Raw genomic sequence first — 46,977 nt, 5'->3', positions numbered from 1 at the left:
GGACACATGGACATGTTGCAGCGAACCGCCGTGGTAAGCTGGGTATTTAGCAAGTTATTACACGTTTCAAAATTTTACCAAGGAGTCATGTCATGGATCCGTTGGCAAATACTTCTGTGCCATCGATTGCGCATATGTTTCATGAAAACATTGCGAAATTTGCAAATAAAACCTTGTACATGACCAAACGGGACGGCCAATATCGCGGCCAGACGTACTCCGAAGTTGGGGCCATCATTTGCAACATGGCGATGGGGCTTGCTTCGCTTGGCGTCAAGAAAAATGATAAAGTCGCCATCATAGCCGGCACACGCCAGGAATGGGCAATGAGCGACTTTTCGATTTTAAGTTTAGGTGCGGTTACTGTTCCCATATATCCCACGCTTCCCGTTCCCCAAGTCGAATACATTCTCAAAAACTCCGACAGCAAAATCGCCTTCGTCGCCGATGCGGAGCAATTGGAAAAAGTCATACAAGTAAAATCTAAATGCCCGCAATTGACGCACGTGGTTTTGTTTTCCAAAGATCCGAAGAAAAACGACTGGGTATTACATTTTGATGAGCTGCAGGCTCTTGGAAAAAAATTCACCGAAGGTAAAACGGATTATCTCAAACAAGCGTCCAATGCAGTCCAAGCGAACGACGTGGCGACGATCATTTATACGTCCGGAACAACCGGTACCCCTAAAGGCGTTATGCTGACGCACAAAAATCTATTGTCGAATTCTATGGTTTGTTCAACTGTTTTTCCCGTGATGCATGACGATGTATTTTTATCATTCCTTCCGTTGTCGCATATTTTCGAACGCAATCCCGGCCATTACCTGCCGTTTTTCAACGGATCGTCCGTTGCCTATGCCGAGAGCATTGAAACAGTGGCGGCGAATATGGGTGAGGTTCGGCCAACGCTGATGACAGCCGTTCCCCGATTGTACGAAAAAATGTATGACCGTGTCCGCGATAATCTTGCTTCGGCTCCGCCGATCCGTCGGAAAATTTTTGCGTGGGCGCAGCGCGTCGGTAAAAAAGCGCGAGAAACGGGGAGCAAAGGATTTTCGTATAAAATTGCCGATAAACTGGTGTACTCCAAATTGCGGGGACGTTTAGGCGGCCGAATTAAAATCATGGTATCGGGGGGAGCGCCGCTCTCGAAAGAAATTGCCGAATTTTTTGCCGATATGGGCGTCACGATTTTAGAGGGATACGGCTTGACGGAGACGTCGCCGGTTATTACAGTCAATCGGCCGGCATTGATCAAGTTCGGTTCCGTCGGATGCGCGATAGAAGGCGTGGAAGTCAAAATTGCCGAGGATGGAGAAATCCTTACTCGCGGCCCTCACGTCATGCTCGGGTATTATAAAAATGAAGCCGCCACGAAAGAAGTCCTTGATGCCGACGGATGGTTTCATACCGGCGATATCGGATTTCTCGATTCCGACGATTATCTCACGATCACGGACCGCAAGAAAAATATTATCGTCACATCCGGTGGTAAAAATGTTGCGCCTCAACCGATCGAAAATATTTTAGTCACCATTCCGTATATTGAACAAGTCATGGTCATCGGCGATAAACGCAATTTTATCAGTGCGCTCATTGTGCCGAATTTTGAAAGGCTCCGGAACTATGCGAAATCGAATCAATTGAAATTTAATTCCGAAGAAGAATTGCTCAAACATCCTGAAATATACAAGATGTTGGATCAGGTAATTCAGGAAGCCCAGGACCGTGCCGGATTTGCCCGCTATGAAAAAGTTAAAAAATTCGCTCTGCTGCCACGCGCGTTTACGATCGAATCGGGCGAACTTACGCCGTCGCTTAAAGTTAAACGCAACGTCGTGATCGATAATTTCGAAAATATTATTCATGAATTGTACAGTAAAAACCTGGAAGATGCTCGCGACGCATTTTAATGATATGGTCACAGAAAGTCATTTATAAACTTTTATTATCATGATTGATACCAAACATATTTTAACTGTCGGCGTCGACGACAGCACTAAAGCAGTTTACGACAACTATATCAGCGGATTGAACCGGGTATTGCCGATCAGCGAATCCAACAGCAAAGCCGCACTAAAATCGCTGATGAATATTTTGATCACGCTCGAAGAGAACAAAGATATCCGGAAGGGTTTCAATTCTCTCCCGTCGTTTTTTATTACGCATCGCATGATGTACATGAAACTGTTTGATTTTCTGACGGAACAGGGTTTCGATGTTGACGCAATCGACGGGCTGATATTTAAAGATGAAATGTTGGAATTGCCATCGGGCGAGGAATTCATCGATCATTTCCGCAATGCGATGGAAGCGGTTTTTCAGATTTTCAAACCTTTTATGGAAGCCGATGACGACGTCGACCGGTTTTCGAGAATGATGAGAATTTACACAGATTTTATTAAATCGAAAAACGACGTTGGCAGCATGGTCCGGTTGATCCATCATTTTTCAGGGTTTTGTGATAATATTTATCTTGAAGGTTATAAAAAACTCAACGACGGATGGGGCGGTAAACTGGATCTGGATCAGTACGTTTACCCCGTGTTCTTTAAAGAAATCATCCGCGAATCTGTTGAGTCGTACGGATACTCGGATTATATTATCGATTTTCTATACGATCGTTTGAAGGAAGTCGGTGAGGCGGAAACGGTATTGCCCGGCCTGTACGATTTTTCCACTAGCCTTAGAAATCAGAACTCCATGCAAAAGGAGATCAAAAAAGCCGATGAAGCGCTTGCGATAGAAATCAAAAAAACGATCAGTCTTGTTGAAAAGCAAAAGGGAGAAGCGCTTTCGGAAAACGCCAAACGCAAAGTTATAGCCGAACTTACAGCGTATGAAGTCCTCGAAGGTCTGGTTTATTATTACTTTGATGAAAAGCGGCTTCAAAAAATCATGCGCGATACGAAGAACGAACAACTCTTTGAACCTGCTTTGGCCATGATCAAAGATTACACGCCGAAAATCAAACATTTTGTCATGTATGCGCTCGGTAAACTACTCCTGGCTCCGAACACGCAAATTAAAATGAATGAAGTCATTTTGAAAATGTTTTGCAACAACATCAAAGCCGACGTTGAAACGATCAACGGACAGGCCGTGATGAATAATTTACCAAGCCAGTACCGCCAGCGCGTGCCGGATCTTGAAGTGCGATTTTTTCTAAACCGCATCATGACCAATACCACGACGCTTGAAGGATTTGAACCCATTGAAGAACAGTTCCGGACGTTCATGGTCAATCAGTCCGAACTTCCGCTGATCCACGAAATGTTTATCGAGCGTGCTGCGGAACGCCGCCACGCGTCGGCGATCATGTCATTTTATATTGCGGCGATGCTGACACAGGAATTAGGCGATGTAATGCCGGATCAAATTATCAAAATTCTCGCCGGACGACTTTCTCTCACCTACAGTTTTACTCGGCGCATCAATTTGTATCGGGAAATCAAAAAATTGCGGTACGAATATGACGGCACGCACGCCGGAAAAGAAACGCTGCATTACAACGGATTTGACCGTCAAAATTTAGAAGTACCTGAAAAAGAAAAACGAACGCCTCTCAAAGACCGTTCGCTTGACGAACAATGGATCATTCTCTATCACGTAATCAACAACCGCGAACTGCAACTGTCATTGCGTTTGATCGATGAAGAAGTGTTATTCGATTATATTCTTGCGAAAGCCGATCATGATAAAGAATTGGATGCAGCTCGGATGGACTTGCGAAGCAAAGTATACAAAATCGTCGATGATAAATTTCTTGATCTTTTAAGCGATGAAGAAGAACATGCCAAGCGCGATATGGAAAATCGCGGAGAATTTCCCGTTGCTTATTACGCAAAATATGAAAAAATCCGGAGTATTCTCATCGCACAATTCCTGGCATCCGGCTGGGATATGGAAGTGTATGAATTAAAGCGTACGGGTAAACGTTCGCTCATTAAATTGACTCAAAATGAATTGCTGCGCAGCATTAAAAATATCGATGCAAAACGCATTCTCGAACAATACGAATATAAAGAAGCTCGTGAAAATATCGACGTGCATACGCTTAGAAAACAAGTTGAAACGCGTGAGCAACTGCTTGCGTTCATTAATCAAACCAGCCGCGAGGAACTTCAAAACTTACAAAAAATTAATCGACTGACCGATGAGGCCATTGCACTGCTGAGTTATAGTTCTACAAAACTTCGCAGCAACGAACTCAAGGTCGAGCTTGGCATCAAACAATTGGTCGAACGCTTGAAATGTGATTTGGGACTGCAAGCATCACGTGAGCCTTTACCGTTGGATTCGATTTGCCGCGATTGTTTTAACGGCAAATACGGGAAAGTCGACGTGAAGGTTATCAAAAAAGATAAATCGGGCAAGCCGATGATCGATCCTGAAACAGGCGAAGAAGCTGAAAAAACGTATACGATCGTGCCGGATAAATTTCCGGATTATCTCGAGCCCGCACGCAGAGAAGTTTTCAACTTAGACAAAGCGACGTTGTATCGCGTGTTTTATGCCATTACACTGCAAAGTATCGTTTCCGAAACGTTCAGTTCCATGACGTTTATTAAAGAAGCGCTTGCTACAAATAAATATGTAATTGCCGCCGACGGCCTTAAAGAACAGGCCATTGAAAATCACGAGATTTTAGATTATGCGCGTATCCGTTTTGAGATGGCAAGTCAGCTATCGCCGTATACATTGCAATACGCTTCATAGGTTTCACTATAATTTTTTCCAATTCCCATGAATTATCAATGAAGGAGAAGCACCATCATGCTGATCAAACATTACGGTTTTGTGTTTTTGTTAACCCTGATTTTAGCCATAGGTTGCGGTAAATCCGGTGATAATGCGAAAAATGAAGGCGAGTTAAAACCCAAGTACGGCGGGACGCTCGTGTATGCTAAAAACAATCCTCCGGCAACATTGGATCCGGCGCTGACGGCTGAAACCGAATCGACCATTCCATGCGACAATATATTCGATCCTTTGGTGCAACTGAAACTTGGCACGACCGGCATCGCGCCTGCTCTTGCACGTTCGTGGGATATTTCCAAAGACGGCCTGACTTATACATTCCATTTGCGTACCGGCGTGAATTTTCATGACGGTACTCCTTTCAATGCCCAAGCGGTGCTTTTTAGTTTTGACCGCCAACGGGACGTAAAACACCCGCATCATCGTCCGGCCGACAAATTCGAATATTGGAAAAATTTCAGCATGAACGATATTGTCAATGACATCAAGGCATCCGACGATTCAACGGTAGTTTTTACGTTGCGCGAACCCAACGCAACATTTTTGTATATTTTAAGCATGTTGTTTACAGCGATCGTGAGTCCGACCGCTATGGAAAAATACGGAGAAAATTTTTCACAAAATCCCGTCGGTACGGGCGCGTTTAAATTCGTCAAATGGGATTCGGACGGTACATTGACGCTCGAAGCCAATGCCGATTACTGGGATGGGAAACCTTATTTGGATAAGCTCGTTTTTAAAGCCGTCGATCAACACGAAGAGCGTTATCAAAAGCTCATGAATGGCGAATTCGACATGATCGAATCGCCAGGACCTGATCGCATGAAGGAAATTGAAAAAAATACGAAATTCAAAACGTTCAAACAGCCGGGCGTCAATATTGCTTATCTGGCGATGAACATGAACAAAAAATTGTTCAGCGATTTACGGGTGCGACAAGCGATCGTTTACGGTATTAATCGTGAAAAATTAGTGAGTGAAGTTTATGGTGAATTCGGACGGCCTGCTAAAAACCCGATTCCTCCGATGATTTTGGGATACAATGATGAAATTCGCCCCACGCCATACGATCCTGAAAAAGCGAAAAAACTTTTGGCGGAAGCCGGCTATGCCAATGGCCTTAAATTAAAATTATGGACTATGCCGATCTCCCGTGAATACATGCCGGACGGACAAAAAACGGCATCCATGATTCAAAACGATTTGAAACAAATTGGCGTAGAAACCGAAATTGTTACGTATCCATGGAACGATTATCTTGAACGTATTTACCGTGGCGAACACGATCTGGCTGTAATGGGTTGGATTGCCGATATTCCGGATCCGGATAATTTTTTCACGCTGCTCGACAAAAAAGTTGCAGAAATCTATCCATCTAACAATATTGCGTTTTATAAGTCCGATGAAATGTATCGTTTGCTCACAAAAGGTAAAGCCACTTCCGATCAGGTTGAGCGGGCGAAAGTCTATCGCGATGCTTGTGCCGTTTTTAATAAAGATTTACCATGGTTTATTATTGCGCATTCGGTCGTGATTGTGCCGATGCAGTCATACGTGATGAATTTTCAGCCGTATGCCAGCTATGCGCGTAAATTTAATCACGTATGGCTCAATAAGTAAAAATTTTAACCACAAATACATTTGAAAGACTAACTGAATGATAAAAAAGACTCCTGCAACGCAGTGACATGATTGTGTCATGATGCTGCGTCCACAACACACGAGGTGCATCATGCGTTATATCCTGACCCTGACGTGCGGCCTGATTTTGATAGCGTGCGGAAAATCCGACAAGAAGGAATTGACCGGCGAAATCAAACCTCAATACGGCGGCACGTTGATTTATGCAAAAAGCGGCCCTCCATTGACGCTCGATCCTGCGCTGACCAAAGAAACCGAATCGTCCGTCGTCCTGGCGAACTTATTCGACGGCTTGGTCGCGCAACGCGCGGGTAAAACAGCCATTGATCCCGGTTTGGCCCACTCTTGGGAAATTTCCAAGGACGGCTTAGTGTATACTTTCCATCTTCGCTCCGGCGTCACGTTTCATAACGGCGAACCGCTTACGGCTGCAGCCGTTATTTTTAGCTTCGAGCGGCAAGGTAATCCCAAACATCCTTTTTACTGGAAGGATGCCGATTACTCTTCATGGAAAGGATTTGAAATGACGAAACTCATCAAATTCCTCCGTGCGATCAATGATTCCACCGTCGAAATCACATTGAATAATCCGGATGCAACTTTTTTGAATATTCTCTCCCATCACGTGTGTCTGATCGTCAGTCCTTCGGCGCTTCAACAGTACGGAAAAGATTTCTATAAACATCCGGTCGGAACAGGTCCTTTCCGGTTCGCGAGTTGGAATGATGATGGCGATATCGTTTTGTTGGCCAATGGCAATTATTGGAATGGTCGCCCGTATATTGATACGCTAGTAATGCGGTCAGTTCCTGATGCGCATCAGCGGTGGGAACTGCTCAAAGCCGGCGCCATCGATATGATGGCGGCTCCGAGCGAAACGGACATGGCGGAAATAGAAAAAACGCCGGGAATTAAGTTTTCAAAACAGCCAGGTTTGAACATCTCCTACCTTGCCATGAACATGAAGAAAAAACCGTTTACAGACGCGCGGGTTCGTCAGGCAATAGTTTTGGCAATTGACCGAGAGAAATTAGTGGAGGAAGTTTTTAAAGCCTTCGGGCGGTCGGCGAAAAATCCAATTCCGCCGATGTTGATCGGTTACAATGACGAAATCCGTCCGACGCCGTACGATCCGGCCAAAGCGCGTCAATTACTTACCGACGCCGGTTTTCCCAACGGGTTCAAAACGACGTTATGGACGATGCCATTGACGCGTGAATACATGCCCGATCCGTCCAAAGCCGCCACGTTGATACAAAAATATCTTAAAGATGTCGGTATCGAAGTGACCATTCAGACTTTTCCGTGGAGTGAATATCTTGAAAAAACTTACGGCGGGCAACACGACATGGCTATCATTGGGTGGGTTGCCGATGTACCGGATCCGGATAATTTTTTCTATCCCTTGTTAGATAAATCCGTTGCAGAAAAACTTCCATCCTCGAACATTGCATTTTATTCGGATAATGAAATGCATCAGTTGATCTTAACCGGTAAATCTACGGCCGATGCACTGGAACGCAGCAATGCGTATAAAAAAGCATGCGAAGTGTTCAACCGCGATCTACCTTGGTTTACCATCGCGCATTCCGTAACCATCGTTCCGATGAAAGAGATGGTCATGGATTTTCAATTGCATTCAACGTCGGTAAGAAAGTTCAATAAATTGTGGTTAAAAAAATAAGGTTTTAATCTTTTCGAACTAAAAATAAAAAGGATAAGCTTATGAAATTCCTTAACCCTATCTCATGGCTTATCGTTGGTACGATGGTAATGATGATTGCCTGTGGAAAATCGGATCAACGTAAAGAATCCACGTCGGATGAATCCAAGCCTCAATATGGCGGTACATTCATTTATGCGAAAAACGGTCCTCCGCTGACGTTAGATCCGGCATTGACCAAAGAAACGGAATCGACGGTCATTGTTGATAATATTTTTGATGCCTTGGTGCAGCAACGTGCCGGCAAGATCGCCATCGATCCTTGTCTCGCCAAATCCTGGGATATCTCGACCAATGGTATGATATACACGTTTCACTTGCGTACGGACGTTACTTTCCATGACGGTTCGCCGTTTAATGCCGATGCCGTTTTATTTTCCTTTGAGCGTCAAGGCAATCCAAAACATCCTTTTCACGGCAAAGCCGATTTTGATTTCTGGCGCAGTTTCAATATGGACAATATCATCAAGAGCATTAAGGCGTTGAATGATTCTACCGTTGAATTTAACCTGACGAGCCCGGATGCAACATTTTTAAATATTTTATCGATGAATTTTCTGCAGATTGTCAGCCCAAGCGCAATGAAAAAATACGGCGCCGATGCTTATAAAAATCCGGTTGGTACGGGCGCATTTAAATTTGTCAGTTGGAACAATGATGGAAGTGTGGTGACTATTGCTAACGATCAATACTGGAATGGCAAACCGTATGTAGACACGTTGATTTTTAAACCGATTCCGGATGCCCGTCAGCGTTGGCAAGCGCTCAAAGCCGGAACAGTGAGCATGATGAGCGTTCCGGATCTGGCTGATATCGACGAAATTCAAAATACCGCCGGCGTTAAAGTTTCTCAGCAGCCCGGCGTCAATGTTGCCTACATGGCGATGAACATGAATAAGAAGCCATTTGATAATTTAAAAGTGCGCCAAGCGATTGTGTATGCGATTGACCGTGAAAAACTCGTTAAGACCGTCCTTTCGCAAATGGGACGTCCGGCCAAAAATCCCATTCCTCCGAATTTACTCGGATACAATGATGAGATTCGTTTTACACCGCATGATCCTGAAAAAGCCAAACAACTTTTGGCTGAGGCAGGTTTCCCTAATGGATTTAAGTGTGCCTTATGGACGCTTCCCGTTACGCGTGAATATATGCCGAATGGTAAATTGGCCGCAGAAATGGTTCAGGCGGATTTGAAAGCCGTCGGTATTGAAACAGAAATTTCTATTCCTAATTTTGAAGAATATCTTCTGCGCCGCGGTAACGGCGAGCATGATCTGATCATTTCAGGATGGGTCGGCGATGTTCCCGATCCGCATTTCTTTTTCTATCCGCTGCTCGATAAATCCAGTGCGGAACAGCGCCCTTCGAATAATGCGGCATTTTACAAGAGCGAAGAAATGCATGAATTGATCGTCAAAGGTAAGGAAACATTCGATCCGTTGGAACGAAGCAATATTTATAAAAAGGCGTGTGAAGTGTTTAATCGTGATCTTCCATGGTTCACGATCGATCATGCTGTGGCTATATTGCCTATGCGTGACAATGTCATGAATTATCTCATGCATGCCAGCTCAGTAAGAAAATTCGATAAAGTCTGGCTTAAGAAATAGTTGGCTATGTCGTCAGCCATTGGATTTTTTTTGAATGAGTATTCAATTGTTTTAGTCGTTTAGATACACACACTATCTTAGATATACACATAAGGAACGATCATGAAACGATTTCAACGTAAGCCGTGGCTGGCTGCATGTATTGTATTATTGTTATGTTCGTGTGGAAAATCGAATCAACGTACGAACGGAACTATCGATTCTTCGAAACCTCAGTATGGCGGGACGATCATTTACGGAAAAAACGGACCGCCTCTCACGCTCGATCCCGCATTCACACGGGAAACAGAATCATCGATTATTGTGGTCAATATTTTTGACGGTTTAGTCGAACAAAGAGCCGGAAAAGTCGCCATCGATCCGGCTCTGGCGAAATCATGGAAAGTTTCGGACGATGGAAAAACGTACACGTTTAGCCTGAGGACAAGTGTGACGTTTCATGATGGAACGCCATTCAATGCCGATGCCGTCGTGTATAATTTTGACAGGCAGCGCGATCCCAAACATCCTTCCCACTTCAAAGATCTCGATTACGATTACTGGAAAAATTTTAATATGGACAAAATCATTAAGTCCATTCACGCAATTAATGATTCCACCGTTGAATTTGTTTTAAATGAGCCCGATGCAACATTTTTGAATATTCTGACGCTGAATTTTCTCGGGATGGTCAGTCCGGATGCGTTGAAAAAATACGGCAAAGATTTTTCGAAAAATCCCGTCGGAACAGGCGCATTCCGGTTTCTCGAGTGGGATGCGAGCGGGAATGTTGTCACACTAGCCAACGAACAATTTTGGGGAGGGCGGCCGTTTATCGATACGCTGATTTTTAAGCCGATTCCTGACGCTAAACAACGATGGCAAATGTTGAAATCCGGTGCGATCAATATGATGGGCGTACCGGATCAATCCGATATTACTGAAATTGAAAACACGGCGGGCATCAAATATTCGAAACAACCCGGATTGAATATTTCTTATCTCGCTATGAATACTAGTAAAAAACCTTTTGACAATCCGAAAGTACGCGAGGCCATCGTGTTGGCAATCGATCGCGATAAATTGGTCGAAAAAGTTTTTGCTCAACTCGGACGCTCTGCGAAAAATCCGATTCCGCCCAGCGTGCTCGGATATAACGAAGAAATTCGGTTTACATTGCATGATCCGGCCAAAGCCAGACAATTACTGGCCGAAGCGGGATTGCCGAACGGCTTCAAATGTTCCTTGTGGACAATGCCAATCGTACGCGAATACATGCCTAACGGCAAACTGGCGGCGGAAATCATTCAGGCCGATCTTAAAGAAGTTGGTATTGAAACCGATATCGTCATGTATTCTTGGGATGAATTTCTCCGTCGCCGCGGTAATGGCGAACACGATCTGACGATTGCCGGCTGGGTAGGCGATGCGCCCGATCCTCATTTTTTCTTTTATCCGCTTCTTGATAAGAGCATTGCCGAACGCAAACCTTCGACCAATGCGGCATTTTACACCGGCGAAGCCATGCATCAATTGATTCTCAAAGGTAAAGCAACATCCGATCCGGTCGAACGCAGCAGTATTTATAAAAAAGCATGCGAGGTTTTTAATAAAGATCTTCCTTGGTTCACCATCGCCCATTCCGTGACGATTGTCCCCATGAAGGAAAATGTCATGGATTTCCAATTGCATTCCAGTTCAGTCCGGAAATTTAATAAAGTTTGGTTGAAACGGATGTAGCGGTCATATCTCTGCAAACAAGCATAAGTATTGACTCTAAACGGTTTTTTTAATACCTTGCGACGCATTTTTTGAAACGAATGATTTCAGATTGAGTCGTAAGAAATGAAAAGTAAATCGACTGTCATTTTACTGAGCCTGTTCGGGTTTTGTTTTATTTCGCTGTTCATCGTTATGCTGTATAATTTGGTATGGCCTGACGTGAGTTTTGGAAGAAAAGTGGCATTGATCGAATTAGACGGAGAAATTTTTGACTCACGCGACATCGTCAGACAATTTAAGAAGTTCCGTGACGACGCTTCGGTAGAAGCGATTGTCTTTCGCATCGAAAGCCCGGGCGGCGGCATCACTCCTTCGCAGGAAATTTACGATATCATCAAAAAAATTCGTTCCGGTGGAAAACCGGTGATTGCATCGATGGGCAGTGTGGCCGCATCGGGCGGTTATTACGTCGCATGTGCCGCCGATACGATCGTAGCCAACCCCGGCACTATTACCGGCAGCATCGGCGTCATTATTCAATATCCCAACGTTGATCAATTGCTGGATAAAGTCGGCGTTAAATTCACTACCATCAAAAGCGGTCAATTCAAAGATGCGTTGAGTCCTTACCGAGACATGACTAAAGCCGAAGCTGAATATCTCCAAAATTTTGTAATGAACGCTTACGAACAATTTGTACAGGCTGTGGCGATAGAGCGGCAGCTTGACACGGCCTATGTCCGTCGATATGCCGATGGCCGTGTTTTTACAGGACAACAAGCAAAAGACTTACAGTTAGTAGACGTTCTGGGCACATACGACGATGCAGTCATGATTGCGGGTCGACGTGCCGGCATCGAAGGCGAGCCGGAAGTCGTGCGTGAGAAAAAACGTAAACCGTCATTATTCGAAATATTTTTTGATGAAGATGCCGGCGCTAAAATCGGTACATTTCTGCCGGAATTTAAAAGTTATCCCGTCATCAGTTATAAATACGGTTTTTGATTTATGAATATTACCAAAGCGGATATTATCGGAAAAATTACAGAAGCTGTCGGACTAACCAAAATTGAAACGGAAGCCGTGATCAATGGTTTTATTGTAGTCATCAATGAAGCTTTGAAAAACGGGCAAGAAGTGGAAATCCGGGGTCTGGGAAGTTTTCGGATTATTGAACGTGAGCCGCGTCTGGCACGTAATCCTAAAACCGGTGAAATGATTCAATTACCCAAACGCCGCGTTCCGCAATTCAGACCGTCGAAGGATCTTAAAAAAGCTGTAAACGAAACAAAATAATTACAAACAGATAAATTCATTAACGAAGGAGTTCCAATGCCCTGCGGAAAAAAAAGAAAAAGAAGAAAAATGGCGACGCATAAGCGCAAAAAAAGACTTAGACGCGATCGTCATAAGAAAAAAGCGCGTTAATTAGCGTTCATGCGTAAAAGCCTCGTTCATCGATGAACGAGGCTAATTTTTTTAATTGAATTATGCGCAACATCAAAATCAATATCGAATACGACGGAACGAAATTTCACGGATGGCAGTTCCAAAAAGAACAACGTTCGGTTCAGGGCGAATTGCAAAAAGCCGTGAAGCATATTACCGGCGAAGATGCCGTAGTTGAAGGGGCCGGACGTACTGATACGGGAGTTCATGCGCGGGGGCAAGTGGGCAACTTTAAAATTGAAAAACTGATCGAAGCAGGCGCTTTACAAAAAGGCCTTAATGCCGTGTTACCTAACGATGTTCGTATTACAGCTGTCGAAGAAGTTGATTTGAACTTTCATGCGCGATTTTCCGCCAAAAGCAGACGATATAGATATCGGATCATTCAGCAGCCGATAGCTATTGGTCGCCAGTATCATTGGTATTACCCTCATACGCTGAATTTTGAAATCATGCAGGAATCGGTTGTGCATTTGCTCGGAGAAAAAAGTTTTAAGACTTTTTGTCTTTCGGAAGCGGAAGTCAATCATTATCGCTGTAATGTCATTGGTGCGCAATGGTATGAAGAAAAAGGATTAAAAATATTTGAAATTCATGCTAACCGTTTTCTGCACAACATGGTACGATGTCTCGTAGGAACGTTTATTAATCTGGGAAAAGGGAAAATTTCATCGAATGACTTGCCGGTCATTATCGAAAAAGAGGATCGTAAACTTGCAGGATTTACGGCGCCAGCCGTAGGTTTGTGTCTTGAAGAAGTGATTTATTGAAGCTTATTCTCTACGTAGACTCCAACATGGTACAATAATTGTCCTATTTAAAAGTAAGTATTCAACGATTAAACTTTAATTGTTTAAAAACAAACAGTTAAAATTAGTAAAAATAAATGTAACTTCAGATTTCTGTGAAGTTCATTTCAGTTTTTTGAAAATTTTCTCCTTGTTTTGAGGGTTTAGGGTAAATTGGTCTGAAGTTAGGGCTTTTGATCAATTTGTGAAGCGTTGCAGTTTCTTAGGGGTTCTGCAACGCTTCTTTTATTTTCCATCTTAGCTTTTCATTCGCGACAAAATCAGAAGACTTAAGAAGCCGAAAACCGCGTTGCCAAGCCAAGCTGCCTGAATCGGAGTCAGGGACTGACTGTAACCCATCCAACGGCCCATTTGAATCAAAATCCAATATGAGAAGCAAATAACGAGAGTAAGAAAAATATTCATTCCAGCACCACTCTTGCGACGGGATGCCGCGAGGGGCGCTCCGAAAAGTACCATGATAAAACAAGTCAGCGGGTATGAAAATTTTAAATGGTAATCAACTTCCCATCTTTCCGTACGAGCTCCGCTGCGTTTGAGCTTCAAAATAAAAGCGCTCATCTCTTCGAAATTCATTTCTTCAGGATTACGCTCGCGCCTCAAAATATCATCCGGATCGAAAAACAGATCATCTTTTACGAGCACAGTCAGGCGCTCGACTTTTTCATGTCCTTGATCAAAGGTGCGAACGCTAACGTTTTTGAAGTTCCATGAATTCTTGGAGGAATCCCAGTTTGCTTCTAGAGCATCCATTCGCTCGATTAACTGTGTGCCGAAAAACTTTTGAATCGATATATTGCTGGCGATCAGTCTGTTCTTATCGAATTTATCAATGAATACTTTAACACCGCTCGGGTCGTACATCGCTATATCGCGGCCCATCGCACGCCGGTTGATATTAACGCGCTCCACATGCGTTTGCCACAAATCAGTTTTTTTTTGATTGGCTGTTGGGACAACGTTCTCACTGATCCAGAAATTCAATAGACTGACACCGGCTGCACACATCAACACCGGAAAAATAAGACGGTACAAACTTACTCCGGACGCTTTAATAGCTGTCAATTCGTTGAATCGAGCAAGACTCCCGATCGAAAATAAACTAGCCAGCAAGATATCGACAGGCAGCGTTAATGTAATGATATTGGGAATGAAATTTAGATAATAGCTGATGATAATGTCGGTTGGAACTTTTCTGTCGATGAATTTATCGGCGTTTTCGACGTAGTTGACAGCCACAAATATTGAAACCATGGCGATCAGGGCAAAGATCAACACCGCCAGAAATTTTCTTACTAAATAACGGTCCAATATGGATATGAACAGAATCATAATTCATTGTCCACAAGTTCAAAATCCACTTCATGTTTATCACGATTGATGTTTGCGACTCGTACCGTCACTTCATCACCCAGTTGGAATGAACGTTTTTTACGTTCGCCCGTTAAGCGATAATTTTTGTCGTCGAAAATATAATAATCGCCCTCGAGGTTGCGGATGTGAATCAATCCTTCAATCAGAAATTCAGCAATTTCCACAAAAATTCCGAATCCGGTTACGCCTGAAATGATGCCTTCGTACACATTACCGATATGCTGCATCATGAACTCAACTTGTTTTACTTTAATTGACTCACGTTCGGCTTCCATGGCGATTTTTTCTCGATCAGAGCAATGTTTGGCCATTTCAGGCAATACTTCCCGCCACCAATCGACACGTTTGTAAGTCATTCCCTGATCGTACTCTTTGAGAAGACGGTGTACGATCAAGTCGGGATACCGGCGAATGGGTGAGGTGAAGTGTGAGTAATAATCAAATGCCAAACCAAAATGTCCAATATTGACCGGTGAATATTCTGCTTTAGCCATCGAGCGAATAGCAACTTTTTCGATTAAAAGATCTTCTTTTGTACCCTTAACCTTTTCAATAATTTTTTGAATTTGTTTAGGTCTTATTTGATCGCGGGATTTAGGTAAATGCGAATCATGCCCGAAAACTTTGAGTAACCGCAGGAAATTTTCAAACTTTTCCGTCACCGGTTTATCATGAATACGATACAAGAACGGGTAATGATTTTTTTTCGAAGTATGAGTGTGCAAACCGATATGTCTCGAGACGGTTTGATTAGCCAACAGCATAAACTCTTCGACCAAACGATGACTGGCCAAGCGGTCTTTGCGATAACATTGAACAGGTTTTCCATTTTCGTCAAGGATGAACTTTGATTCAGGCGTGTCAAAATCGATGCTGCCGTCGTGGAGCCGCTTCTTGGTTAAAAGTTGTGACAGTTGGCGCATTGTAAGTATCTGATCCAGGATAGCCGAATCCAATGCATCGGGCGTTTGTCCGTCGATGACGCTCTGAATTTCTTCGTAGGTGAACCGGCGTTTACTGTGAATGATCGTTTCAACGATATCGTAATCGACAACAGCGCCGGTATGATCGATCACCATAAATACGCTATAAGTCAATCGGTCAACATGCGGACGAAGACTGCAGACGACATTGGATAATTTTTCCGGCAGCATCGGTATAACCTGATCAACCAGATAAGTGCTGGTTCCGCGTTTGTATGCTTCACGATCCAACTCTGTCTTTTCGCGAACATAGTAGCTAACATCGGCAATGTGCACGCCAAGCAGATAATGTCCGTCATCAAGCAATTTCAATGATACGGCGTCATCAAAATCCTTGGCGTCAAAAGGATCGATTGTAAAACAAATTTCTTCACGAAAATCCATCCGGCGTTCAATTTCTTCCGGCGGAATCATTTCAGAAATGCGATCGCTTTCTTCCATCACTCGTTTTGGGAAATCGAAATGTAAGTCGTGTGCTTTGACAACCGAAAGAACGTCCACACCTTTTTCATCAGGAAAACCAAGAACTTCGACAATCGTACCCTCAGGGTTCTGATATTCATCTTCCCACGAATCGAGTCGGACAACAACTTTTTGTCCAGGCTTTGCATGGTTTGTAGCGCCAGCGGCAACATAAATATCACGCCGGAAACGAACATCATCGGGGATGACCAGTGCAAATTGCGGACGCTGTTCAAACGTACCGATTACGCGCGTATTTTTCCGTTCAATTACTTCGACAACCTCGGCTTCAATACGTTTGCCGCTGCGTCGTTTTGCAATAGGCACGATCATCACTTTATCGCCATGTAAAGCCGTACGTAATCGTGATGGCGAAATAAAAAAATCCTGTTCGTATCCGACAACGGTTACGAAACCCTCGCCACTTTTGTTGATTGAAATAGTTCCTTGAAGCAGGCTTGAGCGATAGCTGTAATATTTGCCTTTCTTGACGAGCGATCCGTTATGGAGCAGTTCATTAACGGCATCGGATAATTTGTCGAGTTCTTTTGCCGACTTAATACCTAACTGGCGGGCAATTTCCTTCAACTTGAATTGTTTTCCGGGTTGTTGTCGAAAAAATGCAATAAGCCGGTTTAATGTTTCTTTAATAGTTCCTCCCTAAGAAGTCTGTTTCTTTTTTAGAATAGTTGAGAATATCAATCGATCATCATCATGAAAAATCCATTTCCACCCGAAATATAGATATAATACAAGATAAGAAATAAAAGAAAAAATTTGTATAGTTATGTTGTTGATACCTAATCGATCGAACAGTAAGTCAAGTCCGCTATAGATTACAAAAAAAGCAGCGCCAAACGCCGCGACTTGCCAATTATCCCATCGAATCGGTCGTAACTTGAGTTTAAAATAAAGTTGTCCCAACTGCAAACCGGCTGTCAAAGCACTGGCCGTGACGCATCCGATAGCTGCACCAAGGATTCCATAACTTGGAATGAGCAGAAAATCTATCACAAGATTGACCACAACGAAAAAAATATTGTTAAATAAATTTAAATAAGGAAATCCTGACATGATCAATACCGGTTCGACGCTTGAAAAAACTGTATGCAGCATAATGCCAAAACATGTGAGAACAAGAGCCGTGGTGCCGTATACAAAATCGCTTCCGTAAACGTTCAACAGCAAATGACCGAAAAGTACATTGAGTACAAAAAATCCTGCACTGAGAAAAAAACTGATATGGATGATTGTAGAATAAATTTTTTCTAGCGCGTCGTAATTTTTCTTCTGACGCATTTCGACTACAACCGGCATCATGATCGGGTCGATAGCCTGCGGGATGTTGCGCATGGTATTGGCAATATTCAGAATTATCTGAAATACGGCCACGGGCCCCGCAGGCGCTAAAATGCTAAGCACAATAACGTCAACTTTTAAAATTACAATGGACAGAAAGTCGGCAAACATGACCGGTAATCCGAATGATACGATCCGTTTCCAAATACTGAATGGAGGCCAAAACCGGAAGATTTTTTTAAACGAAAAAAATTTATTGAAAAAGTATAGTGCAACAAAGCATCCGCCAGTGAAACCCAGCGCTTTGGCATAGAACGGAGCTGCCACAATAGAGAGCGAAAAGAAAATAATGCATAAAAATATGAGATCAAGAAATGGTTCGGCGCCGTTTCGCACGAATACCCAAAACTTCATAAATTTTAATCCGCGCGTTGCCGTCAATAAAATGGTCGTCAAACAATAAAACGGCGTTGACCACGACATGATTTTCAGATATTCTTCCAGAGGCGGTTTATCCAGCCATCGTGCAATGTCACCTGCAAACAAGTACATAAAAAGCACAAAAAACGCGCTGAGCATGAAGCTCAGATAAATATATGCCGCAATACCCTTGTAATATTCTTCATCATTTTCAGTCCGGCTTTTGACGACAAAATCGATCACGAGGCGATGAGCGCCAAAATAGCATACGATAAAGGCAAGGTTCATAATTAACCACGTAGTGCTGAAATAGCCGAAAACCGTCTGTCCCAACACTCGAGTTGCAATAATATCAAAAACGAAATGGGAGAGTTTACCGAGATTGCCGATTAAGTTGATAAAGGCGCCCCTGGCAACGACACTTGTTTCAGAAATCGTTTGTTGATTCGCGCTCAAACGATGCAAGCCTCAATGAATAAGGTGATCATGTTACTTGGACACCGCAATTTTGATGGTACGCGTGGATTTTTTCCCACCCGAAGTTTTGGCGGTTATTTTCGCAAAATAAATGCCGCTCTGAATCTTGTTTAACGGCCACACAACTTCATTATCCGTAGCAGCAGCGCCTGGTCCTCGAAGCGTTTGAACCAAATCACCGGCTAAATCAACAATGTGAATCGTTACATCCGCTTGTTCGGATAAATAATATCGGATGGTTGTGCTCTCACCTCGAGCCGGATTCGGGTAATTATACACCGATCTTTTGGGCATTAATTCATTGCCGGGTGTGATGGGTGTTGCTTGTTCATCTGTAAAGGCCGAATGAACGGCATCGTGCAGAAATTGTCCCCACTTGATTTGGGCTGAATTATATGTTCCGGGCAAATCCCACATGTAAATAAACCCGTCTTCGCACGCAGCAACGATCTCAATGTCGCCGTCGTGATCGGCATCCAAGATGGCTGGGGATCCTAAAATCGATTGACCTGTAGCCAGTGGAAATCCGGATTTAGGACTGCCTTTCAAATCGTACGCATGGATCAAGCCATTCGAAGCGGCCGTCAAAAGATCCATAGCATTATCTCCGTCGATATCGCCGATTAAAACGGAAGAAGAAATCAGACCAACAGGATTACGGGCATTAAGCGTAATTGGAAAATTTGTAACTAAACTTCCGTTATGATTAAACGCATAAATTTTATTTGAGCCAGCCAGCACAATTTCTAAAAAACCGTCTTTATCGATATCGGCCATTGACAACTGGGAAAAAACTTTTTCCGATACTGAAAAAGACAGATTGGAATTTGGACCAAGAAAAGTTTTAATGACGCCGGTCGTTCCGGACTGATCCAATGCGATGGCTGTTGTACGCCCGCTGTGTGATAAGTCGCCGGCAATAAAGGATCCTGATGCGTTGTCCAATACCGAAAAATTCATTGTTGATATCGATAAAATAATCAGTTCAGACGATGTGCTGACCAACACCGAATCGTTATTAAATAAGGCTGTAGATAAAATCGGGTGGCTCAAATTCACTGAATTGGCCAATGTGCCATTAGAATTGAGGATGACCAATAATCCGTTTTGACATCCTGCAATAATTTTTTTATCAGGCATAATCATTGGACTTGACGTGATAGCATTTCCGGTTTGATATACAAACAACGTATCAGCCGATTGGTCGACGTCGGCATCTTCAGCCTTCCACGCTACAATGTGCCCGCTTTTTGTACCGACGATGATGTCTGACTTTCCATCATTGTCCAAATCAGCCAATGCAGGTGAAACTAAAATGGAATCTGAAGTTGAAGCAAAAAATGCGACGGGGTATTCGGTCGAATCGCCGCCTAATCCGTAATAAGTTTTGAAATGAGAACTTGTGATAACCGGTTTACCATCAGAGTTCCAAGCCCACACACTTCCATCGCTACTCGCGGCAATAATTTCCTCGCGGGTATCGCCGGCAATGTCGCCATAGGTAACTGAATTGAAACCGAATCGCTCTCCTGTATATTGCGGAAAACCTTTTTGCATCAACGATGTCCGAATGTTCATCGACATAATCGGTTGCAGCGTGCTGATTTGAGAGATCGTAATGCCGTGATTGGCACGATCATTACTCAGGGAATTGGGCACTGAAAATGGCGTCAGAAAAATGGAGTCAACATTTTGATTAAAGACTGCGAATGCTTCATTACCTTTGAAGTAAAAATCAAACAAATCACCGCTATTGGTAAAACCAATATCCTGGCTGCCGGACGCCTCTACTAAACGCACGCCGCGCCTGTTGGGATCATTGTTAATTGAATTGGAAATCAAATTAGAAGTAATGATTTTTTCATCGATGTGCCATATTAACAGGCCGTTTCCCGGTAGAGCGCTGTCGTATTCATCGATGTTGGTTATCACTTTAGTTTCTGACGATCGGATGGCGCCGGCTTTATACAACGTATCATAGGTTACGACACCTGTCGATTCATTGCTGTCTTTGATCGCATGAAAGATAAAAGTCGGTGACAATTCATCTGGGATGACGTTTTGCTGTTTATTTTCAATAAGAAAATACTCGCTTGAATTAATTGGGACTTTAATGATGGTATTCTTTCCGGCTATTTTTTTTGGAGAAAGCATCAAATTGATACTATCGCTGATGACGATAGGTGCAGCCCAGCCCATGTAAATTTTTGTCCACGGATCAGGTTCGGCAGGAATCAACCCGTCACCATTGAGCGCACCCTGGTCTTCCAGGCCAAACACGCCGATACCATTTGTTCCATTACTCGTATTAAAAAGGTCAGGCATACCAAGCTGGCTTCCGAAATTAGAAACAAGAATTCCAGTAAGGCCAACTTCGACCGTGTCTTCCAATCCAAAAAACGGATCAATCAATGCTTGCGTTTCCGTCTCTGGTACAACAATGCCATTATGAATTTTAATGTTGTCATTATTAACCGGAACTCCATCGAAGGTTGAGCCAAATCGTTGCTGCAAAAGATCCAATGTTACAAATCGCGATGAAAGATCATCCGGAGTATTGTCGCTACGACTAAAGTCCTGACCAACACCGGCATGAAAAATTATGACATAATCATACAACGAAAAATCAATTGTGCCCATACTATCGGCTTTTGCAATAGCATCATAGAAAAATTCCGCCAGCCGCAGGCTTCGCTGTTCTTCCGACGCGTCTCTGCCATATTCGCGCATGAATTTATTGAGCGTAATGGCTTCATCGTCGTTATCGGGTTTTACAGTATAATCAATGATCAAATTGCTGTCAGACACATCGAGAAAATAATTTTTCATAGCGAGCAATTGATCTTCGAAATAACGTTTATTATGCGGAGGTGGGTCAATAGTACGATTTGGATTGGCGCCTAAATCAAAATGACCATTACCCGTTGTGCGATCGTTGTCGGGATCTTCAAGCCGAAATTGAACGCGTAACGCGAGTACATTAACATGACGCGGTATTCCGGATGTCATCGTTGCCGCAGATGATCTGGCCAATGACAGGTGTTTACGGAGTTGGAGATTTTGTCCGATTAAAGATGACGATAAGAGAATCAGAAGTATGACTGATCGCATGCAGTTTTTTTCAGCTTTAGATTTCCAAAAAAAAACCGAACACAGCTCTTTCGAACTGCCTCGGTTTTTGTTTCAACAGATTATACAAAAAAATCAAAAATTCAATCCGATGCTGTAAAATTGTGAGCCATCACGCGGATTAAATTCTCCGGCTAACTTGGTTGTGTAAGCGAAATCGAGCCGAATCATTGAATACTTAATACCGGCGCCGAAATTAAGATCATAGACTTTACCGGCGACATCAAGCGCGGTGCCCGTACGTAAAGAAAGAAAATCAGAATAAGTGTATTCCACACCAATATTGTGTCCGATTCGATGCCAGCCGTTATCACCCCATGTAGTAAACAATGCTTTTGAAAGGTCGTCCGATCCGTTTTTGCGGCCGCGCACAATCAAGCGGTTGATTTCATAGGTAGCATGAACGTTATTGAATTCAGATTTGTAAACCGGATAGGTGAAGCCGATTCGTAGATTAGTTGGAAGTACATCGGCTTGGTCCTGATCAACGTAGGCAATGCGGGGACCGATATTGGCAATACTGGCGCCGAATGTCAAATCTTTGACCCACAGGTTTTTCTTCATTATACCGATATCGAGTGCTACGGAACTACCGATACCCTTTTCATTTTCACCTGTATTTTTAATTCTTAGATTCGACAGACGGCTATATATGAATTTAATATTACCGCCGACACCGATATCTTCCGCTAATTTTGTCGAATACGAAGCGGCAATGGCCATATCAAAACTATTCAGCGTTCCAAGTTTTTCACCAATTTCGTCAGTGATATCTTGTTCTCCAAGATTGAAAAACGTAAAATTCAAACCGACAACGCCGATTTCAGGAAGATACCAAGACATTGATGCATAGTCGTAAAACATGTCGTTGAGATTGAATCCCGGGAGCCATTCAACATGCATGAATTGAACGTCACGTGGCTGTTCCGGCGTCGAAATAAATGATAATGCGCCTGGATTCCAATAAATTGCATTGGCGTCTTTGACGGTCGATACACCCGTCTGGCCCATACCATTGTGGCGTGCGCCAGGGGGAATCAATAAAAATAAGACGCCTGCTTCACTGGTTTGAGCCTGCATCGAATCGGTTGGTGCTACATGCGTGAGCAACGTTAGAAACAAAAAACCCGATATATACTTATTACGAAATACCATAGAACCTCCATGGAGATAAACTTGATGACAAGAAAATTTTATTTATTCAAAGCTAATGTTGTCAATAAATAGTTCTAACAAATGTTGTTGCTCGCATCTCCTTTATATCTGTAAAATTAAAAATAGCGAATTACTATAGTAAAACTAAACAATTCCGTTTTGGTTAGCAAGTTCAAACTATAACAGGAAGATTGAGATTCTAATCAGAGCAATTTTGTATCAAATGAGTACGCGCTGTAACAATTGTCCGATCGATAATCTCCTTTGCAGTAAATAGAGGAAGAATATTAACGTAAGAATATAAAAAAAAGTATTTTACATGTCAAGTAATAACTCTGCGGGCAAAAATTTCTTGCTAAAGAAGGGCTCGCATGATATATTGGGCAGGTTTTTAACAACGTTCGGGATCAGCATGGAGTTACGCAGCCGTCATTTGCTTGGTCTGGAAGGTATGAGCAAAGAAGAAATCGAGCTGATACTGGAGACGGCGGTTTCATTCAAAGAAGTACTCAATCGGCCTGTTAAAAAAGTTCCAACTCTCCAGGGGTATACAATCGTCAACCTGTTTTTCGAAGCATCCACGCGTACACGTATTTCGTTTGAATTAGCTCAGAAGCGGCTTTCGGCTGATACGATTAATTTTACAACAACTGGCAGCAGCACGCAAAAAGGCGAAACACTTAAAGACACGGCCAAAAATATTGAAGCTATGAAAGTGGAAATGGTCGTTATACGGCATGCTTCAGCCGGGGCGCCGTATTTTTTATCTCAGCGGCTCAAAGCACACGTGATCAATGCAGGCGATGGGGCGCACGAACATCCGACGCAGGGTTTATTGGATATACTTACTCTTAAGGAAAAACACGGCGATCTCAAAGGCATACACGTAGTGATTGTTGGTGATATTGCCCACAGTCGTGTCGCCATGTCAAATATTCACGGCTTGAAGGCATTGGGTGCTGATGTATCATTATGCGGGCCAACGACGTTTTTACCCCGCGATGTTGACCGATTGAATGTCCGGTTGTATACCAATATTCGTGATGCCATTCGTGATGCCGATGCGTTGAATGTTTTGCGAATTCAGTTGGAAAGGCAGGGATTGGAATTATATCCTTCTCTGCGCGAGTATCACGATCAGTTTGGACTTACGCTTGAAAAATTAGCGGCCGTATCGAAACCGATTACAATCATGCATCCGGGCCCGATCAATCGCGGCGTAGAAATGACCAGTGACGTCGCCGATGGCCCTCACTCGGTTATTCTAGATCAAGTGCTCAATGGTGTGGCCATAAGAATGGCCGTCTTGTATCTGCTCAGTCTTAAAAAATAATTTTTTTTAAATTCATTTATAAAGGAGTTATTGGTGTGCAGTCAATTTTAGTGACCGGCGGAGCCGGTTTTATTGGCAGTAATTTTGTTCGATACATGGTGAATAAATATCCTAATTACAGGATATTGGTTTTGGATGCTTTGACCTATGCCGGCAACCGTGAAAACTTAGCGGACTTGGAAAAAAACCCACGTTTTTTCTTTTATCAGGGCAATATTTGTGATAAAGATGTTGTCGATAACTTGGTTTCCAACGTCGATGCCATAATTAATTTTGCTGCGGAAACCCACGTAGACCGCTCGATTCATGAAGCTGAAAGTTTTGTCAAAACGGACGTCCTGGGAACGATGACATTGCTCGAAGCAGCTAAAAAGTATAAAATTGACCGTTATCTGCAGATTTCAACGGATGAAGTATACGGTTCGATCGAAGAAGGTTCTTTTACAGAAAATCATCCCTTAATGCCTAATAGCCCTTATTCTTCCAGCAAAGCAGGTGGTGATATGATGGTGCGCGCCTATTATGTGACGTATGGAACACCGACATTGATTACACGCGCTTCGAACAATTACGGTCCTTATCAATATCCGGAAAAATTAATTCCTCTTTTCGTGACGAACGCAATGGATAATATCCCATTACCGTTGTATGGCGACGGCATGAATGTTCGGGACTGGTTATATGTGATTGATCATTGTGAGGCTGTTGATGCCGTGCTTCATCATGGGCAAATTGGTGAAGTATACAATATTGGCGGGGGCAATGAAAAAACCAACATCGAAATTACAGGGCGGATTTTAAAATCGCTGAATAAGCCTGAATCATTAATCAAAAAAGTCGCCGATCGTCCTGGACATGACCGACGATATTCTGTCGATTGTTCAAAAATTGCCGGCATTGGATGGAAACCGCGATACCGTTTCGATGAAGCTATTGTTGAAACCATCCAATGGTATGTAAAAAATGAGTCTTGGTGGCGCAAGATTAAAGAAAAACAAAAAGCTTACCAGGAATTCATGAAAAAGAACTATGAAGAAAGAAAATAAGTTTTTAAATTCATTGTGTTCTTCAACCCGGTAGGGGCTTATGCCTGATGCAAAACAAAAATCTCTGGAAGATCTCATTAAAAGCGTTGAAATCTTTGACGGTTTGGAAACGCGTGATATTAATAAGGTTTTAAAAGTTGCCAGTGGAAAAAAATTCGAAAAAGAACAAATCATTTTCAAAGAAGGAGATCTTGGCGATTGTTTCTATCTTATTATCGAGGGCAGAGTGAAAATCACCAAACAAGTCGAAGGAGACAAGATCGAAGATGTCGCGCTTTTGACCGCAGGAGATTATTTCGGAGAGATGTCGCTGCTGGATGGAGAGCCGCGTTCTGCAACTGTTGTCGCAATTGAAGACAGCCGATTACTTGAGGTCAGGAACAGTCAGTTTATTAAAATTGTAATGAATGATGATAATTTTGCGCGAAAAGTTTTGTGGGCGTTTTGTATTACGTTTGCTAAACGTTTGCGGGCAACGAACAGTCTTCTCAGTGAATTTGCCAAACGGAAATAAATTTTTAGAATTCAAACGAGGCTGAAATGCGATGTGCCGAGCCTAGCGCATGCGAAAAGGATGTGAATCCATAATCAATTCGAATTTTATCAAGCGCTTTTAAGCCTAATCCCGCCGAGACTCCACGTGTTTTATATCCAAGTTGATATCCCACCCGAAGAAATGTGAGATCATTGAACCCAAATTCGGTTCCGGTATTCACTCGCAACCTTTCTTTGAGCGGTTTGACAATGTCTGTAGCAATATTCCATTGGTATTTCGAATGAGTCAGTATTTCATACTGACCGCCGAATCGCATACTTGTCGGAAGAGTAATCGACTGGCTGCGTAACTTACCTGAAGCGCCTATATTAGTAATTACAAAAGCAAGTCGTAAGTTACGCCCATCGAGCGACATTAAATGAGTGAAACCGGCATCGACAGCCCATGCATGAACGGAATTTTGAATGCGCTCATAGATATATTTGGTGGTCAGTCCTATTGACGAGCGTTCATTGATTTTGTAAGCGTATGAAAATCCGATTGCAAGATCGTGTGAAGAAAACAATGCCGTAGGCTCTTCGGAGGGAATTTCCCGTTGTTCGATATCGTCAACTCCCGTGGAGATGTAATGTATTCCAAAAGCATGCCGGTCATTTACAAATTTAGCTGCGAAAAAATTATGCGTGACGTCTTCGATCCAGCGGTTGTGTGTAAAAACAATGCTATTGAACGAATTGACCGTCAACATTGCCGGATTCCAGTACGTCGCCGTGGCATCGGATGCCGCCGCGGAAGTTGCTTCACCCATGCCGGCCGCGCGTCCGCCGATACCGATTTTCAAAAAAGCAAAACCGGTTTCACCGGTACCTGCCAATACCGATAGCGCCAATAGACCATTGACCGCAAAAAAAATCAACAATCGTTTCATAGCCTGCTTTATTTTAATTCCGGGTAAATGTTGCTAGTCGGGCAAGAATATCATCTTGCACTTTTTCGACGTCTAATTTATTGACCGTAAAATTATTACACATAATGCTGAATACTAACTCTTCATTGTCCGCTGTCCGTAAAAAACCGGATATGGTTCGTACATTATCCAAAAAACCTGTTTTCGCGCGCACATTGCTTTCTGCAGCAGTACCTTTCATACGATAGCTAATAGTGCCGTCGACGCCTGCAATCGGCAGCGATTCATAGAATGGTTTCCAGTATTTATGTAAACGTATATACTTTAATACATCGACGAAATTGCTGGGTGAAATTTGATTGGTACGAGCATAACCCGAGCCATCGACGATGACCATTTTCTTGATATTGAGGCCGATCTGTTGTAAAAATTCTTTTTCCATGGCTAAAGCCGTGTCAGCATTTCCGGTTCTTTGCATTACAGCCGGAACCGTCCGAAGAAGTTGTTCTGTAAAAAAATTCTGGCTTTTTTTATTGACCACCTTGAGCGTCTCGCTCAATTTTGGCGACACATACGAGGCGATTTGTATGATTGTAGAATCGTGGTCAGGGTCGTAAGTGAAACCAATTAAACTGTCGATGTCAGCGGGATTACCATTCACAATAATGGCACTGTCTTGTTCCAGAATTTCTTTAAAGACCGTTGCGGTGTACAATGTCGGGTTTTCTACGGTGACGTAACCAACCTTTACCGGCGAGCCAATGGCAATTTTACCTACTGCACGAACACGATTGGTCGCACGGTCCCGGATCAAATCCACTTCTTCTGACTGATATTCCGATGCTACTGTTTCAATGTGGTTATCGATGCTGATATAATGAGTATTTGGAACAATCTGAATCCGTCCCGGAGACGTTATGTTTTTACCGGGAGTGACGTACCAATCGATACAATTATCGTTGAACGACAATCCGCTGACCTGCGCCGAATACCAATACGATTCGCTGTCCCATTCCCAATTCTTACCGAGAATATCGTCGCCAAAAAAATTATCATCCCCGATAATGTTACCTTTGATGATTTTGATATTACGAGCTTTCAGGCTGTCACGCCAGTCTTCGAGAATCTTAGTTACGTTATTTTTTTCTTGAAACCGGCCGGAAATCGTCGGGTCTCCCATACCACGGATAATGACATTGCCGGTGAAAGTTGTATCGTTTTCAAAAGAGCCTTGAAGGTATACGCGCGTCGTGTATTGAAAATCGGGACCCAATTTGTCGAGCGCAAACACGCTGGTTAATATCTTCATGTTCGAGGCCGGAATGAGATTTTTCTTAGCATTCAACGTGTAGAGCGTTTCACCGTTTTTGATCGATTGGACAGTGATACCCCACCACGCATTATCCAGAAAATATTGGTTGACCAACTGATCAATATCTTTTCGGAGTTTTTGAACGGCAGGAGATGGGTTTTGTGCAAAGAGTGGGGTGCTAATCAAGAGCGCAAAAAAAAGACAGCGAAAAAATATCATCAGTACCTTCTTCATTAAGTTATTTTTTTACAGTTCGCGTGATGACCAGCGAACCTAATTTATAATAAAAAACATATTGCCCATCACTGACCGGAATATCATTTTCATCGGTACCATTCCACTCGAGTGCAAATTGTCCTTCAGGCAAATCCGAATCGAATTCAAAATATTTTCGAATCAACTTTCCTTCGTTGTCGAACAATTCCATGCTTACGTGTTTATAGGACGATAAAATTCCAACGTCAGCTGTATTGGGTTTTGAAAAATCGTTATCGTAAATAACGGCTACTTTTTTATAATCGGGTTTAGCTGCCGTTGTTCCTGAATTATTAGTGTAAATTCCAATCACCATTGTATTCGGATCCAAAACGGCAACATCATTTTTTCCATCACGATTAAAGTCGCCAATAGCCCATGCGGCGACCGCAAAAGGTGCTTTGAGGGAATAAATTTTATCTAAAAACAACCCTTCATTTTCACTGAAAATAATTTGAATTTCGCCATCTTTCAATACAACGGCATCCTCTTTTCCATCGCCGTCCATATCACCGATGCGAGCTAGAAGCGGATTGGTGCGCATATCAAATGTTGCCGAGGAAAAATCCCATTTGTTGGAACCTTTTTCTGACGGAACTACAAGCATCACAGTTGAAGACTGATCGGGTTTCACTAAAACATGCGCGATTCCTGACTCGGCAAAATCATTCACTCGGATTCGTGATGGATTCGATTCAAGCAACAGGCTGCCGCCGTATTTAAACTGTCCTTTTCCGTTTCCTTTGTATAGGTGTAATTCTTTAGTTGAAGCAGATGCAATGATCAGGTCAAGGATACCGTCTTTATTAAAATCACCCAGACCTGATGCGCTGGGATCGCTTTTTGTTTTAAAGTTATCTTTTTCTTTGAATTGACCGTGGGTTTCGTTAATCAAAACGGTCGTGGTTTGTGACGGCGAGTGAATGGCTATGATGTCATCCAAGCCGTCTCGGTCAACATCGGCAATCTGGACGTCGACCGGAAATTTATCGGTTGTTAGATTATTAGGATCACTAAACGAGCCATCGCCTTTACCATAGAAGATCGACAAAACACCCTGATTGTTATCCTGACTTTTTCCGGCTACAATGATGTCAAGAGTGCCATCATTATTCAAATCACCAACAGCCATAGCTGAGGGCTCACTGCACACTGTGAAAACGGTGCCAGGCGACAAAAGCTCTTGCCCCCACGCAACACGTCCACAGATAAACCACAATATGACCCACGCTTTGGTCATGAAGTTAGCTAAATCATGGATTGAATAATGAGAACGTTTAAGACTTCTACCGAAATGAAGAGCAGTTGATCAAATAAAAAAATAGGTCAAAGGCCGCTTCAACATACAGCTGTAGCAATATGTCCCTTTCGCTTTATAAAATCAACTGGTAATTGCTGAGAACAGGGTGAAAACATTAAAGAGATTTAATAGTCACAAACTGTTGGAAAAAAAATGGAATTAAAGAGAACGAAGTTCATTTTTGATCTACAAATTAATACATGAAAAAATTCAACTCGGTCATTCATTGGCTAAAAACAAATTGATTCTCTATCCGAAATTTTCTATGTTGATAAGCTTATTTCATGAATCAAACTCGATTTACAGTTATGCCTGTTGTTGCGCCTTCGATCCTTTCGGCGGATTTTAATAATCTCGAACGCGATATTCATGTAGCAGAAAAAGCCGGTGCGGACTGGGTTCATGTTGATGTGATGGATGGACATTTTGTTCCGAATATTACCATCGGCCCGATCGTGGTCGAGCACCTCCGGAAGATCACACAACTACCTCTGGATGTTCACCTGATGATCGAAAAACCCGAACGCTATATCGACGCTTTCCGCAAAGCCGGGGCCGATATTATTTCTGTTCATCAGGAAGCGTGCACGCACTTGCAACGAACGTTGCAACATATTCGAGAGACCGGCGCGAAAGCCGGTGTTGTATTAAATCCGGCTACTTCGCATCAGACGTTAGAATATGTTCTGGACGATGTGGATTTGATTCTGGTAATGTCGGTCAATCCGGGTTTTGGCGGGCAGGAATTTATAGAAACGAGCATCCAGAAAATTCAAGCCATTCGTACTATGCTGGCGCATCGTAAAGTTTTCATCGAAGTGGACGGCGGAATTAACGACAAGACGGGATTGCGGGTGATCAAAGCCGGAGCGAACGTTTTGGTTGCAGGTTCGTACGTTTTCGGTGCTCAGCAGCCGGCCGATCGGATTCAAATTTTGAAAAAATTATCATCACCTTCCGTTATCGCATAAACGTATTATAATACCGGAGTTATTTTCTATGATGACATTGCCTCCGTTTGAATTTCTTGCGCCCTCCAGTATCAACGAAGCTGTGCAATTATTACATCAGCATCAGGCGAATGCCAAAATTCTGGCCGGCGGTACGGATTTGATTCCCAGCATGAAGAACAAACTGTTCGAACCTTCATATTTGATCAGTATTAACCGTATTGATGAGTTAAAATCGGTTCATTTCGATGCATCAAAGGGTTTACGACTTGGCGCACTCGTAACAATAACGGACGTAGGTTGTCATCCGACAGTTACCGAAAACTATCCGGCTTTGGCATCAGCTGCGCGCAAAATTGCGACGCCGCTTTTACAAAATAAAGGCACCATCGGCGGCAATATCCTATTGGACACGCGGTGCTTTTATTACAATCAGTCTAAGTTCTGGCGTACCGCTCTCAATGGTTGTATGAAAAAAGAAGGCGACGTGTGCCGAGTTGCACCGAGCGGACACCGTTGTTATGCGATTTCATCATGCGATACCGTCCCGGTTTTGTATGCATTAAATGCATCTGTCAGATTGATCAGCGCAAACGGCGAACGCACTGTGCCGCTCAGAGAGTTTTATCAAAATGACGGTATGAATTTTCATACGATGAAACCGGATGAAATTCTGGTCGAAGTTCTGGTTCCGCCTCAGCCGAAGGGATTTCGCGGTGGTTACTTGAAATTGAGGCGACGTGAAGCGATTGATTATCCGATGCTGGGTGTTGCCGTGGGCTTGGTTATCGATGAAAAAGGAATTTGTAAAGATGCTTCGATCGTACTCGGTGCCGTATTTTCTTGTCCGTTTGAAGTGCAACAAGTCAAAGATATTTTAGTTGGCAAGAAAATTACAGACAAAGAAATCGAAGAAGTTGCTCGGATCGCCTATGACGCGGCCAAACCAATGGATTTGACCAATTTTCGTCCTGGTTATCGCAAACGTATGGTTAAGGTTTTTACTAAGCGATTATTAGAAAGCCTGATGCAGGGCAAGGAACTTGTCGAGTAGAAACATTCAAAGTTCTCAATCGTCTAATGATTGACGATGTTGAAAGCTTATTGATGATACTTCCAGAACCTATAGACGTTAAATCAGATGAAACCATTCGGCCGGGTATCGTGCGCGCATTTCATCACCTTAGGGAAAAATATTACGAAACGATGGAAATCGGGCTTTTGAGTTCCATTACACTGATGGTTATTCTGTTTAATTTGATTCCAAAGCCAACGCCGCCAGAAATTAATCTGACCCAAGCTCCAATCATCCTTGAGGTGACTGACGTACCGCAAACATTGCAGCCGATCTCGGTCAAGGGTGCACCGATCAAACCGGTAATTCCAATCGCAGCGGACATTCCTGAAGAACTGATGGTCGATGAAACGGATCTGATTTTCGGAACCGAAGACGGGCTTCTGGAAATTCCCGCACCGCCGGTTCCTCCCGGCGGAGGCAATAAAACCGAACTTTTTCCACCAAAACTGATGGTAAGTAAATTTCCGGAATATCCGAAAGAATTACAAAAACAAGGCGTCTCGGGCGTTATCGTACTGCTAGTCGAGGTGGATGTAACCGGAAAAGTGATCAATCATAAAGTAAAGTCAAATTCGACCAACAATGCTATTCTTGAAAAATTATCCATTGAAACGGTTTATAAATGCCGTTACAATCCTGCATCCGACGGCAAAAAGCCGATCGTCTCATGGACCGAACACCGTTTTGAATTCAATGAAAAAGTTTCGCAATAATCCTTCCGTGATATGACTACCGTTTGAGGATCCACCATGAATATTTTCGTTATCGGGAGCGGCGGCCGCGAGCATGCCTTAGTTTGGAAAATCGCTCAATCACGCCATGCTTCTAAAATCTATTGTGCTCCGGGCAATGGCGGGATTAGCCAAATCGCCGAATGTGTTCCCGTCAAAGTTAATGATATTGAAGGTTTACTTCGATTTGCGAAGGAAAAGAAAATCGATTTGACGGTCGTGGGTTCGGAGGAGCCACTGACGCTGGGTATTGCCGACGAATTTACTAAACACGGTTTGGGCATTTTTGGGCCCTCGGCCAAAGCGGCTGAAATCGAAGGCAGTAAAGTTTTTTCAAAACAGTTGATGAAAAAATACAACGTGCCTACGGCCGGATTTGAAATATTTTCCGATTCCACTCTTGCAAAAAATTTTGTCCAATCTACAAACCGGGCATTCGTTGTTAAAGCAGACGGATTGGCAGCCGGTAAAGGCGTGATTGTTGCGGCGGATGTGCAGGAAACCTTAAACGCCATCGATCTGATCATGTCGGATAAAAAATTTGGCTCTGCCGGTAATAAAATTATCATCGAAGAAAAAATGGCCGGCGAAGAAGCTTCTGTTTTTGCGATTACAGATGGTGAGGGATATGTACTTTTGCCGGCAGCCCAGGATCATAAACGCATATTCGACGGCGATCGCGGCGGCAATACCGGTGGTATGGGAGCGTACGCTCCGGCTCCGGTAGTAACACCTGAAATAATGGAACAAGTAGAGCGTACGATCATCCGTCCTGTCATTCAAGGAATGGCTTCGGAGGGTCGTTTGTACAAAGGAGTTTTGTATTGCGGACTGATGTTGACCAACGAAGGCCCGAAGGTAGTTGAATTCAATTGCAGGTTTGGCGATCCGGAATGCCAGGTCCTGATGCCGCTAATCGACAGCGATGTAGTCGAGCTTTTTCTTGCGGTTGCGACGAATCAATTAAACGATCATTCTTTGCGGCTTAATTCCATGGCCGCAACGTGCGTGGTACTGGCGTCCGGGGGTTATCCCGACCTATTTGAAAAAGGTAAAACGATTTCCGGACTTGAAAAAATAGTGTCGCAGAACGCAGTTGTATTTCATGCAGGGACGCAAAAGTCTGACGGGAAATTTATCACCAGCGGAGGACGGGTTCTCGGCGTAACAGCATTTACCGATACCATCGCCAGTTCAATTCAGAGCGCATACGAAACGGTGGGGCATCTATCGTTCGAAGGTATGCACTTTAGGAAGGATATCGGCCACAGAGCGTTAAAACGAATGGGTCAAGTATGAATTTAAAATTATGTTTCTTCATCGGGCTATTGGTCCAGACTGTTGCGGGGCAGAGCGAACTAAAACTGAATTATCGCGACAATTCAAAAAGCGTTGTTTCAGTTTATTCTGGCGATCAGGATTTTGTTTCTCTGAAAGATCTGGCCGACCTGACCAACGCCGGAATTTTCGATAATCCCGTCAAAAAGAAATCCGTTTTATACGTTCCGCAGCATGAAATCAAAGTGACGGCGTATAATGCATTCGTCGTTATCGATGAAAAATTGATCGTGCAAATGCCGGTGACATCATTGTATATCGACGGACGCATATTTGTTCCGGTACAATTTTTCATACCGGTTCTGAATAGCATTCTTTCCGCGCCGGTCACTGTCAACGGACAAACTCTCGCCTCTGCCAATCTTAATGAAGTCAAAGCAGCTACCAAAGATTCTGATGAAACGACTGAGAGTAAAATCCCATCTAAAATTAATTTAACACGAATCGATTTTGAAAAAAAATCGAACGGTCTTCTGATTAAATTGAAAACTGAAAAGGATTTTTCGGCGAGCGAATTAGAAATTTGGAAAAACAAAACGTGGGTTTACATTACTGTGTCCGGGGGTGTTTATGATAACAGTCTTTCCGAATCTATCCTGAAAGCAGAAGCTTACAAACTCATCAAAAAATCACTAATTTTTCAGCATAAACATTCGGCGCAATTATCTTTTCAATTAACAGCCGATATTCCAGGGCAGGAAATTACTTACGATGAAAAAAACCATCTGATTTTAGTTAGCTTCCGTGTTAATGATCCTAAATTGCTGGATGGTCCTTCAACGCAGTCCGGCGTTAATTTAACTCAAAAACAAAGTCAGTGGAAAATCGATAAAATCGTTTTAGATGCCGGGCATGGTGGAAAAGATATTGGAGCTTCGGGCAAAGGCGGCACCAAAGAAAAAGATATTACATTGGCCATCACGCTTAAAGTCGGTAAGCTTGTTCAGGAACAATTGGGTATCAAAGTAGATTATACGCGCAGCACGGATAAATACATTACACTTAAAGGACGTACGCAATACGCGAATGCACAGAACGCAAAAGTGTTCGTCAGCATTCATTGCAATTCATCGACCAATCGAAAGGGCAATGGGTTTGAAACGTTTTTTCTTTCGCCAAGCCGTAATGACGAAGCGCTTGCCGTTGCCCGCAAGGAGAATGAAGTCATTCATATGGAAGAAGAAGTTCATGATTACGGTGATTTCACGGATGAAAAATTCATCCTTGCACACATCATGCAGAGTGTGTTTGTCAAAGAAAGTGAAGAGCTGGCGGGGCTGGTTCTGAAAGGTATTGACACGAAAATGGATATCAAAAACCGCGGTGTGGCGCAGGCACCTTTTTATGTGCTGATGGGCGCTTCAATGCCGTCCATTTTGGTCGAGACAGCGTTTATATCCAATCCGACAGAAGAGAAATTACTCAAATCCGACGATTTTCAGAATAAGATGGCGCAAGGCATTGTTGACGGAATTAAAAAATTTGTCGAATATTATGAGAAGGGTAGTTAGAAATCGAAACAAGGAGGTGCAAAATGAAATTTGCAAATTTTTTAATTGTATTTTTTTTGCTGGCCATATCTTGCCAGCCGGAACACAAAATAAATACTCCTCTTAACTACGTCCTGACCGGTGACGGTACACGAACTCTGGTGTTCTTGCATGGATGGGGTATTAATCAAACTTATTGGGAATCACAGGTCGCAGCATTTAAGGATCGATATAGAATTCTTACTCTGGATCTTGCGGGGCACGGACAATCGAAAGTTGTGCGCACGGAATGGACCATGCAAAATTACGCTAACGATGTTGTTGATCTGATCAACCAGCTAAAATTAGACAGCGTTGTTTTAATAGGTCACTCAATGTCGGGTGACGTGAATTTACTCGTAAATGAAAAAATTCCATCCAAGGTCATCGGTTTCATTGGCATCGATAACCTTCAGGAACTCGGAACTGATTTACCGGACAGTGCAAAAGCGCAGTCGGAGATGATTCTTAAAATGTTTGAAGATGATTACGTCAATACGGTCAATCAATTTGCACCGTCGTTATTCAGTGAAACAACCGACAGCACGGTTCGCAAGCGGGTAGTCAATGATATTCTGAATGTAGATCACAAGGCGGCGGCCGCTACATTGCAAAGCGTTTTTCTTACGTCGACCATGGAAAGAAAATTATGCGAAAAGCTTCAGGTGCCTTTGATGCTGATCAACTCCGATATTCATCCGATCAGCGAAGACTTGTTGAAAAAGCACTGCAAGAAAGGATACCGCATATTCCAGGTGCACGGAACCGGCCATTATCCGATGATCGAGGCTCCGCAGGAATTTAATGATCGTTTAAATGATGCGTTGAAGGCAATATAATTGCTTCTAACCGGTCAAGGCCGCCGATAGAGCTTTTTTTAAATCGGTATACTTAAATTCAAATCCGGCTTCGATTAATTTTTTAGGAACGGCCTTTTGCCCATTGGTTACAATAGCAGCCATTTCGCCGAGGAGCAGTTTCAAAGCAAATGATGGCACGGGCGCCCATGAAGGACGGCGAAGAATAGTTCCCAGCGTTTTGCAGAAATCTTTCATTCGGACAGGATCAGGAGCAGTAAAATTCACTGGTCCGCGTAAATTTATCTGATTTAGTACAAATTGAAAACCGGTAATTACATCATCGCGGTGAATCCAAGGCATCCACTGATATCCGGAACCCAATGGTCCGCCAATAAAAAATTTGAACGGCAAAGCCATTTTCTGAAGTGCTCCGCCGTCGCCTCCCAAAACGATTCCTATTCTTGGTAATACTACCCTCACACCAAAATCTTCCGCTTTCAAGGCTTCAGTTTCCCAATCCCGACACAACTTGCCCATGAAATCATCGGCCGGCAAACGGGATTCCGTTACATCGCTATCTTCGACATGTCCGTAATACCCTACGGCAGAAGCATTAATCAGGGAGTGAGGTTTTTTTGAAGCCTTGGCCATTGATTGGATAAGAACGCGGGTAGTTAGAACACGGCTGTCGGTTAGGCGTTTTTTTTGATCATTGTTCCAGCGCTTTGCGGCAATACTTTCACCGGACAGATTGATCACGGCATCGGCACCATCGATGTATTCACTCCATTGTCCCAATGTTCTTGCGTCCCATTGAACTGCGATTGTCCCATCGATCTTGATGTTGCGCCGTGTTAAAACAACCATTGTATGGTGCGCTTTTTGTAACGATTGAATTAGAAATTTTCCGATAAATCCTGTTGCACCCGCTAAAACGATTTTCATAATAGATAAATTAAAATAGAAAAATAAAAATATTGTTGGACGTGATTGATCAATATTACTATGATTAGAGGCTTAAATTCAATTTGTTTTTTTGAAAATCGAATCAATCGCCAGTTGGCGATATTCAAAAATGTCATTCAATTGTTTTTTGATAATGATTGCATGCATACAATCACCAACAATCCACATCGGCAAAGCATATCGGACGATATCAGTCATGAGCGTTCCGTATTCCGTTTCAGTAAACGTATGCGCATGGTGCCAAAAGCTATACGGACCTTGAATCTGTTGATCCACAAAAAAATGCGGCGGGTTGTATTCTGTAATTTTTGTTTTCCAGCGAATTGGAATTTTGAACCATCGAATCGTGTAATCGATAATCGCATCATTTTTCATTTCAATCGGCGATGGCGATAGAATATTGAAGTTAAGCCAGGGCGGTGTAATACGTGACAGATTTTCCGGTTGTTCAAAAAACTCAAACACTTTAGTAACCGATTGATCGATTTGTTGTATACGTTTCAGTGTAAACATGAATATATTCCACAAAATTTGTGGTCAGTATAAATAGTCTTCTTGGGAAAGTCCATACGTTCTTTTACGTATTTGATTTTGATGTCATCTCAAAATATATTGCACCGTATTTTTAAACAGAGGGTACATGGCTTCTGAAATTCTTCCTGAATTTATACAAAGAATCCGCGCTTCCGACCGGTTAGCGTTTAAAGAGTTTTTCGATTTGTACGAAGAATCTATATACAATTTTATTTGCTACAAAATCGGGGACTCGGAAGCAGCGGAAGATATTTTACAGGATACATTTATTAATCTCTGGGAAACGCGGCATCAATTAAAAGATGGCTTGTCTCTCAAATCGTATGTATACACTATCGCTAATAATCTTTGTTTAAATTTTATCAGGCACCGGAAAGTTGTCTTAAAATATACGGCACAGGATGAAGAAGCTTTTACATCCGAGTCCCCTCAATCGCTGCTCGAAACCAAAGAATATCGTCAGGCTGTTTTTAATTGTATTGCCGCTTTACCCGAACATCCCCGAACAGTTTTTATGTTAAGCCGGATTGATGATCTTTCCTACAAGGAAATTACCGAACGGCTCAGTATCAGCATTAAAACTGTTGAATCCCACATTGGAAAAGCTTTGAAACTCCTCAGGGCGTGTCTACAGCCTTTTTTAAAAAAATAAATAACTTTTAGCATCAGGGTTTTGTCCAAGTCAGGTGTATTATCATAAGAACAGATGATAATCAAGACGAGATCCCTATAACGTAAAGCGGGTGATTATGGAAACTCTTGAAAATTATCATGATGATGTGTTTATAGCTCGGTGGATATCCGGAGCCGTTCAGGGTGATGAATTAACTGAATTCAATAAGTGGATTGAGGCACATCCTGAAGAGAAACAGTTTTTTGATGATCTGCAAAAAGTATGGCAAATGACCGGTCAATTGCCGATGAGAAAAGCTTTAAGCCGGGATCAGCGCTGGGAAAATATAAGCCGACGGTTATTCTTTAATGAGAAGAAGCAAACAGCGACCGCCGCATTACGTCATCGATGGCAAGCCATTGCTGTTGCTGCAGCCGTAGTACTTATGATCGGATCATATTTGTGGATCAACCGTGAACAAACCATTATCGAATTTGCTATGAAAGGTGAACAAAAAACTATAACACTTCCGGATCGCTCCGAAGTAACTCTCAATGCCGGTTCATCACTGAGTTATCAAAAAAACGCATGGAGCAAAAAACGTGAAGTGATTTTATCGGGTGAAGCTTATTTCAGCGTAATTAAAGATAAAATCCCGTTTGAGGTTAATTCGGAAGGAGTAGTAACTAAAGTTTTAGGAACGACTTTCAATATCCGTTCACGCGATGGAAAAGTAGAAGTAGCGTGTTTGACAGGAAAAGTCAGCGTGACAGCATCGGATTCAGCGTCAGTAGTTCTTACCCCTGGCCTAGCGACCTTAGTTCATAAAGGTTTATCTCCAGAGGAGCCTTTTGCGATCGACTCAAGAAAGAAAATTAACTGGATGATCGGTGAAATGTATTTTGAACGCGAGCCTTTGCACAATGTCATAAAAGAAATTGAGAGACAATTTGACGTTCAGATATCGATATCGAAAGGTAATGAATTGACTTTTACAGGGCGTATCGACCGATCGTCCGTGCAAAAAGCTTTAAATGTGATTTGCCTGACAGCGGGGATGAAATATCAAGCTGTCAATGACTCGATGTACACAGTTTATTAACCGCATAGGATCATATGAAATACAAAATAATACCAATATTCATGTTAATGTCCTGTACTCTCATGAGTATGCAAAATGCGCAGGAAACAAGAAAGCTGCACTCAGTATTGCAGGAACTGGAAAGTCAGTATAAAGTGAAGTTTTCCTATGTTGATCAATGGATTGACAATGTTTTAGTGCATTCGCCTCAAACTGCCCGAGGAGTAAAATCGGCTTTAGACGAAATTTTACTGAAAGTTCCGATTTCGTATACCATTCTTGACGATAAGAACATATTGCTTTTTCAGGATAGTTCGAAGATAAAGCCTGCAACTGAATTTAAAAACGAGATCAAAGGAAGTTTGATCGATGCGCATTCTTCACAAATAGTGACGTTGCCGGATTCAGTATTGTCAAAAGACGGCAAAGATTCTATCGATACCTCCTCTTTTCAACAGTTGGCTAATGCCGATGATGCTGATGATGTTTTGATAAAAGAACAGATCAATGTAATACCCGGCAACCAACATTTTGAAAGCCCCAAACATTTTTTCCATTTCTCGTTGTGGAACCAATTAAACACTAACTACCCGTTTTCCGGTCCGACAATTCATAACTTTTCGATGAATATGATTTCCCACGAGTCGATCGGTCTGGAAGGAATTGAAATTGGATTAATCGGCAATTTTAACAGAACTTTTGTTAAAGGTTTTCAAATTGCGCTTGGAGGTAATTCGGCGCAGACATACATGCATGGATTACAAATCAGCGGAGGCGCCAATGTTAATTCATTACAGGTAAGTGGATTGCAAATTGCGGGTGGATACAATGCTACTGAAAAATTATCCGGCATCCAAATCGGAAGCGCCAACACGGCAAAAAACGTGACGGGGGGACAAATCGGAGGCGTTAACTTGAATTCTGTAAATGCTAACGGCGCTCAGATCGGAGTACTTTTTAACCGCTCAAAAACTGTTAGCGGGCTTCAATTAGCTGCGGTTAATCAATCTGAATTAACGACGGGTGTTCAGGTCGGGTTGTTCAACTTTGGAAAAAAAGTGAAAGGCATTCAAGTTGGTTTGGTCAATTTTTCGGATGACAATACTGTGGCCGCGATTGGATTGCTTAATTTTATTAAAAACGGGCAGCATCATTTCGAAGCGAGTATGAATGAATCCAAGTTTACGCATTTGGCCTACAGGCACGGTACGAAATATTTTTACACTATTTATGATGTTGGAGTCCATCGCTTCGACAATCCTCCGCGCTGGTCGGTCGGTATTGGTGTAGGAGGTGTGATTTACAATTACAAAATGGTTGAAGTCAATCTCGACGTTATGACACACCAACTGCATGAAAATCGCCTGTGGGAGAGACGCGTAAATTTACTCAATAATATTAAGCTGACGCCGAGTTTTAAAATCAATGATCATTTTGCTCTTTACGGAGGCGTTTCAGCGAATGTCTGGATTTCGCGCCATAACAATGGCGACGTTCTTTCAAGAGGAAAAGTCTACGTTTATGATCGGAAAAACACGTTCGTCAGAGGTTGGTGGGGATATTTAGTTGGCATCAGAATATAGGAGAATTATAATGAAAGAAACATCATTACTCAGACAGTGCTTACACATTGCTTTTTTAGTTGTAACCGCACTGCTCTTACTATTATTGGTCAAGTAAAACAAAGAAATTTATGATTTGCAGAATGCTGATTGTGTTGACAATGTTTTGCATCGTTGGAGTGGGAGTTTGGTTCATATTTCTGTTTAAACTTTAAAAAAGGAGTTTATGGTTAGTCGGTTTTTTGTTTTTTTTATTTTATTCCGTTTTTCAGAACTTTATTCTCAGGAAATGGTTCTGAACTATAACCAGGTTCCTCTCAATGAAGTAGTAAAAGATTTAGAATCAAAATTTCACGTTAGTTTTTCTTTCGTAGACCAGTCGCTTGATGAATATCAGATTTCGGCGAGGGTTCAAGCCAATAACCTTGAGAAGGCCTTGCACGAAATTCTGTTAAAGACTGAAATCAATTTTACAATTGAAGGCAAACATGTTTATCTGTTCCGTGATGCCAAAAAAGGACGCGGTGCGGAGGTCGGTTCTATCAATGGTATAGTCGTAGATGGTAAAACATCAGAGCCTCTGTCGTATGCCAATCTGTTAATCGACAGTACCGGTTGGGGAACATATTCCAATTCATCCGGAGACTTTACACTCAAACATATTCCTTACGGCAATTATTATCTTAGAATAACTGTGATTGGCTACGAATATGAATTACGTTCGATTTCGTTATTTCAACCGTTGTTAGATTTAGACACGATCCGCCTGACACCTAAAATATTTGAAGGAGAAAATATTGTTATCACTGGCGAGAAAGATCCGCTACGTATCTCTGACGAAAAATTGAGGATCCAACCAAGTGTCATTATTTTGGATCGAAAGAAGATAACGAACACACCGGGCGTGCTCGAGCCGGATTTATTTAGGGCCATGCAAACATTACCGGGTATAACAGCGCCTAATGACATTACCAGTGAGTTGTTTGTACGTGGAGGGACGCCGGATCAAAACCTGATAATGCTGGATCGGGCAGTGATCTATCAGCCGTACCACATGTTTGGTATTGCCGGAATTTTTAATACCGATATCATTGATGAAGTGAATTTTTCAGCGGGAGGATTTTCTTCTCAATATGGAAACCGTTTAAGCTCGGTAATCGATGTTCGTACCAAATCGAATGCGAAAGATAAATTTTCTGGCACGGGAACATTGAGTTTATTGAGTTCCAAGCTGACTCTCGACGGTCGTCTGAATGATCAATGGTATTATTTGGTTTCCGGACGAAGAACCTATTTGGATAAAGCGAGCAAGCTTACGAAAACACTTGGACTGGTCGGAGAGTCTGTTCCATACAATTTCTCTGACCTTTATGGGAAAGTTATATTTAGTCCAAACGAAACAAACCAATTCAGCGTGTCTGGTTTCTTATCTGGTGATTTCTATCAAAAAACGAACACCAGGAAATTTTATAAAGAATATTTTAATCAAACCGGAGCCTTTGTTCGTGAAGACCTTCATTACGAATTCAGAAGAATTAATGATTATTCATGGCACAACTATAACTTTACTGCGAACTGGCAATTTAAGAAAGATTGGCTTATATCGACTATTACAGCCTATCAGTCCATAGCTACAACTGACATGGATCAGGACAAAGTATTTCGCTATGACGAACAAGCATCAGATTCCATTCGTCACTTAGTTGCTAGCATTAATACTAATGAAGATCAACATCCGCTTTATACAAACAATCAAATAAACGACAAAACCATTAAATGGGATATTGAACTTGAATTAATCAAGAACCATAAATTCCTTTTGGGTGCTGAATACAACCGGCAAATTCTTTCTTATTTTTGGGACAATATGGACTTCAACAGAACGGAAACGTATGAAGTTTTTTTTGATGTTGCACCGGACTCATTTACCTACCACCGCCTTCTAAATAACTATAGTTTCTACATAGAAGACCTATGGAATATCGATAATCGGTTCATTATCAAGCCTGGATTGCGAATTGAAAAATTTGATCAATCATCTCCTAAGACAGCTATCAGCCCGCGTGTAGCTGCTCGGTATGAATATAATGATCAGATTGCGTTAAAAGCTGCAACCGGAGTTTATTATCAGTCTCATTTTAATTCGCGCGAGAAAGGATATATCGGGCTATTGGAAATTCCATTCTCAACGGCTGGTGACCGATTGCAGAAATCGATTCACTACATTGCCGGAGCCGAATATTATCCGGATATACGTACCCGATTTTCAGGAGAAGTTTATTATAAAAAGTTATACAGAATGGCTAAAAACCGGCGTTCAACAGCCATTTCCCCGATTTTTGTTTTCGGAGAGGGTTATGCTTACGGTCTCGAACTCATCTGGAAAAAAATCGGTAGTCGATTCAGTTATGAAGCGGCTTATTCTCTCGCGTGGACTAAAAGAAAATTTGAAGGTATAGAATATTTTACTCCGTATGATCAACGCCATACGTTATCCTTTTTAGGTAGTTATAAACTGCCCAAAAACTGGTCGCTGGATTTCAGATGGACATTTAATAGCGGAAGAGCATACAGACCCGCACAATTTGCTACAGAACAATTTTTTTTGAATGGCTATTTTTCGAATGATCGAGTTACTGCGTCTGAGTATGTTGACAATGCGGAAGGAACAGAAATTGATCATGTTAATATTTACGGGCGTATGCCGATTTATCATAGGTTAGACGTTAGTTTTATAAAAACGATAATTTATAAGAAATGGACGCTGAAACCTTACATCAATATCGTTAATAGCTATTACAAGAATAATCCGTTGTATTACGACGTTAAAGAAACGGTCAAATCTTTTCAGACGCCTGAAGGATATATTCTATCAACTACTTATGCAAAGCGTCGTAGTTTTGGTATTCCGATAGTTCCTTCATTTGGCGCTCATTTTGAATTTTAAATTGGAGAAAAATAAAAGTGAGAAATTTGTTTTTTTGGAGCACAATAGTAACCTTGATCGCGGCCTGTTCGGACGTTCCTACATTTCCTGAAAAGGTTAATTTAATTTCAGTGCATTGTGTTTTAAATCACAAATTTAAAACACAAGTATTTGTCAATCACGCAATCAATGTCGATGATCTGGATGGTGTATACAACCGTGATTCGTTGAAAACAAGAATATCTGGGGCTCATGTGATAATTGAAGGAAATGGACAACAAATTGTATTGACTGAGAAACGCCCGGGTCTCTATGAAGACATTTATTCTGAACTTAGAATCAGCGAAGGACAAAAATATTCTTTATCAGTCGAGGTTGATGACGAAAAAGTTTATGCTGAAACTACAGTGCCCATAACTCCACAATTGACTGAGCCAGTGAATATGGACAGTTTAATTGTGTTTTTAGAAGTAGATACTGATTATACGGAAGTATATTCAACGATTGATTCACGCGTTACGAATTCTGCGATTAAATATAGTTGGAAAAAGACTGTCAATGCTTCCTATCAATTTAGTATTGTGAACCTGGAAATTAGCGTTATGGATTCCGATTCAGTAATTTATTACTATCCAGATCTCTATACTCTGACTGGATCAATACTTGAAAATGCGTTAAATATTTTCGGCAATAACTCTGGTTATGGTAAAAATTGGATATGGTCATCAAGCTATCCTGAAATTGTCGGAGTTACAGAGACGCGGCCTGATCGAATAGAAATACTGGTTTATGATGAAGCAAGCACGAATTATTTTAATTATGATTATCATGGCTTGGAGCGGACTTCAAATATAGTCGGAGGCCTTGGTTGTTTTGGTTCTATTAATTACTATAGTAAAGACATAACTCTCATCGTACATTCGCAGTATGCCGAATGGTAGTCATCTAAAAAACAATCCTAAGGCTGTCTCAATCTGACCTGTTAGGATGTCTTGCATTTTCTTTTCAAATCTCTTATAATCCCCTCGCCAAAAATAAATTTTTACTTACATAAAGGTTGATGCTCTGATGACTGAACTGGATATCATTCGTTTGGTTGCCAAAGAATTGGCGATTGCTGCAAACAACGTTTCGGCAACGATTAAATTATTGGATGAAGAAAATACGGTTCCGTTCCTAGCGCGCTATCGTAAAGAAGTCACCGGGGGATTGGACGAAAATCAAATTCGCGATATCCATGAAAAGATGACGTATTACCGCTCACTGGAAGCCCGTAAGTTAACGGTTTTAGCTTCTATCGAAGAACAAGGCAAATTAACCGATGAACTTAAACAAAAAATTCAGACAGCAATCAAATTACAAGAAGTCGAAGATTTGTATTTGCCATACAAACCTAAACGCCGAACGCGAGGCATTATTGCTAAAGAAAAGGGATTAGAGCCTTTGGCCATGATGATGCTGGCGCAAGAAATTATTGAAGGAACCGCTGAAGATTGTGCGCGTGAATTCGTGAACACAGAAAAGAAAGTAGAATCGGTCGATGAAGCCTTGGCAGGTGCGCGCGATATTGTTGCGGAAATGATCAGCGAAGATGCGGACGTGAGAAAGATCATTCGCGAATTTACTAAAGAAAATGGAATTCTGGTTTCCGCCAAAAAGGATGAGGCCGATACCGAATATGAGATGTATCACGATTATAAAGAACCGATTGCCAAAATGCCACCTCATCGAATTCTGGCAGCCAATCGCGGAGAACGCGAAGATAAATTGCGTGTGACGGTTGAAATTGACGAAGAAACCTGCCATAACCACATTGCCGGCCGGTACTTGAAGAAAACGAAATCTGTTTTCCGTCCTCACATGATTGATGCTATCAAAGATGGTTATGGTCGTCTGATCGCCGGCTCTATTGAGCGTGAGGTACGCGCTGAATTTACAGAAAAAGCTGAGGCGCATGCCATCGAAGTATTTGCAGAAAATCTTAGAAATCTTTTATTGCAGGCACCGACCAAAAACCGCATCATCATGGGCATCGATCCGGGTTTTCGGACGGGCTGTAAAGTGGCTGTGATCGATGAGACCGGGAAATATCTTGAAGGAGTGACCATCTATCCTCACGAACCGCAGGGTGAAATCCTCGCGTCAAAAAAAATCATCAAAGCTTTGGCTAAAAAACATTCAGTCTCAGTAATCGCTATCGGTAACGGTACGGCTTCGCGTGAGACCGAACAATTAGTAGCTGATGTTATTTCTGAATTGAAACAGGATGATAAAGAACTCGACCTCGTTTACACGATTGTCAGTGAAGCCGGAGCGTCGGTGTACTCCGCTTCGAAAGTTGCACAGCAGGAATTCCCTGATCTCGAAGCCGCGCAACGTGGCAATATTTCGATTGCTCGACGGCTGCTCGATCCATTGGCTGAATTGGTCAAGATCGATCCGAAATCGATTGGAGTCGGTCAGTATCAACATGATTGTGATCAGAAAAAATTAGCCGATGCTTTAACGGTTGTCGTGGAGTCGGCAGTAAATTATGTTGGAGTAAATTTAAATACAGCTTCAGCATCGCTTTTGACTTATGTTTCAGGACTTTCATCACGAACAGCGACGGCCATTGTTCAGTTTCGCGATAAAAACGGGAAATTTGCTCGTCGTGATCAATTACTGGAAGTGCCAGGAATTGGTCCTGCGGCGTTTCAGCAAGCCGCCGGTTTTTTAAGAATTCCTGAAGGAGATAATCCGTTTGACAATACGTCCATCCATCCCGAGTCCTATGAAGCCACGCAAAAATTACTGCAAAAATTTAATGTCCTGGATGTACGGATGGCGGGAAGCTTTCTGGATCTTCAACTGCGCAATTCAAAATTGCCGCTCGATAAAGTAGCAGGTGAAGTCGGCATCGGCGTACCGACCTTAAAAGACATCATCGACAATTTAAAAAAACCAGGCCGCGATCCGCGCGACGAGATGCCTAAACCCATTTTCAAAAGCGACGTTCTTAAAATGGAAGATCTTCGTGAGGGCATGATTCTCAAAGGTACCGTACGCAACGTTGTTGACTTTGGGGCATTCGTCGACATCGGAGTTAAGCAGGACGGCTTGGTCCATATCAGCCAACTTGCTCATAAATTTGTTAAAAATCCGATGGAGGTTGTCGCTGTCGGTGATGTAGTCGACGTCAAAGTCCTCGGCGTCGATTTGGCCAAAGGCCGGGTGCAATTGAG

34 protein-coding genes are annotated in these 46,977 nt (G+C 42.4%); 24 read left to right on the top strand and 10 right to left on the bottom strand.

Annotated elements, in window-relative coordinates:
- The first annotated feature begins 92 nt into the window (after positions 1–92).
- The 9 genes from K1X84_08345 (at position 93) to truA (ending at position 13,658) form a co-directional block, all read left to right on the top strand.
- Positions 93–1,913, top strand: coding sequence for a long-chain fatty acid--CoA ligase (locus K1X84_08345; protein MBX7151636.1), 1,821 nt, complete (start codon positions 93–95; stop codon positions 1,911–1,913).
- 40 nt (positions 1,914–1,953) lie between these two features.
- Positions 1,954–4,719 (top strand): hypothetical protein, encoded by a 2,766-nt coding sequence (locus K1X84_08340; GenBank protein ID MBX7151635.1) that lies wholly within the window; start codon positions 1,954–1,956, stop codon positions 4,717–4,719.
- Positions 4,720–4,776: 57 nt separating this feature from the next.
- Positions 4,777–6,381, top strand: a complete 1,605-nt coding sequence (locus tag K1X84_08335; protein MBX7151634.1) for an ABC transporter substrate-binding protein — start codon at positions 4,777–4,779, stop codon at positions 6,379–6,381.
- Between the two features lie 112 nt (positions 6,382–6,493).
- A complete protein-coding gene (locus K1X84_08330) occupies positions 6,494–8,086 on the top strand; it encodes an ABC transporter substrate-binding protein (protein MBX7151633.1) in 1,593 nt (530 codons plus the stop codon).
- 41 nt (positions 8,087–8,127) lie between these two features.
- A complete protein-coding gene (locus K1X84_08325) occupies positions 8,128–9,738 on the top strand; it encodes an ABC transporter substrate-binding protein (GenBank protein MBX7151632.1) in 1,611 nt (536 codons plus the stop codon).
- A 102-nt stretch (positions 9,739–9,840) separates the two neighbouring features.
- On the top strand, positions 9,841–11,457 hold the full coding sequence (locus tag K1X84_08320; protein ID MBX7151631.1) for an ABC transporter substrate-binding protein: 1,617 nt from the start codon (positions 9,841–9,843) through the stop codon (positions 11,455–11,457).
- A gap of 105 nt (positions 11,458–11,562) precedes the next feature.
- Positions 11,563–12,444: a signal peptide peptidase SppA gene (gene sppA / locus K1X84_08315; protein ID MBX7151630.1), complete on the top strand. Its 882-nt coding sequence runs from the start codon at positions 11,563–11,565 to the stop codon at positions 12,442–12,444.
- Positions 12,445–12,453: 9 nt separating this feature from the next.
- On the top strand, positions 12,454–12,735 hold the full coding sequence (locus tag K1X84_08310; protein ID MBX7151629.1) for an HU family DNA-binding protein: 282 nt from the start codon (positions 12,454–12,456) through the stop codon (positions 12,733–12,735).
- A gap of 194 nt (positions 12,736–12,929) precedes the next feature.
- Positions 12,930–13,658 (top strand): tRNA pseudouridine(38-40) synthase TruA, encoded by a 729-nt coding sequence (gene truA, locus K1X84_08305; protein MBX7151628.1) that lies wholly within the window; start codon positions 12,930–12,932, stop codon positions 13,656–13,658.
- Between the two features lie 276 nt (positions 13,659–13,934).
- Here the strand turns inward: truA and K1X84_08300 are convergent, their stop codons facing one another.
- The 5 genes from K1X84_08300 to K1X84_08280 form a co-directional block, all read right to left on the bottom strand.
- A complete protein-coding gene (locus K1X84_08300; protein MBX7151627.1) occupies positions 13,935–15,029 on the bottom strand; it encodes an LptF/LptG family permease in 1,095 nt (364 codons plus the stop codon).
- Positions 15,026–17,167: a ribonuclease R gene (gene rnr / locus K1X84_08295; protein ID MBX7151626.1), complete on the bottom strand. Its 2,142-nt coding sequence runs from the start codon at positions 17,165–17,167 to the stop codon at positions 15,026–15,028. The genes K1X84_08300 and rnr overlap by 4 nt, the downstream gene beginning before the upstream one ends.
- A 9-nt stretch (positions 17,168–17,176) precedes the next feature.
- On the bottom strand, positions 17,177–18,691 hold the full coding sequence (locus K1X84_08290) for an oligosaccharide flippase family protein (protein MBX7151625.1): 1,515 nt from the start codon (positions 18,689–18,691) through the stop codon (positions 17,177–17,179).
- A 33-nt stretch (positions 18,692–18,724) separates the two neighbouring features.
- The gene (locus K1X84_08285; GenBank protein ID MBX7151624.1) at positions 18,725–21,823 is read right to left on the bottom strand and encodes an FG-GAP-like repeat-containing protein; all 3,099 of its coding nucleotides are present in this window, start codon (positions 21,821–21,823) and stop codon (positions 18,725–18,727) included.
- Between the two features lie 93 nt (positions 21,824–21,916).
- On the bottom strand, positions 21,917–22,996 hold the full coding sequence (locus K1X84_08280; GenBank protein ID MBX7151623.1) for a PorV/PorQ family protein: 1,080 nt from the start codon (positions 22,994–22,996) through the stop codon (positions 21,917–21,919).
- A gap of 412 nt (positions 22,997–23,408) precedes the next feature.
- Between K1X84_08280 and K1X84_08275 the strand changes: the two genes are divergently transcribed.
- Genes K1X84_08275 through K1X84_08265 form a run of 3 tightly spaced genes read left to right on the top strand, consistent with a single transcriptional unit; the run spans position 23,409 to position 25,889 of the window.
- Positions 23,409–24,329, top strand: a complete 921-nt coding sequence (locus tag K1X84_08275; GenBank protein ID MBX7151622.1) for an aspartate carbamoyltransferase catalytic subunit — start codon at positions 23,409–23,411, stop codon at positions 24,327–24,329.
- A gap of 35 nt (positions 24,330–24,364) precedes the next feature.
- Positions 24,365–25,375, top strand: a complete 1,011-nt coding sequence (gene rfbB / locus K1X84_08270) for a dTDP-glucose 4,6-dehydratase (GenBank protein MBX7151621.1) — start codon at positions 24,365–24,367, stop codon at positions 25,373–25,375.
- A 40-nt stretch (positions 25,376–25,415) separates the two neighbouring features.
- Entirely contained in the window at positions 25,416–25,889 is a 474-nt protein-coding gene (locus K1X84_08265; GenBank protein MBX7151620.1) for a cyclic nucleotide-binding domain-containing protein, read from the top strand.
- Between the two features lie 4 nt (positions 25,890–25,893).
- Here K1X84_08265 and K1X84_08260 read toward each other — a convergent pair whose 3' ends face one another.
- From K1X84_08260 to K1X84_08250, 3 genes are read right to left on the bottom strand one after another with little or no spacing between them, the layout of a single operon-like run.
- The gene (locus K1X84_08260) at positions 25,894–26,799 is read right to left on the bottom strand and encodes a PorV/PorQ family protein (protein MBX7151619.1); all 906 of its coding nucleotides are present in this window, start codon (positions 26,797–26,799) and stop codon (positions 25,894–25,896) included.
- A 13-nt stretch (positions 26,800–26,812) separates the two neighbouring features.
- Entirely contained in the window at positions 26,813–28,309 is a 1,497-nt protein-coding gene (dacB, locus tag K1X84_08255; protein ID MBX7151618.1) for a D-alanyl-D-alanine carboxypeptidase/D-alanyl-D-alanine-endopeptidase, read from the bottom strand.
- Between the two features lie 19 nt (positions 28,310–28,328).
- Entirely contained in the window at positions 28,329–29,585 is a 1,257-nt protein-coding gene (locus tag K1X84_08250) for an FG-GAP-like repeat-containing protein (protein ID MBX7151617.1), read from the bottom strand.
- A gap of 368 nt (positions 29,586–29,953) precedes the next feature.
- On the opposite strand from K1X84_08250, the gene rpe reads away from it, so the two are divergent.
- Genes rpe through K1X84_08220 form a run of 6 tightly spaced genes read left to right on the top strand, consistent with a single transcriptional unit; the run spans position 29,954 to position 36,110 of the window.
- Positions 29,954–30,616 carry a ribulose-phosphate 3-epimerase gene (gene rpe / locus K1X84_08245; protein ID MBX7151616.1) on the top strand — a complete coding sequence of 221 codons (663 nt, stop codon included), beginning with the start codon at positions 29,954–29,956 and terminating at the stop codon, positions 30,614–30,616.
- A 28-nt stretch (positions 30,617–30,644) separates the two neighbouring features.
- The gene (locus tag K1X84_08240; protein MBX7151615.1) at positions 30,645–31,649 is read left to right on the top strand and encodes an FAD binding domain-containing protein; all 1,005 of its coding nucleotides are present in this window, start codon (positions 30,645–30,647) and stop codon (positions 31,647–31,649) included.
- Between the two features lie 53 nt (positions 31,650–31,702).
- Entirely contained in the window at positions 31,703–32,386 is a 684-nt protein-coding gene (locus tag K1X84_08235) for an energy transducer TonB (GenBank protein ID MBX7151614.1), read from the top strand.
- A 36-nt stretch (positions 32,387–32,422) separates the two neighbouring features.
- Complete coding sequence (gene purD / locus K1X84_08230; GenBank protein MBX7151613.1) at positions 32,423–33,703, top strand: phosphoribosylamine--glycine ligase; 1,281 nt, start codon at positions 32,423–32,425, stop codon at positions 33,701–33,703.
- Entirely contained in the window at positions 33,700–35,253 is a 1,554-nt protein-coding gene (locus K1X84_08225) for an N-acetylmuramoyl-L-alanine amidase (GenBank protein ID MBX7151612.1), read from the top strand. Before purD ends, K1X84_08225 begins: the two co-directional genes overlap by 4 nt.
- 23 nt (positions 35,254–35,276) lie before the next feature.
- Positions 35,277–36,110: an alpha/beta hydrolase gene (locus K1X84_08220; GenBank protein ID MBX7151611.1), complete on the top strand. Its 834-nt coding sequence runs from the start codon at positions 35,277–35,279 to the stop codon at positions 36,108–36,110.
- Positions 36,111–36,116: 6 nt separating this feature from the next.
- On the opposite strand, the gene K1X84_08215 is transcribed toward K1X84_08220, so the two are convergent.
- Entirely contained in the window at positions 36,117–37,016 is a 900-nt protein-coding gene (locus K1X84_08215) for a TIGR01777 family oxidoreductase (GenBank protein MBX7151610.1), read from the bottom strand.
- Positions 37,017–37,094: 78 nt separating this feature from the next.
- Positions 37,095–37,550, bottom strand: a complete 456-nt coding sequence (locus tag K1X84_08210) for an SRPBCC family protein (GenBank protein MBX7151609.1) — start codon at positions 37,548–37,550, stop codon at positions 37,095–37,097.
- A 127-nt stretch (positions 37,551–37,677) separates the two neighbouring features.
- Here K1X84_08210 and K1X84_08205 point away from each other — a divergent pair, with 127 nt between their 5' ends.
- The 6 genes from K1X84_08205 to K1X84_08180 all read left to right on the top strand — a co-directional run.
- Complete coding sequence (locus K1X84_08205; protein ID MBX7151608.1) at positions 37,678–38,223, top strand: RNA polymerase sigma-70 factor; 546 nt, start codon at positions 37,678–37,680, stop codon at positions 38,221–38,223.
- A gap of 97 nt (positions 38,224–38,320) precedes the next feature.
- Positions 38,321–39,286, top strand: coding sequence for a FecR domain-containing protein (locus K1X84_08200; protein ID MBX7151607.1), 966 nt, complete (start codon positions 38,321–38,323; stop codon positions 39,284–39,286).
- Between the two features lie 62 nt (positions 39,287–39,348).
- Positions 39,349–40,848 (top strand): hypothetical protein, encoded by a 1,500-nt coding sequence (locus tag K1X84_08195; GenBank protein ID MBX7151606.1) that lies wholly within the window; start codon positions 39,349–39,351, stop codon positions 40,846–40,848.
- A gap of 205 nt (positions 40,849–41,053) precedes the next feature.
- Entirely contained in the window at positions 41,054–43,774 is a 2,721-nt protein-coding gene (locus tag K1X84_08190) for a carboxypeptidase-like regulatory domain-containing protein (protein ID MBX7151605.1), read from the top strand.
- A 53-nt stretch (positions 43,775–43,827) separates the two neighbouring features.
- On the top strand, positions 43,828–44,694 hold the full coding sequence (locus K1X84_08185; protein ID MBX7151604.1) for a DUF4249 domain-containing protein: 867 nt from the start codon (positions 43,828–43,830) through the stop codon (positions 44,692–44,694).
- Between the two features lie 136 nt (positions 44,695–44,830).
- Positions 44,831–46,977, top strand: a 2,147-nt coding sequence (locus K1X84_08180; protein ID MBX7151603.1) for an RNA-binding transcriptional accessory protein, incomplete at its 3' end; no start/stop codon positions are given.

It is taken from the genome of bacterium, from assembly GCA_019695335.1.
In the GTDB taxonomy this organism is placed as follows: Bacteria; CLD3; CLD3; order SB21; family SB21; genus JABWBZ01.
This window is presented reverse-complemented; position numbering and strand designations above follow the sequence as displayed.

Excerpts from the sequence above, each read along its gene's own strand:
- K1X84_08345 (MBX7151636.1), top strand. The coding sequence starts at position 93 with ATGGATCCGTTGGCAAATACTTCTGTGCCATCGATTGCGCATATGTTT.
- K1X84_08340 (MBX7151635.1), top strand. The coding sequence starts at position 1,954 with ATGATTGATACCAAACATATTTTAACTGTCGGCGTCGACGACAGCACT.
- K1X84_08335 (MBX7151634.1), top strand. The coding sequence starts at position 4,777 with ATGCTGATCAAACATTACGGTTTTGTGTTTTTGTTAACCCTGATTTTA.
- K1X84_08330 (MBX7151633.1), top strand. The coding sequence starts at position 6,494 with ATGCGTTATATCCTGACCCTGACGTGCGGCCTGATTTTGATAGCGTGC.
- K1X84_08325 (MBX7151632.1), top strand. The coding sequence starts at position 8,128 with ATGAAATTCCTTAACCCTATCTCATGGCTTATCGTTGGTACGATGGTA.
- K1X84_08320 (MBX7151631.1), top strand. The coding sequence starts at position 9,841 with ATGAAACGATTTCAACGTAAGCCGTGGCTGGCTGCATGTATTGTATTA.
- sppA (MBX7151630.1), top strand. The coding sequence starts at position 11,563 with ATGAAAAGTAAATCGACTGTCATTTTACTGAGCCTGTTCGGGTTTTGT.
- truA (MBX7151628.1), top strand. The coding sequence starts at position 12,930 with ATGCGCAACATCAAAATCAATATCGAATACGACGGAACGAAATTTCAC.
- K1X84_08300 (MBX7151627.1), bottom strand. The coding sequence starts at position 15,029 with ATGATTCTGTTCATATCCATATTGGACCGTTATTTAGTAAGAAAATTT.
- K1X84_08285 (MBX7151624.1), bottom strand. The coding sequence starts at position 21,823 with ATGCGATCAGTCATACTTCTGATTCTCTTATCGTCATCTTTAATCGGA.
- K1X84_08280 (MBX7151623.1), bottom strand. The coding sequence starts at position 22,996 with ATGGTATTTCGTAATAAGTATATATCGGGTTTTTTGTTTCTAACGTTG.
- K1X84_08275 (MBX7151622.1), top strand. The coding sequence starts at position 23,409 with ATGGAGTTACGCAGCCGTCATTTGCTTGGTCTGGAAGGTATGAGCAAA.
- K1X84_08265 (MBX7151620.1), top strand. The coding sequence starts at position 25,416 with ATGCCTGATGCAAAACAAAAATCTCTGGAAGATCTCATTAAAAGCGTT.
- K1X84_08260 (MBX7151619.1), bottom strand. The coding sequence starts at position 26,799 with ATGAAACGATTGTTGATTTTTTTTGCGGTCAATGGTCTATTGGCGCTA.
- dacB (MBX7151618.1), bottom strand. The coding sequence starts at position 28,309 with ATGATATTTTTTCGCTGTCTTTTTTTTGCGCTCTTGATTAGCACCCCA.
- K1X84_08250 (MBX7151617.1), bottom strand. The coding sequence starts at position 29,585 with ATGACCAAAGCGTGGGTCATATTGTGGTTTATCTGTGGACGTGTTGCG.
- rpe (MBX7151616.1), top strand. The coding sequence starts at position 29,954 with ATGCCTGTTGTTGCGCCTTCGATCCTTTCGGCGGATTTTAATAATCTC.
- K1X84_08240 (MBX7151615.1), top strand. The coding sequence starts at position 30,645 with ATGATGACATTGCCTCCGTTTGAATTTCTTGCGCCCTCCAGTATCAAC.
- K1X84_08235 (MBX7151614.1), top strand. The coding sequence starts at position 31,703 with ATGATACTTCCAGAACCTATAGACGTTAAATCAGATGAAACCATTCGG.
- purD (MBX7151613.1), top strand. The coding sequence starts at position 32,423 with ATGAATATTTTCGTTATCGGGAGCGGCGGCCGCGAGCATGCCTTAGTT.
- K1X84_08225 (MBX7151612.1), top strand. The coding sequence starts at position 33,700 with ATGAATTTAAAATTATGTTTCTTCATCGGGCTATTGGTCCAGACTGTT.
- K1X84_08220 (MBX7151611.1), top strand. The coding sequence starts at position 35,277 with ATGAAATTTGCAAATTTTTTAATTGTATTTTTTTTGCTGGCCATATCT.
- K1X84_08215 (MBX7151610.1), bottom strand. The coding sequence starts at position 37,016 with ATGAAAATCGTTTTAGCGGGTGCAACAGGATTTATCGGAAAATTTCTA.
- K1X84_08210 (MBX7151609.1), bottom strand. The coding sequence starts at position 37,550 with ATGTTTACACTGAAACGTATACAACAAATCGATCAATCGGTTACTAAA.
- K1X84_08205 (MBX7151608.1), top strand. The coding sequence starts at position 37,678 with ATGGCTTCTGAAATTCTTCCTGAATTTATACAAAGAATCCGCGCTTCC.
- K1X84_08200 (MBX7151607.1), top strand. The coding sequence starts at position 38,321 with ATGGAAACTCTTGAAAATTATCATGATGATGTGTTTATAGCTCGGTGG.
- K1X84_08195 (MBX7151606.1), top strand. The coding sequence starts at position 39,349 with ATGAGTATGCAAAATGCGCAGGAAACAAGAAAGCTGCACTCAGTATTG.
- K1X84_08190 (MBX7151605.1), top strand. The coding sequence starts at position 41,054 with ATGGTTAGTCGGTTTTTTGTTTTTTTTATTTTATTCCGTTTTTCAGAA.